We start from the raw sequence: 57,671 nt of genomic DNA, 5'->3' as shown, positions 1-57,671 counted from the left end.
AATCAATCTACTCTTCTTCTGTGGACCAGCAATTACACGATCAATAGCATCATCAAACTCTAACATGCTAATCTGATCCTTATCTCTTCTAGCAGCCAAGATTGCTGCTTCATTAGCCAAGTTCTCCATATCAGCCCCTGTAAATCCTGGAGTTCTTTTAGCTAATATATCTAACCTTACATCATCAGCTAATGGTTTATCCTTAACATGAATCTCTAAAACACCTTTACGTCCTTTAAAGTCCGGCTTATCAACTATTACTTGACGATCAAACCGTCCTGGTCTTAATAAAGCAGGATCTAAAACATCCGGTCTATTAGTAGCAGCCATCAAAATAATACCTTCATTAGGCTCAAAACCATCCATTTCAACTAATAGCTGATTTAAAGTCTGTTCTCTTTCATCATGACCCCCACCAACTCCGGCTCCTCGTTGTCTACCTACCGCATCTAATTCATCAATAAAGATAATACATGGTGAATTCTCTTTTCCTTGTTCAAATAAGTCTCTAACTCGTGAAGCTCCAACTCCAACAAACATTTCTACAAAGTCTGAACCACTTATAATAAAGAATGGAACCCCCGCTTCACCAGCTACTGCTCTTGCCATCAATGTTTTACCAGTTCCTGGTGGTCCAACTAATAATACTCCTTTTGGTATTTCAGCACCTAATTTGTTAAACTTATCTGGTGACTTTAAAAACTCTACAACCTCTACTAACTCTTCTTTAACCTCTTCATAATTAGCTACATCATCAAATGTAACTTGTTTCTTTTCGTCATCGTGACGACGAGCTTTATTCTTACCAAAAGACATTACTTTGTTGCCGCCACCCTGCATCCTCTGCATAATAAAGAACCAAAAACCAAAGATTAGGATAGTTGGTAATAGATAACCTAAGATACTAGCCCACCAAGGCGGCTCAGGCTCTGGCTTAGTCTCAATAGCAACTTCGTTATCTTGTAAGATTTGTTCAACCTTTTCGATAGTTCCTGGAATATTTATTTCAAACTGATTTCCTTCTGGGGTCTTACCTTTAACTATCTCCTCCCCAACAATTGTTACCTTATCTATCTTGCCTTTCTTGACTGAAGTTATAAACTGACTATAACTAAAGTCTTGTTTAACTGGGGCAGGACTTATGAAATACTGTGCTATCAAAAATGCTATAGCAATTATTATCAAATAAAAGCCAATATTCTTCGAAAATCGATTCAACAAATAATCCTCCCTTCTATAATATATAGCTTACCACAATTAATTATTATACTATAAAAAATAGAAATTAGCAAGAAATTAACTAGAAATTATCACTTATCTTTCACCAAATATTTACTCATAAACTTCTGGCTTTAGAACAAAAATATAGGGAACATTACGATACTTTTCATTATAATCTAAACCATACCCAACTACAAACTTATCTGGAATCTCAAAACCATTATAATCCATGTCTACTTCTTTTTCTGTTCTACGGTCTGGTTTATCTAATAGTGTACAAATCTTAATACTTGCTGGATCTCTTGTTGCTAAAAAATCAACCACATGCTTTAAAGTTAAACCAGTATCTATTATATCTTCTACAATTAAGACATGTCTACCTTCAATATTTTCCTCTAGGTCCTTAATAATTCTTACAACTCCTGAGGATTTAGTTCCATCATAACTCGAAACATCCATAAAATCAAAAGTTACAGGTAAATCTACATGTCGAGCAAGGTCAGACATAAACATTATGCCACCTCTTAAAATCCCTACCATTACAATATCATCATCAACCTCATAATCTGCTGTAATTTCTGCTCCTAACTCTACAATTCGTTCCTCTATTTCTTCCGCTGTAATTAAGACTTCTTCAATTTGATCTTCTAATTCAGTTAGCACAATTACTTCCTCCTTTTTTAGATTCTATTAACTTGTACAGTTAATATTTCTTTTGTTTTATCTGTTATTCTAAATCTATTATCAACTCTTAAATCATCTATAGCAAATATTTCATCATCTAAAGTTGTAAAAATTGGCATCCTATCTCTTAACTCTACTGGAATTTTTTCATCGATCATAAAATCCTTTATCTTCTTGCTTCCTTGCATACCTAATGGCCGAAATCGGTCCCCATCTTTACGATTCCTTATTTTGATTCGATTACCGATTCTATCTTTATTTATATATAATTTATCTTCTTCTCTTATAACTTGCCTCCAATTTGGACCTGCTATTATAATTTTTAATATAACTTCAATTCCTAAATCTTTTATTTGATACTTTCCTGGAATGGAATATATCTGTGAAATTGACTTAGTTCTTGGTTGAGTTTCTTGCCAGAAAAAGATTAACTTTTCATAACCTCTTTTAACACGCAATCCTTGTGGAAGTTGAATTATACTACCTGTCTCCCCAACATTAATTAACTCCTCAATCTGCTGGATGTGATGGAAGTAGTAATCTTTTTTAGTTCCACAAAAAGAACTGATTGCTTTCCTAAACACCCTCCTTTGAATAGCTAAATCTAAATCCCTTAACGACTCTAAATATAAGGATAACTTATTCTGAGATTCATTAGCTAAAATTCGTTTATACTCCTTCACTACATAACTTTCCAAAAAATCATTCTCAACTCTTATAATTTCAGCCATTCTATTTAAATTCTCTTTAACCCCTTCATTAAACTCATCTTCTAGATAGGGTAACAACTCTAACCTAATCTTATTTCTTAAATAGACTGGCTTAAAATTAGAACTATCTAAACGAGGTTGTAAATTATACTCTTCACAATAATTATCAATATCTTTACGCCAAACTTCCAATAATGGTCTAATAAACCTATCATCTCTAATTGGGTTAATCCCACTTAAACCTTCTAAACCTGCTCCGCGTAAAAAATTAATCATCACTGTTTCTGCTTGGTCATCAGCATGTTGGCCAAGAGCTATCTTATCTGCCCCTATATCATTAGCTAACTCAACACAAAGTTGATAACGAATTTCCCGTGCTGCTGCTTGCTTAGAGAGATTATTTTCCTTTATATAAGTAGGTACATCATATTCACGAATGTTTACTGGAATTTCTAAACGTTCAGCAAATAGCTTAACATACTCAGCATCAGCTTTAGATTCTTCACCTCTAAACATATGATCTAAGTGAAATACATACAAAGATAGATCATAATCCTGTTGTAAACGATGCAAAATATGTAATAAAGCTAAAGAGTCTGGTCCTCCTGAAACACTAACTAAAACCTTATCTCCTTTAGTTAACAGTTTATGATTATCAATTGTTTTCCTAACATTCTCTAATAGACACATTATATCGCCTCTAGTTAACAGTAATATATAATTTAGGATTATCATCTCTTTCTTAAAATATACTATAATAAGCTTGGTTCAAAATAATTCTTTCGACAAAACTTTTTTGATTCCTTCTTCAATTAGTTATTTATTTTATCTAACTTCGGTAACTATTCAACTTTGTTACTACTACTGTCATATCATCACTAATCTCTTGTTTAGCCTCAATAGCTTGCTCTAAAATATAGTCTGCTAATGATTGAGGGTCATTTATTAAATTATTTCTTAATAAACGCATCATCCACTCTTCTTGTTTTATTTCATCTTCCTGAGAATCTAAAATACCGTCGGTTACCATAATAATCATATCTCCTGGTGAAATCTGCATCTGTTGTGTCAATTCTATATCTATATTATCCATAATTCCTATTGGAAGAGAAGTGCTTTTAACTAAATCGATTTTACGACTATCACGCTTAATAAAAGTAGGCGCTGAACCAACCTTGATAAATTCAGTCTGCCCAGTATAACAATTAATAGCACTGATATCGACAGTAGCAAATACTTCTTCCGCAGAACGAAGTAAGAGTGCAGAGTTAACCGTCTTAATAGCTAATTTCTTATCAAAACCAGCTGTAATTAACTTTTCTAGTAAATCAACCGTCGTTTGACTCTCTAAAGCTGCTCTTTCTCCTCTACCCATGCCATCACTTAGGATAGAAATAGTCTCTTCGTCATCTGCATCTATAACTTTATAATTATCTCCTGATATCTCTTTTTGACCAGGGCTAACTTGTGCAACACCTGTTTCGACTCGGTATGTAGTAGTTGGTGTGATTTCTAAAGAACAATACTGCTTACCTAAATGTCCCCCACACTTATTCCAAGAAACCTGAAACTTTTGATCTAAAGCTTGATTCAGGATAGGGATAATCTCCTGCTTGCATTCTTGGTTGCCGGCACAAGACTCTTTGGTCAAAGAAATCCTCATTTCGTTTTCAATATTATGTGTAGAAACTTTTTTAGTGAATATTCCATACAATTCTAATTCACTTTGAATTACTTTTTCTAAATTATTATCAAATCTAATATCAACTGCTAAATCGGAGGCTGCTGCTTCAAGGAGTTGGGAAACCCCTAACAACTGATTACCTATTACCTCCTTGCTATCTTTTAACTTCTTCTGCCAGAAGTTATTAGTCTCATACTTCTCTAAAAGCCTATTTGCTGTCTCACTAAATTCTACTGACATCCTACATTCGCCGTGCATGACTTGACTTAATACTTTAGAACTAATTCCACCCTGATTTTCGGCCACCGATAAGACTTCAACAGAACGTTGATAAGTTTTAAAGAACTCTTGTTCCCAACAAAGACTATAATATTCACATTCTACACAAACTTGATTAGTAATTATACTCAATAGTTCTTCCACATTGTCACTTTGGTTAGGATTAGCCCTTGAAACTTGTTGGAAAGTATTAGCTAATTCTATAAAAACATCAGAAATTTCATTAACTCGATTTACAATCTTATTCTGCATCTCTTCTTGTTGTGATTCCATCGAATAAGCTTTTGACCCAGGGATCCATCTTCCTAAAGACTCAATTATCTTATCAGGAAGCAAAACTAGAATTCCACCTGCTAATAATGCTTCTCCTATCACTGCATTAATACTATTTAGTTCTATTAAAAATATAGTGTAAAGTAGTATTGTTAATGAAAAACCTATAATTACCCCTAACTTACCTTCTCTTTTAAAATTACCACTAATTAAACCAGCTAATGCATAAAGACCTGTGACTTCAATCACATATAAGTTAGAAATGCTATAGAATAACCCGATTACAACTCCTACTACCGTTGCTACAGTTCCTCCACCATTGATAGCTACCAGCATAATCATTAAATCGCTAAATACCCGCGAAAGATTGACTACTCCTATATTTACATTAGGAAAGCCAATACTCAAACTTGCTAATGTAATTAATAGTGCTAAGATATTAATCTCTTCTAACTCTTCTCTCTTTTCAGCCCCAAGTAACGGTGATAAACCTTCAAGTAAAACCAAGGTTAAAACTCCTACCAATACTACTCCTAATAAGAGAGTTAGATTATAATACAAATGTTTGCTTGCTAAAAATATATTAATGACTTCAATAACTAAAAGCACACCAGCATTTAACATTGCAAAATGTATCTTAGAAACTCTCTGTTTCCCATATAAGAAAACCAGCGAAGCTAAACTAAATAATATTCCTGCTAACAAATATTTAGCAAATAGCCAACTCCAGCCCAAAGCCGTATAATAACCAATATAGATACTAATAATAAAGAATACTACTCTACTTATCCCTTCGCTTTTATAAAGTTTCTGGTAAACACTCACTCCTAAAAAAGCTAATCCAAAAGGTAATAGATTTGCTGATAAAGAGGCTCGTCCAATTACTACCCCTAAGCATACATACACAAGGTGTAATAAATCAAATTCTAGAACTATCTCCTTAACTAATTGACTTATCACCTCTAATTTAGTTTTATCATTCTCCTTTAATCTTTTATAAATAGGAAGATCAGTCTCAACTAACATTATATTAATACCTCCTCTGAAATTTAACCTTTTATGGCTGTAAAGTATATTATACATCTTTTCCCAGAGAAGATTTGTCGTTTTATCTAGATGGTCGTACAATTTTTTCTTATATATTATGACAAAAAAAATAACACTCCTATTATTCAGAGTGTTCTTGTAAAAATATGTATTAATTTTTAATATAAAAATGGTGGCGGCGCAGGGATTTGAACCCCGGACTCTACGGGTATGAACCGTATGCTCTAGCCAGCTGAGCTACACCGCCAAAATGGTGCCGGGGGTGGGACTCGAACCCACACGGGCACTAAAGGCCCATCGGATTTTAAGTCCGATGCGTCTGCCAATTCCGCCACCCCGGCAATTTAATTTTTAGACCTTTTTTTGCGACGACAGCAATAATTATAGTATATATTACACCTATGGTCAATAACCATCACAGACTATTAGCAATGATTACACAATTATATTCCTTTATTACTCTCTTTTACTTTAGTTTTCTTCTTTTTGCTATAATCATAAATAATCCCTTCTAAAATGTCAGATTCACTAACTATAATCTTCTTTTTCCTCATTCTCTTCATTATCTCTAGTAAAATTTGAATTCCTGCTACAATAATATCTGCTCTTTTAGGCTGTAATCCGATTACTGCTTTTCTTTCTGTAATAGACTTTGTATTTAATTTTAAAAGAATTTCTTTAATTGTCGAAATATCCAAAGCATAACCATGGACTTTTTTAGGGTCATATGAAGATAAACTCTGATCAATTGCCGCTAGAGTCGTTATTGTTCCTCCAACTCCTAATAAACATTCTAAATTATCATCTATTTTTTTAATAACCGGAGTTATGAGCGATGAAATCATCTCACTTCTCTGTTCTATATCCGAACTTTTTTCTGTCATTCGCACTGCACCTACATCAATACTAAATCTTTCTTTTATCTTATCCTTAACCCCAAGAATAAATTCTGTACTCCCACCACCAATATCTAAGACTAAATTAGAATCTAATAATTGATCTGATAATCCCTTAACTACCCCTAAATAAGAAAGTTCTGCTTCTTCTTCTCCACTAATAACTTCTACATTTAATCCCGTTCTTTCATTAACCTTATCGATAAATAGTTGTCGATTAACAGCATCTCTAACTGCACTAGTGGCCACTACTCTAAATTTATTAACCTGATAATCATCTAATAATCTTCTATACTCAGATAAGGCCTTAATAGTCCTTTCTATTGCTTCTGGTTGCAAACACTGTGATGAATCAACACCTTTTCCTAAACGGGTGGTTCTTAACTCGGTAGCTAAAGGTTGCATCTCACCTCTTAATAGAAGTTCCCCGATTAAAAGCCGGGTTGAATTTGTTCCTATATCAATAGCTGCTAATCTTTCCATCTTTTTCACTCCTTACAATCAGCATTACATTCTTCTTCACAAGAATTAGAGAATCCTTCCTTCAATAATTCTTCTACTCTTTTTCCAACAGGATTCTTTTTATTTAATAAATAATCTGCATATTGAGTATGTAAACATTTAACCCCTTCCAAATTCATAATACCACCTACTCCTGACTCCGAAACGACCTTCCAACGACCAGGATAATTCTCTTTTAAGTTCTTTAAATCCTCAGAAGATAATAGCTCAACTCTATTTTGAGCATAATCATCATAAGATAATAATAATCTTTCCCTCTCAACAGGATCATTAATTATCTCATTTTGAATCTCTTTAACTAATCCTTCCGACTCTAATTCCGAAATCCTAGTTATTAACTCTGGACAACTCAACCAATAAGTCGTAGGAAAGATACCTAACTCATCCTCTTTATTAAAGACTGGATAAGTAATTAGTATCTGGGGGTAACCATGCTCACATCTCTTCCCCACTCCAACTAGATTTCTTGGCTCTCTACCTAACTGCTTCTTTATTACTTCTAAATCTTCCTCTGTATATTCCTGCTCCATTAAATTTCACCTCTCAACCTCATTTGTTTTTTACCTCTAAATCTAATTAAACACCCTCTTAGAGGGTGTTTAATAGTCAAATTCATAATTTATTTAATACATTACATAGTTAGAAACTATAACTCATATATTTAATAACGTGACGAACCACCACGTTTAGATTCAATGCTTTTCTTTAAATCTTGTTGTCTTTCATCACTCTCTTTAATAAACTGTTTCATTTGCTCTTCAAAAGGTACCTTAGGAGTCTTTTTATCTTCATCATCTAACTGCTTAATAGATAAGCCAATTTTACCATCATTATCTATAGAAATAACCTTCACCTTGATTTCTTCTTTCATACTTAAATAGTCATTTACATTCTTAACATAAGTATCAGCTATTTCTGAAATGTGAACTAACCCAGTTTCACCTCCAGATAGCTCTACAAAAGCTCCGAAATTTGTTATCCCAGTTACTACTCCTTCTACGACACTCCCGACCTCAATTGACATACTTTAAAAATTCCTCCTCTTAAAATTTTCTTAGCGCAAAAATATTTACACTAACTATCAATATTATACCTCATATTCTACTTAGTGTCAAGTGAACCACCTCCGAGACAAGCAACGGAGGCTTTAAAAGAAGTGTGGTATTTAAGTTTCCACCTAATACTAGGCAACCCTTATTCTTTTTGGGGTATCCACTACCCCATTATCCCTAATCTGCTTTAGCATTTTGGGAATACATTTATCTTTTAAGTATTTTCTCATTATATTTAATGAGCCATTTACATCAGCATTGATTAGTTTATTACCTGTTTTGAATAGACCTCTTGCGATTCGTCTAGATTTATCATAGTTAGCTTTATTTAGTTTTTCTAGGTCTACGGAACTACAACCTGATGTATAGCTTTCATTAATTAAGATTACTTTAATACCTTCTAATTCAGCTTTGTACTCAATTAACTCTACTAATCTTTGTATTGGTATTTGAACAAAAGATTTAAGGCTATTATCTTGCTTAATATTCTTCAAATCTCCAATGATGATAGTAGATACTTTATTTTCAATTGCTAATTCAATTATCTTTCTACTGGCTTTATGCAAATAGTCTTTAACATAGTTTCTTCTTTTTAATCTAAGGTTTCTAATTTGTTGAGTATCCTTAAATTTGTCACTACCTACTTGTTTCATTCTGATATTTTGAAATTTAGCGATTTCTTTATTAAAATAAGAATTCTTAGATTTAATAGTCTTACCATTAATTATATAGCTTTCAGAATTATCTTTAAATGTTAAAGTCGCTAAATTATCCAAACCTAAGTCTATTGACATTATGTTAGGATTAGTATTCTCCTCAACTTCTTCAACTTTATAGATAATCAGTAAATACCATTCTTTAGAAAGTTTATCTTGCTTAATCCTTACCTGCTGAATAGCATCTAAATCCACAATGCTTTGAACTGCTAACGGCAACTCAAATTTAAGACTTTTTACATTGTACTCAGATTTTATCGCTTTAGACAAGGACAATAGCAAATGATTATCTCTAACTCTAGTTGCTAAGTTAGTAAAGATTATCTCATTAGGATTTTTGTCCATATTCTTAAACTTAGGTGGTCTAGGTTGACCTTTATACTTGTTAGAATTTTTATTATAGTCTTTGATACTAGCAAAGTAACTTTTCCAATCTTGAGCTAACTGCTTTAATGCTTGTTGTCTATTATGACTATGAAGGAAGTCATTATGCCAATTACTCTTAAACTGTTTTTCTAATCTAGTATAGACAGGTTTTACATCTTCATTATTCCTAACTTCATAATTGACAATATTATAGAGTTTAGTGGTATGCCAACTGATTTCTTTAATTATTTTTAATTGCTTATTAGTAAACTTAGGTTTAAATTTAAATGCTAACCTCATATTTCCACCTTCTTTACATTGTTATCTATGTCAATATTATAACATAACATTGACACATTGCCAACTATGTGGTATAGTTATTTTGGAGGTGTTTTAAATGGCTAGAAAAAATATTAATACTACATTAGATGAAGATTTATACAAAAAGATTAAAATATTAGCTATTGAATTAAACAAAAATGCTAATGACTTGCTAGAGGAAGGTATGGAATATATCCTTGACAAATACAAAGACAACCAAGCATAGTAAATACAATTATGGATATGAACTCATTGAACAAGAAATAATGCCAGACCACGTACATTTATTTATCTCTGCTCCAGTAGATATAATTAGAAAACTAAAGAGTATATCTGCTAATTACATCTTTAAAACTTTTCCTAACTTAAAGAAAGCTAAATTTTGGGGAAAAGACTCATTCATCCCCTAAGACAAGCAAAGGGGTTTTCTGAGCCTTTCCTATAAAGTACAATCAAAAATTCATTGTCAAGGCTATCCGCTTTCTATCTGCATCTATATCTAAAATCTTTACTTGGACTATATCCCCTACTCTTACTACCTCTAATGGATCTTCAACATATTCTGAACTCAATTCAGAAATATGTACTAACCCATCATCTTTAATTCCAATATCTACAAAAGCACCAAAATCTACAACATTACGAACTGTTCCTTTTAAAATCATATCTACTTTTAAATCTTCTAAACTAGTTACTTCTTGTTTGAAAACAGGTTTTGGCAAATCTTCTCTTGGGTCCCTACCTGGTCTTACTAGTGCTTTTTTAATATCTTGTAGTGTAGGTAACCCTACCTCCAATTCATCAGCCACAGATTCTAAATCGAGACCATTTAACGCTTCTTTTAATTCAGCCTTCTGTTCATCAAAATCTAATTCTTGCAAATCAAAGCCAACTTTAGATAACAAATTTTCAGCTACTTGATAAGATTCCGGATGAATTGGAGTTGCCGCTAATTTATCATCTTCATTATAAATTCTTAGGAATCCAGCTGCCTGAGTAAAGGTCTTAGGTCCTACACCGTAAACATCTTTTAAGTCTTTCCTCTTAACAAATTTACCATTTTCTTCACGACGCTTAACTATCTTTTCAGCTACACTTGTATTAATTCCTGCTACATATTTTAATAATGAAGATGACGCTGTATTTAAGTTAACTCCAACATAATTTACTACTGATTCCACTACTACCTCTAACGCTTCTTCTAAATTCCCTTGATTAAGATCATGTTGATACATTCCAACTCCAATATGCTTAGGGTCTATCTTTACCAACTCTGCTAGCGGATCTTGTAATCTTCTAGCAATAGAAATAGCTCCTCTTAAAGAAACATCTAATTCCGGGAACTCTTTTTGCGCTACTTTAGAAGCTGAATATACAGATGCTCCTGCTTCACTAACTATTATGTAATGCAACTTCCCATCTACCTCATTAATAATGTCAGCTACAAAAGCCTCTGTCTCTCTACAGGCGGTTCCATTGCCAATAGTGATTACCTCTATTTGATATTTATCTACTAATTCTTTAATTATCTTCTTTGACTTATCTATTTCTTTCTGTGGTGGATGAGGATAGATAGTAGCAGTAGTTAATAAGTTTCCTATTTCATCAATAGCCGCTACTTTAGCTCCGGTCCTAAAACCAGGATCTATAGCTAAAACTCTTTTATTACGAACTGGTGGTTGTAGTAAAAGGTTTCTTAAATTATCTGCAAATAGATCAATTGCATGCTCCTCAGCTTCCTCAGTTAATTTATTCCTAACTTCCCTTTCAATAGCTGGAGCAACTAATCTCTGATAACCATCTTCAATAGCCTCTTCAATCTGTGCTAAAAATATAGTCTCAGAGTTTTCAATAACTATCTTCTTAATTTTAAAGAGAATTCTTTCCTCAGGAGCAGTCACCTTCACCCTTAACGCTTCTTCCTCTTCTCCTCGATTGATAGCTAAAGTCCTGTGAGGAGGAACATTCTTTATCTTTTCACTATATTCATGATAATCTAGATAATTATTCTCCTCGTCTTCAATTACTTTCGCAGTTAGATTTCCTTTAGAGAAAGTTAATTTACGGGCCAGCTTTCTTACCTCTGGTTGGTCCGCTACATACTCAGCAATTATATCTCGAACTCCTTGTAGTACATCATCAACTTCGACTAACTCATTATCCTCATCTAAGTATTCAGCAGCAATGTCATTTATAGAACCGCTTTTTTCCTTTTGTTCTAAGAATAGCTCAGCTAAAGGCTCTAATCCTTTCTCCTTAGCTTTAGTAGCTCTAGTCTGCCGTTTCTGCTTATAAGGGCGGTAGAGGTCTTCAACTGTTTGCAATTGGGTAGCTTGTCTAATTTTTTGCTCTAATTCTGGAGTTAATTTATCTTGCTTCTCTATTAATTCAATAACTTTATCTTTTCTTTCATTTAGATTACGTAAATACTCTAACTTCTCATTTAAATCTCTAAGTTGAGTTTCATCTAGCCCTCCTGTTACTTCTTTTCTGTATCTTGCTATAAATGGAATAGTATTTCCATCATCTAATAATTCTACTGTGTTCTTCACTTGCTTTTTGGCTAAATCTAATTCATTAGCTAATTGTTGATTAATCTCTTCTTGCATATACTTTACCCCTTCCACTATTTAACCTCTTCATCTTCTTCATCAACTACTATATATAAAGTCTCACCAGGTTTAACTAAACCTAAATCTTTTCTAGCAATCTCTCTAATAAATTCTTTAGAATTTACTTTTTTAAGTTTATTATTTAATACATCAACTTCTCTTTCCAAAGCATTAGCCTGTAACTGCAAATTATTTAGTTCTTTCTTCATCTTCTCAACTTTAGTGTTTGCTTGAAAAAAACTATAAGCAACCCCAGCTAATATTAGGACGACAACTAATAATAATTTTTTGGAAGCAGCAAGTTGCAAAAATGAACTATTATTTTTAATTTCATTATTCTTCTTCCTATTCATAGTATCCTCCTAAGTTTATGTAAAGTTTAACCAAGCTGTTAAAAAGTGTTATCTATTATTATAGTTTTCTAGATATAATTATGATTTCCTTCTTAAGTAACTTGCAAAATATATTTCTTTATTATTAGGGCTATGTTTTAAGTTCAGTTATCTTTTCTTTAAAAGCAACTAAACCTCTTTTAATGAAGTTGTATAACTTCTGAATCAATTTTAAAATTTGCTTAATAAAAATAATTATTTTTTCTAAAATTAATCTAAAATATCTAATTACAAATTTACTAAATAATCGATTATATAATAAGATTCCTACCGCTAAACCAATAAAGATATAGAATCTAACATCACCTACATTACCTTTCAACAAGACAACAAAAGTCATAGTCCCTGCTAATATACAGAAACTAAAATCAATTATCTTTGTAATTAAGTCACCTAAAAGTCCAAAACTTCTAATCACACGATAAATATCAAAGATGAAAGCTAAAAAATTGCCTAATAAAATCATATATGCAAATGTTCTTATCTGTACTTCTAATGAAATCATCAACCTTCACCCCAATTGTAATTGAAATCTAAGGCCCTTACATGGTCAATTAATTATGCGCGAAAGCTAACTTTTAAACTGGTATTGGTCATAAATAAAAAAGGCCACCCAATGTGGCTAAGATAAATAACTATTCACTTTATTTAAATAAATTATTAAGAAAACTTCCACCTTTAGCATTCTCTGAGTAGTCCAAGTTCATAATATGACCATTTATTACTAACTCTCCATCATCTAAATTTAATTGTTTGATATTAAAACCTTCTCCAGTAATAAACAGAGGTCCTAATTCTGTTTCTAAATTAACCTCTTCTTCACTATAATTGAGAACTTCTGTCACTCCAGTTATCTCTATTAACTCACGATTTATAAGTTTAATCTGATGTTTGCTCATAGATATCCCCCTTTCACTCTTTAATCTATATTTATGTTAATTGGGGAATATCTATGACTCATGAATACTATTCTTTGTCAAACCAGCCATCATGCTTCTCCCTAATCTTTATTTCATCCCAACCACTCCAGTTATTAGACCACCAGCCAACTGTTGCATGATCAAATTCATTAGCCATCTCCATATCAAAATCACCTTGTGTATACCACCAGTAATTCATGTCTGAAACCTCTGAGTTATATTCATCACTTGTGAATCTGTCAAATTCACTTCTTTTACGATCCATAGCTATATTACCTCCTTCATTTACTAGTACTTTTATTATTATCTCTTTTTAATAATTTTAATCAGTATATTTTTAGTAATATTGACTAGAAATCATCGCCCATTAAAAAAAGGCAGTTGAGATAATCTCAACTGCCTCTTAGACCGTTCACTATTTATCTTTGTTTGATTTGATAGCTATATTCAAACAGTAACCTAAACCTCCATATAATACTATACACCCGAAGATTAACATCGCAATTGCTGAACCAGGCATTATCTCTCCTCCTTTCATCAACTATAACTCTGGTCAAATTCATTTAAACTTGCAAATTCTCTTCTTCTGCTCCTTCTTGTCCTTTTAATCGAGCAAATACAGCAAAACCTAATACTACAGCACCAATAGCAACAGCCCAACCAATATTTAAAGCCCATTGAGGATAACCTCCATATGCTTTGCTAAATTCTTGAATCACACTGTTGACTAATGACCAAGTTAAGATAAGAGGAGTTACATACTTAATCATAATATCCCACCAAGTTCCAATCTTAATTTCAGATAATGGATTTATATATTCACGTAAGTTTTTAGGTCCATAAATCCAACCGATTACAATACATTCAAATAGTCCAACTACTGCTAGACCAAAACCATTAACAAAGTGATCTACTATATCTAACCAGTATAATCCACCCTTAGTAGCAAATAATAGACCAGCAACTAATCCACTTAAGCAAACTAACTGAATAACCTTCTTCTTCTTACCAGGTCACTTATCATCAAAACCAGCTATTACTGATTCGGTAATAGAGAAGGCTGAATCTATACCTAACGTTAATAATATTAAAAAGAAGACAAGAGCAAAGATTGTCTGAGCTACCGGTCCACCAGGTAGAAGACTGATCGCTTCTGGATAAGTTACAAAAGCTAGTCCTACGCCAGCATCAACTACTTCTGCCACTGCTACTCCTTTAGCCTGAGCCATATATCCTAAAGTACCAAAGATACCAAACCCAGCTAAGAAACTGATTCCACAATTAGCAAAGGTAGTAATTAAAGCGTTATTTGTAATATCACTATCTTCCGGTAGGTAACTTGCATAAGCAATCATAATACCAAAACCTAAACTCAAACTGAAGAAGACCTGACCATAAGCCGCCAACCAAACCTGCGGATCAGTTAAGACTGAAAAATCCGGCTGCAAATAATAAGTCAACCCTTCGATAGCTCCTGGTAAAGTAACTGCTCTTACTGCTAATACTACTAATAAGATAACCGGCAATGGCACAGTAAGCATTACTACTTTTCCTACACCAGTAACTCCATTTCTTAGAATAAAATAAATAAGAGCCCAAGTAACCACTGTTCCGATTAATACCGGTGTGCTGAAGCCACCTAATTCTGCCGGACCTGAAGATAAATGTAGTACTTCTTTATAAAAATAGTCAGCTACCCCTGACTTCCAAGCTACACTAAATGAACCAGCTAAATATTTCCAAATCCAAGCCATAATCGCACCGTAATACGACATAATAACAAAACTAATCAGTACAGCCCACCAACCAAGACCTTCCCATGTCTCTTTAATCTTTTTAAATGCTCCTGGTGCTCCTTGCTGTGTCTTATGTCCTAGTCCATACTCCAAAATGATTAATGGAATCCCCGCTGTAAATAACGCTACAAAATAAGGGATTAAGAAAGCTCCACCTCCATTAGCATAAGCTGTATAAGGAAAACGCCAAGCATTCCCTAAACCAGCTGCTGAACCAATTGCTGCCAAAACAAAGGCTGCTCGATTTCCCCATTGATCTCTTTTTGCTGCCATACTTACTACTCACTCCTCGTATTTATTATTTTTATACAATTATTTCTTCTCTTCTTGCTAATCTCTTCTAAATTATATCTACTTAATCCTCTCTTCTAAATACTAATATTATCCCATCAATTTCAACTCACTTTAGCTTCTCGCCTACTCTCCCTCCTTCCATATATATCATTTTCATCATATAAATTGTATTTCTGCTTAACTGAATCAACTTCGTCACTCATTTGATTATTTCTTTAACTTTATATAAATTCCTTCTTTCTAATTAAAATATTTTTATTTTAATTAGAATATTCCTGCCAACAAAAAAAGAAGTGGGTTTATTCCCACTTCTTAGCAATATTAACATCTTTATAATAATGATCAATAATTTCTTCGGGACTCTTTCCTTCCTTGGCCATAGCAAATGCTCCCCATTGACTCATTCCTACCCCATGTCCATAACCGCTTCCTTTAAAAGTCACTTCATTACCAGCAACTTCAATAGACTTTATCAGCGTCGACTTTAACTTATCTGGACCGATTGAAGTTCGAAAACTAGCTGCTTTCATCTTCTTTGTTCTACCATCATACTTGATTGCTAAATCTATAGCCCGTCCTGTCTTATCTTTATTTAGAATCTCTATATCTTCAATAGCTTTCACACTCTTAACTCCTGCCTGCTTTAGTACCTCTATTATTTTATCCTTACCAAATGAAACAGACCATGACCTTATATCCTCCGGTGCTTCTTGATCTGGAGATTTAACACTAACTATATATGGTGGTTCAGGTTTACTATAGGCTAACCCTACCTTAGCACTAGTTGTTTCTCCTCCCGCACTAGAGTGGAACCAACCATTAATATAGTCACCTTCATAAATAATAACTTCACCTCTTGTCTTCTGGACAGCTTTCTTAATCTTATCATCAATATTCTGTGGACGATATGCTTGTGCCTCTTTATGACTACCGCTAATTACATTTGTTCCTTTATCTTCAAGTCTCTTCATCGCAAAAGTTCGAGCTATAATTGCCTGTGCTCCATAGGCATCTAAAGGCCAATCTTTCTTCATTTCTCCAGCCACAACACCCATAATATACTCTTCCATCTTCATAGTCTTCGTCTGTCCCTCTGTAGTCTTGACTTTAAGCGTAGGTTCTTCTATCTGCTTAACATTCTCATCAGTAATACCTTTTACTTTCGGCTTTCCTTGTTGTTGATTCTGTGCACAACCACTAAATAATGCTAACGTCATAATTAATAGAATACCAATCATGAACTTGAATTTGATTCTTTTCAAATTTAATCCCCCTCATTACTTTTAGTCTTATTCTGTCTGTAAATGAAGGGGATTATTCATCTCATTATTTAAAAAAGCCTAATAGAAACTCTTTAATCATTCTAATTAATCTAGTCAATAAACTTGCTTTCTTTACACTTTTACTAGCAACTAAGTTTACTGTACCTACCTTTCTATCTTGCTGAGTTAATACTAACTTACCTACAGTTTCTCCTTGCTTAATTGGTGCTTCTACTTCTTTATTCAATTTAACATCTCGCTCAATTTCACCATCTCCAGTTTTGACAACTGCTTGTAAGTCTTTTGCTGTTTCTACGGCTACCTTCAATTTTTCACCATTCTTTACCTTAACTTCCCCTATATTCTCTCCCTTACTTACCACTTTTGTTAAATCAAATCTACTAAATCCATAACTCAATAATTTAGCTGATTCTTCAACTCGACTTTTTTTACTATCCGTCTGCATTACTACTGAGATTAATCTCATACCATCTCTTTTAGCTGTAGCCGTCAAACAATAACCAGCCTCATCTGTCCACCCGGTCTTAAGGCCATCAGCACCTGGATAATATTCAATTAAACCATTAGTATTATAAAGAGTAAATTCCCCATCTCTAATTGTATCTATCCAAGTACTAGTCCAATCTAAAACTTTTGGATGCTTAGTAACTAATCCTCTAGCCATTACAGCCAAATCATACGCACTACTATAATGTTCTCCATCGTCAGTAGGCAAGCCAGTACTATTTACAAAATTAGTATGCTTTAAGTCTAATTCTTTAACCTTTTGATTCATCATCGCTACAAAACTACCTTCTGTTCCGCCAATATATTCCCCAATCGCTACACAAGCATCATTCGCCGAAGCAATAGCTATCGCTTCTAATAATGTCCTTACTTTCATCTTCTCTTTCGGAGCCAAGTAAATTTGGGAACCACCCATTGAAGATGCAAATTCACTAGTAATAACTGTATCATCTAGAGTGAACTGTCCTGAATCTATAGCTTCCATTGCTAATAATAGCGTCATAATCTTAGTCATACTAGCCGGTGGAAGTTCTTTATCTTTATTTTTAGCAAATAAGACTTGTCCTGTTTCTGCTTCCATTAAGATTGCTGACTTAGCTTCAACATCAAAGCCAACTGCAAATGCTGGTAAGGTCATCATCAAGAGACTACTAACTATTAAAATACAAGTTATCAATTTCTTGTTGAACATTTTCATTCTAATCTTCCTCCTTGATTTAATTACTCCTCTTTCTTCGCTTCTCGCCATAGCTCTTCTAATTCTTCTAAGGACTTATCCTTGAATTTTGCTTCTTCTTTTTTTAATGCTGATTCTATATACGAAAATCTTCTTTTAAACTTATTTGTAGCATCTTTTAAGACTAATTCTAAGTGGAAATCTAAAAATCTACCTACATTTACGATAGCAAATAGTAGATCACCTAATTCATCTCTAATCTTATCTTTATCTTCACTTTTTAATGCCGCTTTGAACTCTATTAGCTCTTCTTCAAGTTTATTTAGAGTCCCTTTAATACTAGGCCAATCAAACCCAACTTCTGCCGCCTTCTTTTGTATCTTCTGGGCTTCCATTAGGGCTGGTAATCCTTCTGTAACTGCTAAAATTGTTTCTGTATCATCTGTAGTATCGTTCTTTTCAACTGCTTTGATATCCTCCCACCTATCTAAAACAGCATCTGCTGTTTTTAACTTTTCGGTTCCAAAGACATGAGGATGACGTCTTATCATCTTATCACTGATACTATAAATAACATCCTCAATATCAAACTCATCATTCTCCTTAGCTATTTGAGCATGAAAAACAACCTGTAATAAGAGGTCACCTATCTCCTCACATAAACCTAAAATATCTTCATTCTCTATCCTCTCTAAGACTTCATAGGTCTCTTCAATTAAATAAGGTCGTAAAGTATTATGATCCTGTTTCAAATCCCACGGGCAACCATCATCTGCTCTTAGCTTTTCCATAATCTTTACTAATGTATTAAATTCTTCCATTTGATTTAAATTGCCTTCAACTTTCCCTTTTAGAGGTGGAATGTAAACAGAGGTTAAATGGTCTATCCACTTAACTCTATCTAATTCATATAAAGGAACTTCTACTCTTTTCTCTAACTCAGATATTCCCGCTGCCTTAATAATAACGACTGAATGATCTTCCGGATAAACCTCAAGTAAAGTCAATTTTACATTAGATGCGACTAACTGATTATAAAATTGAGTCAACATTAAATGTTGATTAGTTGATAAATCTCCTTTTGTAAAGCTTAAACTATCTAGCACCTGTAAACCCTCTATTGGATCTATATTCAAAGAAGTAAAGATCACATCTAAAAAACTTTCCCCGGAAATAATCCCTATCTTTCCTGGATCTACTTCTGCTAATAATTTTCGAACTGATTCTTCCGCTACTAAAGGGTTGCCAGGTACTGCATAACCAACATCCAAGCCTTCTTTTAATTGAGTTATTAATACTTCTTTAATCTTCTCATATACATCATTGAAGTTCTCTTCGTCATTATAAATAGAATCGAAGGTTTTAAATTCAATATCTCTTGTTGATAATTGTTCAACAATCGGATGCTCTCTAGTTCTTAAAAAAAGCTTGTCTACTCTCTGTAATGCTTCATAGGCACCCAAAGTTAGGTGATCTATCTTACCTGGTCCTAAACCGATTACTTTTAAGTTACCTAACTCTTTATCTAACATTCTATCCCCTCACTAATCCAATTCTTAATAAGATCACAGCTAATTTATCTCCAACTTTAGGAATCAACCTAATATCACGTTCTTTTACTGCACCACTGATCATAAGTACCAGACCATAAATTAAAGCTCCAGCAAAGACTGCTGTTAAAGTAGCAACAGTATTATGATTTGCTAAACTGATAGTCTTATTATAAATTGGTATAATTGCTAAACTCATTATTACTACAGATAATATCGGTTTCAGTAACATATCCTGATAATTATAATTATAACCTATTAAGCGCCCTATAGCCAACAAATTTAGAACTGCAGCTAAACAGAAACCGGAAGCTGTCGCAAAAGCTGCTCCGCGAATACCTATGCCTGGAATTGATGTTAGTTGGTAATTCAAAGCCGCATTCAATGCTGCTCCTAAGAATAAGTTCCTAGCTGGAATCGCCGTCTTACCAATCCCTTGTAAGATGCTAGAGGAAGTCTGCTGTAAACAGATGAAGATGACTCCCCAAGATACATAGCGGAGAGGAATTCCTGCTTCTGGAACATCGAATAACATATCAGTAATAGGCGTTGCTAATATTAATAGCCCGACAGCCGCTGGCAAACAGATAAAAATAGTTATTCGTAAAGCCGATTGTGTTCGAGCTTTAATCAATCTGTCTTTTCCCAAAGCAAAAGCTTCAGAAATAGCTGGCACTAAACTAGCTGCTAAAGAAACCGTTAATACTGTAGGGAAATTAACCAATACCATTGCCATTCCAGCAAAATCTCCATATAAGCCGGTTGCTTCATTAATAGAAAAACCTGCTACCTGTAATCGCCAAGGGATTAAAGTAGCATCTACAAACTGCATTAATGGTAGCACTAACGCACCTAGGGTCACCGGAAAAGCTAGAGATGCTAACCGACTAATTATTTTACTAATCGACAATTTATCCCCTGGTCCACTTAAAGCGAACTCATCAATTTCATTTTTATGTTTATAGTAAATATAAAGCAAGACTGTTAAACCAGCAATCGCTCCGGTAACAGCACCAAACGCAGCACCTGCTGAAGCAAATTTAATTCCTTTAGATAGTAAGAGATAAGCCAGTAATAACATAGTAGTCATTCTGACTAATTGTTCTACTATCTGTGAGATAGCCGTTGGATTCATTGTCTGTAATCCCTGGAAAAAACCACGATATGAAGCCATAATCGAAACAAAAAAGATAGCCGGAGCAATAGCTAAAACCGAATAGAATGCTCTCGGGTCTCTTAATATATTCTGAGCAATAGGCTTAGCGGTAACTATTAAGCCAAAGGAAAATATTAAGCCTAATATAAAACTAATGCTTAAAGCAACTCTGAAGATTCTATAAGCACTCTTTTGGTTGTCTTCTGCTACTTTCTCTGCTACTAACTTTGAAATTGCTACTGGAATACCTGATCTAGAAATAACTAAAATTGTTGTATAGATGGGATAAGCCATTTGATAGAGTCCAATACCTTGTTTACCTATTAAACGGGTCAATAGAACTCTATAAAATAGACCCATGAATTTACTAATAAATGCTGCTAAGGTTAGGACTAAAGCCCCTTGCAAAAAACCTTGTTTATTATTCTTAACCATCTACTGACTCCCTTTCTCTTCTTTTAACTTTAGAGCCCATCTTATCATTTTCTAATTCAATATAATCTACTTCAATCCCTTTTATTTTTTATTAACTCATAAAAAAAAGTGAGCCAGAAGATGACTCACCCTTAAAACTACTCTATTCTTCCATCTGTTTGGCTAAAAATCCAGCAGCAGTGTTGGCTAATTTAGTTTCTAAATCACCCATTGTTGCATTAGGGTCTTGCGAACTTAAAACGACCACACCTAACGGATCACCCTGTGAAGAAACAATAGGCGCTAATACCTGTGAACTAAACTTACAGTCTTCATCATCGCCTTTACACCCTTCGCAAAAGGCATGCTCTCCTGGCTCTTCCATTACTATAGTCTCTCTTTCTTCTAAAGCTTTTTCTGCTGCCTGACTAATTGGTTTATCTAAAAACTTCTTTTCAGGTGCTCCTGAAACTGCAACTACTACATCTCTATCCAAAACACAGGCTATATAGCCAGTAACCTCATGTAATGAATCAACATACTCCTGTGCAAATTCACCTAACTGTCCAATTGGAGAATACTTCTTTAAAATTACTTCACCATCTCGATCAACAAATATCTCTAACGGTTCACCTTCACGAATACGCATCGTTCTCCGGATTTCTTTCGGAATTACAACCCGACCTAAATCATCTATTCTTCTTACTATTCCTGTAGCCTTCATAATCTTTCTGGCTAAACAATTCTATAATATGGATAGAATTGCAACCAGATTTCACCTCCTTAATTTATAATTATTGAGAGACCCTTCCATTCATAGTATATAGCTAATCTTATATTTTTATTCTCAAACTCTAATAAATAGTACTAATTCATAATTTATACATCAAATTGACTCCTCTATATGGAAGGGAAGGCATTTATATTCTATCCTTTTCAACTATTTACTATTCTGAGTATTATTTAAAAAGTTCAAGATATCAATTAGAGTATCCAAATTCTTTGTTTCATCCTTAACCACTTTTAATTTTAAAATCGGTTCTTTTGTAGCCCTAAAACGAATTTGGCCTTCATACTTTCTACTCAATTCAATAACCTGTTCTCCCAATAAATAATCGGCGCTATTAAACTTAACTACTATTGCTTCTCCTTCAGACTTGATACTTCCTACATCTAAATCTAAAGCTAACACTTTTATTTTTCCAATTTTAATCAAATTTAATACTGGTTGAGGGATAGCACCGAACCTATCCACCAATTCATCTTTAATATCGGCTACATCTTCTAGTTCCATAATACCCGAAATCTTTTTATAAATTTCTATTTTTTGTTTGGAATCTGGAATATAATCCTCAGCAATATAGGCATCAATATCTAAATCAATATTAACCTCTACACTTTCTTCTTCAGATTTCCCTTTTAACTGCTTGATCGCCTGTTCTAATAATTTACAATAGAGCGAAAATCCAATAGCTTCAATATGACCATGTTGGTCGGGACCTAAAATATTACCAGCACCTCTAATCTCTAAGTCGCGCATAGCTATTTTAAAACCAGAACCTAAATTGGTAAACTCTTTAATAGCCTGCAGTCTCTTTTCCGCAACCTCTGATAATATCTGGTCACTCTTATAAAGCAAATAAGCATAAGCAACACGATTAGTCCTCCCTACTCGACCACGAAGTTGATAAAGCTGTGACAGCCCCATCTTATCAGCATTATTAATAATTATTGTATTTACATTAGAAATATCTAAGCCAGTTTCAATAATTGTAGTACAGACTAATAAGTCATACTCTCCTTCTAAAAAAGCAAGCATAATCTTTTCTAGTTGGCTTTCACTCATTTGACCATGTGCTACTGCTAACTTTACTTCGGGTACTAACTTTTTGATGCGAGAAGCTACTTTATCAATATCTGCCACCCGATTATGAACAAAATAGACCTGTCCACCTCTATTTAACTCTCTTTGAATCGATTCTCTAACTAAGTTAGGACTATATCCCCTGACGTAAGTTCTAATCGGATACCTATTTTCTGGAGGAGTTTCAATTAAACTCATATCTCTCACTCCTACCAAGGACATATGTAATGTCCTTGGTATCGGTGTAGCAGTTAAGGTTAAGACATCAACACTTCTTTTAATATCTTTTAACTTCTCTTTATGCTTAACCCCAAAACGTTGTTCTTCATCAACGATTAGTAATCCTAAGTCTTTAAATTCAATATCCGAAGATAAGATGCGATGAGTTCCAATTATAACGTCTACTAAACCTCTTTTTAAGTTTTTAACAACTTCTTTTTGTTATTTTGGTGTCCTAAATCTACTTAACATATCAACATTAACAGGATAATCTTCAAATCTTTCTACAAATGTATTAAGATGCTGCTGAGCCAGAATAGTTGTTGGTACTAACATGGCCACTTGTTTGCCGTCCATAACTGCCTTAAAAGCAGCTCTAATAGCCACTTCTGTCTTACCATAACCAACATCGCCACAAAGCAAACGGTCCATAGGCTGAGGTGATTCCATATCCTCTTTAACCTCTTGGATAGCTTTCAATTGGTCAGCTGTTTCCTCATATGGAAAGTCCGCTTCAAACTCTTTTTGCCATACCGTATCTTCAGAAAAAGCATATCCGTTAGCCACTTCTCGCTCAGCATAAAGTTCTAATAGACCTTCAGCCATCTCTTGAACCGATTCTTGAACCCGTTTCTTAACCCTTGACCAGTCATTACTTCCTAAACTGTATAGTTTAGGTTTTTCTCCTTTCGTTCCCACATACTTTTGAATTAGATCAACTTGCTCAGTTGGAACATATAATTTATCTTCATCAGCATAATTAATTAATAGATAATCTTGACTATGTCCTTGGACTTCCAAAGTCTTTACCCCTAGATATTTACCAATCCCATGATTTTCATGTACAACATAATCATTCACATTCAACTCTTCAAATGAAGAAATCTTAACTCCCTGATCATAAGCCTTAACCTTTCTTTTTCGTTTCCTCTTAGTCTGTTTAAAGATATTATTCTCAGCAAAAAGGATGAACTTTATTGCCGGTAAAATTATTCCTTCTTGTAAAGTGTCTGTTGTTACCACTATATTCCCCGGTTTAATTTGGTCTGAAACTTTAGTTACATAGAAAGCAGGTAACCCTTCCTCTTTTAAGGCATCAACTAATCTTTTACATTTACTCTTAGTAGATAGAGTTATGAGAACCTTAAATCTATCATCCTTCAATTCTTTTACTCTATCAATAAACTGACTAACCTGCCCATGAAATACCTGAGGCTTTTCTATATTAAGCTCTAATTCTTTATCTACCTTTAAACCTTTAATCTTAGACGCTGTACTCAAATATAGTTTAGAATAATTATAAATATCAGATAATAATTCTTCGAAAGGCACAAAGTTTTCTTCATAGTTCTTTAAAATACTTCCTTGTTTTAATAAAGATAACTTCAATTCGTTAAGGTCATCAATTATATTAAAAGCTTTAGCTCTAATTCGATTAGGAGCATCAAAGATTAAATCTCCTTCTTGAAAATAATCAATTAAAGTAGACATCTCTCTATAAATAGAAGGCAGATACTGTTCAATCCCAGGAAAAATAATCCCTTCTCTTAATTTCTCAATATCTCCTTCTATTCTTTTTTCTAACTCAGATGCTTCATTCTCATTTTCCTTTCCTAAAATTTCTTCTTTAGTTGCAGTTAATAGTTCTCTTATACTCTTAATTCCCTCATCTAAAGTCATGGAACTCAGTAGTATCTCTGTCGCTGGTGGTAAACTCACATTACTTAAGTCTTTAATAGAACGTTGAGTAGCTAAATCAAACTCACGAATTGATTCAATCTCATCACCGAAGAGTTCAATCCTTACTGGATTATCTTTCGTCAGAGGATAGATATCAATAATTCCACCTCTGATACTGAAATCACCTTTGTTCTCTACCATATCGACTCGCTCATAACCTTGTTCTATTAACTGTTTGCCAAATTCTTTTAAATCTATATTATCATCTATGTTAATCTCAAAATGGTAATCAAAGAATATTTCCTTTGGAGTTAACCCTTGAAGCAAAGCTTGAATAGGAACAATAACTATTAGGTCACTCATAGTTTTTAAATTTTCTAACACTGTTAATCTTTGAATCTTAACTGAAATATCAGTCTCTATTCTTTCATGAGGTAAGATATCTAATTGTGGAAATAGAAATATTTCATCCTCGGGTAATAGTCTTAATAACTCTTCATAAAGGTCATTAGCCCGTTGCCAATTATAGGTAATTAATAATTTCTTTCCTTTCAGTTCCTCATATAAGTTTGCCATAACAAAGGCCCTATGTGAAGCTGATAAGTTAATTGACAACTGAGTATTCAAATTTTTACTGAAATTTTGCTTTATATCCTTAATCCTTTTGGATTCTTTTAAAACTCCAACCACACCATTATTCATTTTATCTTGACTCCTTTTAATAAATCAATTATACACCAAAAAGGACCTTAGTCCTCTACCAAGGTCCTTAAAATTCCCTCTCAAAAATCTAATGTAATAAATTATCACCAACCAAAGAGGTTAGGTCATCTTCGATTTCACATTCATCACAAATAATCCCTATCTCTATTCTATTTTCCGTTCTTTTTATTATATCCTCTTTCTCATCTGAAGTCAAGATAGACAGCCCCAACTTTTCCTCATCTATTTTTTCTACTTCTAATTCATCCACTAATCTATTACATTGGTTGCAATAATAGATTAATTCCATTATTAATTCCTCCCTATCCTGGTTAGAATCATATAATTCCACAAAGTATGAAAGACTGTAGCAACTAAGACACCGATTAGAATCCCATTAGTCTGAAGATAAACTGACCAAGTTAGATAGCCAAAGATTGCATGGTCTAAGATGCTTGACAGACCAGCAAATAAGCCATGATCTTCCGCAGAATAGATATCATAAATAGCTTCAATGATTCCAAAGAATAAATGAACTAAGAAGAGATTTGCTCGTAAAAAATAAGCTGAAAAGCTTTTAAGAGTCTCCTCTATAAACGGAACTAAATAGATAATTACTTCATTTCCAGTTTCCTCTACTAAATATCTATTAAGCACCATCGCACTTAAAGCAGCAATTAATCCCGCTAAAATAATATTCATACTCCCACTCCAGCCTTAACTAATATCTATTGATAATACCTCAATTATAAGTATTAGCTATTAGCCAAAGAAATATGTAACGATTTTAATTAAGGTTCTTCCATAATTAATGCTAACGCCAAAAATTCCGCGATAACTTACATCAATTAATTATGTGCGAATTTAATTATAAAATTTACTTAATTATATTCATTCATAGCAGTCTCCAAATCTTCTTCTAATGCTACTTCGACTGCTTTGGCTGCTGTTAGTATTATCTGCTGAACTTGTTTTCGATTATCTTTATCAAATTTACCTAAAACATAGTCACTAACCGTCATATATTCTGGTGGCCTTCCAATACCAATTTTGATACGAGCAATCTGCTTGCTACTTAAATGATTGATGATGGATCTCATTCCATTATGTCCACCATGTCCACCACCATTTTTAATTCGTAACCTTCCTACTTCTAAATCTAAATCATCATAAATAATGATTATGTCTACTGGTTCAATATCATACCACCTAGCTAATTTCCCAACTGCTTCTCCACTATTATTCATATAAGTCTGCGGCTTAACTAAGATTACTTTTTCACCTTGATATCGAAAACTACCGGTTAATGCCTCTTTCTCTTTCTTATTAACTTTTACATGATGTCTTTTAGCTAATTCATCTATTACTCTAAAACCAACATTATGTCTTGTCTTAGTATATTTAAAGCCTGGATTACCTAAGCCAATAATTAATTTCAAAACCAATCTCCTCCTTTTAAAATTAAGAAAAGACGTAATCAAATTAATGATTACGCCTCCGTTAATAAATCTATAAATTTCTTTATTCTTCTTCCTCTTCGATTTCCTCTTCTTCGTCTGGCTCTTCACCGATAACTTCTGGTTCTTCAATCTCTTCTTCTTCGACTTCATCTGGTTCAACTTCAAGTTCTGTAGGAACAACCACTGTTACTACTACTTCGTCACCAGAAGTTACAATCTCTACATCTTCTTCAGTTTCTAATTCTGCAACATGTAAAGATTCACCTACTTCAAGTTCACTAATATCAACTTTAACGTCTTCTGGAATATTAGTTGGTAAACATTCAACTTCAATCTCTCTAAGTGCTTGCTGTACTACTCCACCTTCACGCTGTCCAGCAGCAACTCCTTCTAAAGTAACAGGTACTTCAATAGAGATCGCTTCATCAAGAGCAATCTGATGGAAGTCTACATGTAATAGCTGTCCAGTAATAGCATCCTTTTGAACCTCTTTAACCATTACTGTTTTGACTTCATCATCTACATCTAAGTCAATTATTGCGTTACCATTTATTACTTCCTTTAAATCTCCAGAATCTAATTTTAGATTAACTACTTCTTCTTTACGACCATATACAACACCAGGAACTAACCCTGCATCTCTTAATCTGCGAGCTACCCCTGATCCAGTTTCAGTTCTCACCTCTGCACCAAGCTCTAAACGTTCCATTACATACCCTCTCCTTTACTAAATTCTTCTCATAATCAATATTTTAACACTTTTTTAATTAAAAATCAAAATCTTAGTCGAATAAAACACTAACTGACAGATCTTTAAAGATTCTATCTAATGCTTCTCCTAATAGCGGTGCAATTGATAAAATCTTAACCTTGTCCAACTGTTTTTCATCAGACAACGCAATAGTGTTAGTTACTACCACCTCTTTTAGCGTTGAGTTTTCTAATCTTTCAATTGCAGGTCCAGAAAAGACTGGGTGAGTACAGCAGGCATAGACTTCTTCAGCACCTTTTTCTTGCAGTACTCTCCCTGCTTCTGTGATTGTTCCAGCAGTATCGATCATATCATCTAATAGAATTACATTCTTGCCTTTTACATTCCCAATAATATTCATAACCTCTGAAACATTAGGCTTTGGTCTTCTCTTATCAATAATTGCAATTGAAGTATTAAGTCTTTCCGCAAAATCCCGAGCTCTCTTTACCGCTCCTACATCTGGAGCAACAACAATAGTATCTTCAAGATCTTTATTTAAGAAGTACTCTGCTAAAATGGGTGCCCCTAATAGATGATCCACAGGAATATCAAAGAATCCTTGAATCTGTGCTGCATGAAGATCAAGACAGACCAATCTATCAGCTCCAGCGGAAGCTAATAAGTTTGAAATTAGCTTAGCAGAAATCGGATCTCTCGGCTTTGCTTTTCTATCTTGACGAGCATACCCAAAGTAAGGTACTACAGCCGTTATACTTCTAGCCGACGCCCTCTTTAAAGCATCCACCATAATTAATAGTTCCATAATATTCTCATTAACTGGTGCACTAGTCGGCTGAACAACAAATACGTCTGAACCACGAATACTTTCTTCAATACTTACGCCTATCTCCCCATCACTAAACCTTGAAACCTTAGAATGGACTAATGATGTCCCTAAATAATCACAAATTTCTTCGGCCAATTCAGGATTAGAATTTCCTGTAAATACCTTTAGCCTTTCTTTATTCATTCCCATTTAAGTTGGCCCCTCCTGTCTGGTTTTCCTCTAAATTATAGTTATAATAAATAATGACTAAAAGATTTAATACTACTTATATTTAATCATCTTTTTTGTTTGCTTTAGCCGGCACTCCCAATACTAATTCCTCATCATCTACATCCTTAGTTACAACTGAACCAGCACCTGTAATCGAATCTTGCCCAATCTTAATTGGAGCTACTAATGTTGAGTCACTTCCTATGAATGCACCATCTTGAATCTTAGTTTGGTGTTTTTCTTTCCCATCATAGTTTGCAGTAATAGTTCCAGCACCTATATTAACCTGTTCTCCAATGACAGCATCACCAATATAACTCAAATGTGGAACTTTACTTTGGTTACCAATTTTAGCTTTCTTAATCTCTACAAAATCACCAACCTTAACTTCTTGACCTAATTCGGTTCCTGGTCTTAGGTAAGCAAAAGGCCCCACTTTCGTCTTATCGCCTACTTTAGCCTCTAAAATAACTGAATTCTGAACTTCAACCTGAGAGCCTATCTCGGAATCTACAATTCTACTCTGTGACCCAATAATCGACCGAACACCAATCTTAGTATCTCCTTCAATAATTGTAAAAGGGTAAATAACTGTGTCTTCACCAATCTCTACCCCTTCATCAATGTAAGTATTCTCAGGGTCCATAATAGTTACCCCTGATTCTAAATGATAATTTGAGATTCTTTTCCTTAAAATCTTCTCTGCTTTTGCTAAATGTACTCTAGTATTGACACCTAAAGTCTCTGCTTGGTCATCAGTGACTACTGCAGTAACCTGCTCACCTTGATTCTTAAGCACTTCAATTACATCAGTTAAATAATACTCTCCTTGCGCATTATCAGCATCAATTTCATCTAAAGCAGCAAATAGAAGCTGACTGTCAAAACAATAAGTTCCTGTATTTACCTCAGTAATCTGTTTTTCTTCTAAAGTAGCATCTTTATCTTCTACAATTTTAGCTACATTTCCTCTTTCCCCTCTAACAATTCTGCCATATCCAGCGGGGTCATTAACTTCAGTCGTCAAAATAGAAACAGCTGCTTCTGTATTCTGCTGTTTATCTACAAGTTCTTGTAAAGTATTAATGGTTAATAAAGGAGTATCCCCACATAACACTAAGACAGACCCTACAAACTCATTTAATAATTCTTCAGCCTGCATTACTGCATGACCGGTACCTAACTGTTGGTCTTGATAAGCAAAATTAACATTTAAGTCTTCCAACTTTTGCTCAACTAACTCACCTTTATATCCAATAACAGCTATATTCTTTAATGGTTCTAAAACGCTAGCAGCTGAGATAATATGCTCTACCATCGATTTCCCACAAACTTCATGTAATACTTTGGGCAGCTCAGACTTCATCCGTGTCCCTTTACCAGCGGCTAAAATAATAGTGGCCAGTCTACTCATTCTCCTCAAGCCCCCTCTAAAATTAATCAAATAAGATAGAGTCAAAATCTACCTCTTCCCAATTACTCTCTTTTAATATTCTATCTATCTTCACTTCTGGATCAACAAACGGAATCTCTCCCGTTATTAAGTATTCTCTAATATAAATAGGATATAATGCATCCTTCAATCCATACTTAATAAATAATTTTAAATCTTGATAAGCAGCAAATAACCCAATACTAGAACCTCTAAATATCTCTTTAACTATCTTATCTAAACTGGCTCCTCCAATAATATTTGCTACATTACTCTTACGAACCATAAATAAAGTATCATCATAATTATGTAATTCGGGAATCTCTCTACCATAAGCTTCTTCTAAAGTTGTAATATCACAATTAAAATTATGACCTACTAATATATCCGGTTCAAACTCATCAATTATTTCTCTTAATAAATCTATTCCATCTTCTATTGATACAGAATCAGCTAGACTCTGATTAGTAAAGATAATACCAGTCTCTAGCCACTCATTATAACCTTTAATAGCATATTGGATTGAATCTAGATCACCCCATAAATATTCAGTATCTATACACATAATCTTCTTTGCTTTAGGACACTTACTCAATCTAGCTGAATGCTGAGGAGTAGTTAGTTCATTATAAGTCTTATCTAACCTTTCTAACTGGAGCATAGTCTTAGATTCTAAATCTTTAATCCCGATTATCTCTCCAATTCTTCTTAATGAAGCCGCTTTAAATTGAGCTTCAGAAGGAAAAGACTTTAACATCTTTCTCAGCCTCTTGCCTCGCCCTAAAATAACAGCTAGCTTATGCTTATAAAGGTCATCCTGGTTTAAGTAACCCATCTATTAGCACCTTCCTGGTTGCCTCTAGTTATCAGAAGCAAATTAAAGCCAAATCTTCTTCTTACAATCTATATTATAATATATTATATCCATAATTAAAACAAAAAATGGAGCAATTGCTCCATTTTTTAGTCTAAATGGTCAGAATGATATAAATATGCTCACTCTAATGATATAACAATTGCTAATAACAGAAAACATTATAACAAGGAAATAATTCTATGTCAAGCTTATTGTATGTAATTTAAGGAAAAAGTATTAGACAGGACACAAAACTTTTCCCGGCAAATTATTATTCTGCTGATAATCTTTGATAACAAATTGACCATTAACTAATAAGTGTTTTATTCCTTGAGCATACTGATGTGGATTGCTGTAAGTAGAACGGTCCTTGATTTGATTTAATTCAAAAACAACTAAATCAGCTATTAAGTTAGGGGCTATCTTTCCTCTATCACTTAAACCTAACTTTTGTGCTGGCATAGAAGTCATTTTTTTGATTGCTGCTTCTAGAGTAAGCAATTCCTTATCAACCACAAATTCTTTGATAACTTTCGGAAATGTTCCATAAGCACGAGGATGTGGTTTCCCTTTATCCAAGATCCCATCTTTAACCCGAGTTAAAGCATCAGAACCGATCATACTAAAATTAGAAGTTATTACTTCTTCTAAGTCTGCCTCTAACATTGAAAATTTAACCATGCTTACTGACAATTCTTCGGCAATTAATAGATTAATAGCTATATCCTCTGGAGGGCTGCTTTCTTCCTCTGCTATTTGCTGTATACTTTTACCTATTAATTGTTGATTATCAGATTGGCTTACTTCAGCTATTAATATCTTATCCCATGACTCCTTCTCTCTTCTCTCTCTTTGCCAGTATTTTCTGATTTTAATTATAGTTTCTTCTTCCTGCAGCATTTTTAGTACTTTTCGACGTCCACCTTTGTTTACTTCAGGTGGCAGAAGAGCTGCTAAACCAGTAGATGTAGCTAAATAAGGATAAACATCACAGTTAATATTTAACCCCTTTTGATTAGCATTAGCTATTAATTCTAATGTTCTCTTTACTTTCCCCCAATTCTTCCTGCCGGTAGTTTTGTGATGTGAGATCTGAACAACTACTTCTGCTTGCTTACCAATCTCAATTGTTTCTTCAACAGCTGTGATTAATTTATCACCTTCATTACGAATATGACTAGCATAGATTCCGTTATATTCAGCTACTACTTTAGATAATTTAATTAATTCATCAGTCTTTGCATAAGAAGATGGAGGATATATTAAACCTGTAGATAATCCCCAAGCCCCTCCTTCCATGGCTTGCGCCAATAACTTCTGCATCTTCTTTAATTCCGTATTAGTAGGTTCACCTGTCTTATCACCCATAACTGATTTGCGTAAGAGCCCATGACCTACTAAAGAAGCTATATTTAGAGCACACCCTTTTCTATTTATTTCTTTAAAATAACCAGTAAAGTCATTCCAATTTAGATTCAATTTATATTCCTGTAAGTTACGGATAACTGAGCCTTTCGATTCTTCAGTTACAGGAGCAGCTGATGAACCACAATTACCAACAACTTCAGTAGTTACCCCTTGGTACACCTTGCCACTAGCTAAAGGATTGGCTAGCAACGAAAAGTCAGAATGGGAATGGATATCTATAAAACCTGGTGCTACAACAAATCCATTAATATCATACTCCTCTACTGCTGCATCTTTACTCAAGTTTCCTATAGTAACAATAATCCCATCCTTAATTCCGATATCAGCAGCAAATTTATCCTGACCACTACCATCTACTACTAAACCACCTTTTAATTTTAAGTCTAATTTCATCTAAGACTCCTTTCTAAAGTAGTTGTCCATAAAAAAAGACTTCTTATCAATTGATAAGAAGTCTTTACTAATCATTTATCTTTTGGTTCTAAGTCTTCACTTAATAGCTTTACTAAACTAGCGCGATTAGAGACTGGATATAAAGAAGTTAACTTCTCTTTACTTACTCTAATTTCATTTAAAGATTCATCATCTATCTTCTCTTCTTCTTTATTTTTTTCTTCTTTAACTGTTCCTAACTGTTCCTGAATACCAGCAATATTCAAACCATTATCCAGCAACTTTTTAATCTTATTTAACTTTTCTATATCATTCTGTGAATAGATCCTTTGATTCCCTTTAGTTCTAGCTGGTTTAATTAACTCCGAATCTTCATAGTAACGAATCTGTCTTCTAGTCAACCCAGTCATTTCCTTGACTACTCCAATTGAATATACTGGAGTATTAGGATCTATTTCTGCCATCTACTTTCAACTCCTTCAGTTTCTAGGATACACTCGCTTCTAACGATATACTCCCCATAGTACATACATATTAACAAAAAGTAGTCATCATGTCAATTGCTTAATAATAATTTTCGCACACTTTAAATCTATTTGCATATTATATTACTGTTAAATCAAGTTAAAGTTATAAGGGGGAAATAATTATGAAAGAAGGTCAAGTTATTAACCTATTTCCTGGTGGCAATACTGCTCAAGGCTTCTATTCTTTTTATGAATATTTACCATATAATGTTGATCGAATCTTCATTATTAAAGGAGGTCCTGGTACTGGTAAATCTACTTTTATGAAAAAGATCGGTGAAACTATGATAGAGAAAGGCTTCAATATCGAATATCACTGGTGTTCATCTGATAATAACTCATTAGACGGTCTAGTTATTAAAGAACTTAAAGTAGCATTCTTAGATGGTACTGCACCTCATATGGTAGACCCTGAATATCCAGGTGCAGTTGATGAAATCATCAATTTAGGCCGATATTGGGACCGTGAGCTTTTAAAGGAGTATACAAAAGAGATTAAAGATTTAAACGACCAAATATGGGGTCTATTTCAAAGAGCCTATGACTACTTAGCAACGGCTAAGTTAGTTCACGATGAATGGGAGGATTACTACATAAAAGCTATGGACTTTCAAAAAGCTAATCAAAAGACAACCGAAGTAATTGATAAACTCTTTAATACCCAACCTATCAGTGAAGAGGCTGGCCAAACTCGCCGTCTATTTGCTAGTGCCTTAACTCCACAGGGTCCTGTAGATTATCTTAGTAGTATTACCTCTAATATAAGGAATCGCTATATTATTAAAGGTAGACCGGGTACTGGCAAGGCAACCTTAACCCAAAAGGTAGCTGAAGCTGCTTTAGAGAGAGGGTATGATGTACAGTTCTTTCACTGTTCTTTTGACCCAGAAAGTGTAGATACAATCATAATTCCTAAACTTGATGTCGCTTTAATTGATGGCACCGCTCCTCATCAGATAGAACCAACTAGAGAAGGTGACCAAGTCATTAATATGCTAGACTGCGTTGACCAAGAAAAGGTTGACCAATTTAATGATGAAATTTTAAATGCTAAAGAGAGATATAATAAATTAATTTCTAAAGCAATCACTAAAATTGCTAATGCTAAAAGCCTACATGATGATTTAGAAGAATATTACATAGAAGCTATGGACTTTGAAGCTATTGATGAACGACGTAAATCTATAGTTGCTGAAATCTTATAATTCCTTCATAGTCTTAAAGATTAATACGTCCCTGGAGTTCTAAGGGCGTATTAATCTTTCACACCCAAGAACTTGGTTTAACTATAACTTCCTCTTTCACTTCATCTACTTTTTCTAAAGTTATTAAAGAGGTATAATCGGAAACTAACTTCTCTGATGGTTCAGCAGTTTCCATTAATACGCCAATATCTAAGACTTCAGCTTGAAACTCTTGCATTAAATCCAACATGCCTTTAGCTGTCCCTCCAGCTTTCATGAAATCATCAATAATAACTACTTTAGAATTAATCGGTAAAGCTCTACGAGATAAAGACATAGTCTCTATCTTTTTAGATGACCCAGTAACATAATTGATACTTACTACTGAACCTTCTGTTACCCGAGTATCCTTTCGTACACTAACTACCGGTAGATTCATAGCCCTCGCAGTAGCTAATGCTATAGGAATCCCTTTAGTCTCTATAGTAATTATGTAATCCACTTCTAAATCTGCAAATTTCGTAGCAAAGATTTTACCTACTTCCATAATTAATTCCGGGGAAAAGATAAGGTCTGTCATGTATAGAAATCCACCCGGCAGAATTCGTTTGGCATCAGATAACTCTTCACATAAAAGATTGACTGTCTCTTTAATATCTTGGCTCGCTTTATTGGGAATGAACCTAACACCACCGGCAGCACCTGATAATGTCTCAATCTTACCCATCTCTTCTGCTGCTAATACCCTCTTAATAATAGCTAAATCTTCACTTACAGTTGATTTAGCAACTGAAAACTTCTCTGTAAAGTGGCTTAAAGAGAATAGCCTATATGGTTTATCGATTAAAATTTTAGTAATTGCTACAATTCTTTCGCTTCTCCGCATCTTCATCGTTATTTCTGGCACTCCTTCCGAACAATAACTATTCAGTTTATCGTTTTGTTCATGTTTCTTTAAGTATTAGGTAAAGTCCTGCATAGATTTTGAATTATCTCTAAATCCTCTTGCTTGTCAACATCAAAACCTAATTCTGGATAATCAGTAATGACCGCTTTACAACGGTCATTAATTAAGTTAGAAACTCTTTTCTCTAATTCCACTAATGATAATCTGCCGCACAGAAGCTTAATTACAAACTTAAAACCTAATACTCTACTCATCTTTAAAGGATGCTTACGATTAGCCATTATGCGTTCCATTAAATCTGCTGATTTATTGATTATTTCTGACCTTATCAACCCTAAGTTTCCACCAGTATACGTTCCTTCTTTTAGTTTTACATAAGTCCTTGCTGAGTGCGGATAAGCGGCTAAATTTTTTTCTTTACGAATGATTGGATAATAGACACCAAACCTTCCTTTAAACTTCTCACAGTCATTAATAAAAGCATTAATGGCATTAGCAGTAATTAATGGAATATCTGAGCTAATCACTAATGTATATTGACTCTCCTCAAATTTTCTCTTAATCATATCTAAACCTAATTCTATATTATCAACTATACTCTCTTTACTCCCCACTACTAGGTCTGCTCCATTTGCCAATAACATTTTTTCTTCCTCTTTAGGCCCAACCACTACTACTTTATTAATTCCTTTAGCAGCAAGCAATGCTTGTAAGATATAGGCGATCATCGGTCTTTTTATCACTTGAATTAATGCCTCATAATTTACGGTCAAATCATCGGTTATTAAGTCTTTGTTCTTCCCTCCTGCTAAAACGACAGCATTATACTTCATCTCTACATTCTCCTTTTTATTTGATGATTATGCCGTGAGGAGTAGTTTTAGTCGTTCTTATAATAAATTCTTCTGGCAATCGCTTTTTCAGTCTAATTTTTATCCGCCTAGCTGTATCAAAATCATCAGTAAAACCTAACATAGTAGGGCCACTACCCGACATAAGAACCTTCTTTGCTCCTGCATTTTCCAATAGTTCCTGTAACTCTTTTAGTTCTCGATAACGTTCCATAGTCACTTGAGCTAACAAATTGCTAGTGGCTAAAATAATCTCTAAATCATCACCCTCTTTAAGCACAGTTAACATCCTATCTAAATTAGGATGCTGACTTATCTTATCGAGCTCTAAGCTTTGATATATTTCAGCAGTAGAAACAGGAAATGGTGGTTTTACTAATACTAAATTCAGTTCTGGATTAACTTCTAATGGTTCTAAATCAGTACCTGTTCCGGTTGCTAAGACTGTTCCTCCCACTATGCAAAAGGGCACATCTGCTCCTAACTTTGCACCTAGACTAATTAATTGGTCGTTTGTTAATTCTAATTTCCATAATCGATTAATTGCTACCAAAGTAGCCGCAGCATTAGTGCTCCCTCCTGCTAATCCAGCTGCCACCGGAATATTCTTACTTATCCCAACCTTTATCCCACCTGTAAGTCCGTATTCGTCAAATAGAAGCTTAGCTGCTTTATAGACTAAGTTTTTAGGACCTGTTGGTACTTGAGGATTATCTACCTCTATTTCAATCCCTTTATCTATCTTAGTAAATGATAATTCATCGGCTAAATCTATACTCTGCATAATCATCTCAACTTCGTGATAACCATCTGCACGCTTACCTATTACATCTAAAATTAGATTAATCTTTGCCTGAGCAGTTAACTTTAGAGTTGTATTCAATTACTTATCCTCCCTAGATTCGAAATTTTATTAATTAATCAATGATATGATTAGAACACAAAAAGGTCATATTGAGCAAATCATACATTTTTCGGTCAACATCTTGGTGAGTAGGAGCCGAAAATATGGCCGAACCACAGGACGTGGTGAGCTAATCTCAGGACAGGACGTCCTATAGATTAGGAAGCCTTATTTTTGGCGGATACGAACCTTAGATGTTTCGAAAAATGTATTTTGCCGCGAAAGGTGACCTTTTTGTGGTTATACCATAATATACTTCCTCTAAATTAACAATTTCTCCTGCTTTAAGCTAACTACTCTTCGTTAATTTCAGTTATTCAACAAGTACAACTTCGTTTAATTCTTCTTTAGGCTTTAGTTCATCCTTTATTAAATTTAGTATCTTTTCTGGATTCTTCTCATAGAATATTACCAGTATATCTCCTGGTTCTGTTACTTTTAATGCTTCCTTTACTGCTTCTAACTCCGATAAGACAAATTTAAATTCTTTTTTATAACTAAACCTCTTTATTCCCGTAGCTAGTAACTGGGCTGCTTCTCCTTCTTTTCTTCCTCGCAAATCCTCATCTTCTTTAATAAATATCTTCTCAATCTCTTTTCCAGCTAAGTGTCCTAGTTTTATAATAGATTCATCTTTTCTATCTCCTGGAACACCGATTACACCGACTATTCCTTTGGTTTTTAACTCTTTTGCTACTTCCAAAGTTGCTTCGTAACCAGCCAAGTTATGTCCATAATCTAATATAACCTTTCTCCCTGCTATTTCTATAAGGTTCAGTCGTCCTAAATTCTGCTTATAATCTTTACCAAAATCTTTTAAAGTCTTTCTAATAGCTTCCGTTTCAACTCCAAAGTCAAAAGAGATAGCTGCTGCTAATAATATATTTTCAATCATATGCTTAGCTATTCCCTTATACGTTGCTGGAATCTTATTTACATCAATCAATTCTAATTCTTCTTGCTGATGATTAATCATTACCTTATCCTCTTTAATATAAACTGCAGTTCCACCTTGGGCCATATGCTTCCTGACAATGAAATTATTATTCTGTTGTGAGACATAAATAATATTCTGCGCATTACTCTTATTAGCCAATTTAACTACTTCTTTATCATCTGCATTCAAAATAGCACTGCCTTCATCATTAATTCTTTCAATCACTAAAGATTTGATGTCAGCTAAATCTTCTAAACTTTCTATCCCATCCTGACCTAAATGGTCAGGAGAAATATTAGTTATTACTCCAATATCACTCTCATCATATCCTAAGCCATCCCTTAAAATTCCGCCTCTAGCTGTTTCTAAAACAGCTACTTCTACATTAGGATCTCTTAATACAGTCTGAGCACTTAGTGGTCCCGTGGTATCTCCTGATAAGACACATTGCTGATTAATATAAATACCATCAGTAGTCGTCATTCCCACTTGATAGCCTTTTTGCTGCAAAATTAGGCTAACTAGCCTAGTTACTGTTGTCTTTCCATTAGTTCCTGTAATCGAAATAATAGGAATCCGGCTTGGTTCTGTTGATGGAAATAACATCTCAACAATAGCTCCAGCAACATCTCGTTTTTTACCAACAGTAGGATAATGGTGCATCCTAATCCCTGGCGCTGCATTGACTTCAATAATAGCACCTTGATTATCTGAAACTGGTTTACTAATATCTGAGGTAACTAAATCTACCCCTGCAATATCTAAACCGACTACTTCAGCTGCTCGAAGTGCTAATTCTTTATTAAGAGGATGGATATCATCTGTCTTATCAATAGCTGTACCACCTGTACTGAGGTTGCCTGTCTCACGTAAAAAGACCTGCTCTCCCTCCTTAGGAATTGAATCTAAATGATAATTTTGATGAGCTAAAAGGCGAAGGACTGTTTGGTCTACCTTTATCTTAGTTAGAGGTAAACTATGTCCCTCTCCTCGCAGTGGATCATTATTAACCTCTTTAATTAAATTCAAAATATCTGTCTTACCATCACCGATAATATGAGCTGGAATTCTTTGTGCTACTGCCACAGCTTGTCCATTAACTACTAATATTCGATAATCATTACCAGGAATCATCTCTTCTACTATTACTTCTGCACTATACTTTTGAGCTAATTTAAAACCCTCCTCTACCTCATTGGAAGTAATAAGATTAAGACTAATACCTTGACCCTGATTAGAATTATATGGTTTTGTCACCACCTTACCTTGAAACCTTTCAGCTACTTCTATAGCCTCTTGTTTAGTAGTAACTATCTCTCCATTAGCTACTGGAAGTCCCATTTCATACAATAAATTTTTAGCTAGCCATTTGTCACAGGCTGTATCAACTCCTATACAAGAAGTCTGCTGGCTAATAGTGGCCTGGATTTTCTTTTGATACTTACCATAACCTAATTGAATTAAGCTATTGCGTTCACCCAATCTAATTGTTGGTATATTTCTTTTATGAGCTGCTTCAACTATTGCCTTAGTACTAGGACCTAATGCAGAACCTCTGTCTTCTTCCTTTAATCTTCCCATAATCTCTTTCATATTCACCACCTGACCATTAATGATAGATAAGACTAATCTATAAGCCTCTTTTCCTGCTAAAATTGCCGGGGTTTCTCTTTCATACTCGTACACTATATTATAAATACCTGGTTCTTCAGTTCTCCGAGTACAACCATAGTTGACTTTATGTCCTAAGAGATTTAATAATTCAATTGCAGTATGCTCTATTATGTGACCAAAATAGGTACCTTCTTTAAGTCTAGTTATGAAGCCTCCTGGTCTACCTAAAGCACAATAATGCTCTCGTAAGGTCGGAATTAATTTGATTAATCTAGAATTAAAGCCTTCTATATCTTTACTTTCTTTAGCCTTAAATTCTTCTAAATCAATTTTCATTTTAATTACTGGTTGGTAGGTATAAATATTAGCACCTGGTAAAGTAGAAATTTCTAAAAGCTTCATTCCCATAACCACCTTCATCTCTTTGACTAAATCATTTTAAATACCATAATTTAATTATTTTTTCAGTCGACTTTAACTATTCTACCCATTGAATATAATTACTATACTTTGCTTAAAAATTATTGAATATCCTCAGGAATAATTACTTGCTTAGATTCTAGATCATATTGATAGCCAGCAGGAATTACATGTAACCGGATATCAGATACCCCTAACGGTTGATTAGAATGCAGTTCTGATACATTGGTATGTGATATCTCACTAGCATCTACAATAGTCACTGTTTGACTACCTAACACCTTAAATCTACCTGTGGATTCAACTAAAATTGCAGTATCTTCGTCAATGCCAACTCCTAATACATAAGGATTCTGCGCAATCGCTAATAATAATCTCCCAATTCTACCTCTTTGAGCAAAATGCTGATCTATAATTACTTCTTCTAATAATCCCATGCCTGGGGCCATCTTTAAAGTGCATTTTTTCGGCGTTTCTGTATTATCTCCCTGTACAATCATTGTGTCACTCATAGCCGCAGCACCAGCACTCGTACCAACAATTAAGCTTCCTTGTTGATAGATCTGGTGTAAAGCTCCTGCAACTTTTGAACCACCTAAAAGACTAGTAATACGCAATTGATCGCCACCAGTAAAGAAGACCCCTGCAGCATCTTGGACCTTTCTTTCTATCTTTTTATCATTAGCTTTCTTTCTTGATTCAATATTAATTACTTCTACCTTATCTAAGCCTAATTCAGTAAAGAGCCTTTTATATTCAGTGCCTACTTCTTTAGGCAAACGGGTAGCTGTGGTTAGAATGACTAAGCTTTTAGCTGTTTTTTCTAATAATTCAACCACCTTTTTTAAAATTTTACATTCCCCATCTTTATCTTCTGCTCCACCTATAATTAGTAATCTTCCTTGTACTTTTTCACCCATGCTATCCCTCCTAACTCTTAAATTATATTTTGAACAGAAGTTTAAAAATTATCAACAATTTTTATTTTTGTCCATATAATACTATAACTAAAGCTTTCCTTTAATCTTTACATAATTTTTGAAGGGTGGTGAATAATATTAATAACAAGATTTTGATTAATACTAAGCAGCATTACTTAGAACTTTATGAAGACGGAAAAGTAATTGGTCATTATCCAGTAGCTGTTGGCAAAAGCTCTACCCCTACTCCTACTGGTGATTTTGAAGTCTTACTTAAACGTATGAACCCTGGTGGAGGATTAGGTACAAGATGGATTCAATTCACTTGGAGAAAACACGGAATTCATGGTACTAATAAGCCTTGGTTAATTGGTCAAGCAGTTTCTCACGGCTGTGTTCGGATGCACAATAAAGATGTAGAAGCGGTTTATAAAAAAGTTAACGTTGGGACTCCAATTAAAATTATCAACAGTAATCAACAGCTTAATCCTAATAATGCACAGAATAATAATAACTCAGAACCTAACTCAAATGTTGACTCTAATTCTAAATATATTCTTTATACAGTGAAACATGGCGATTCATTATATAAAATCGCCAAAAACTATCATACTTCGGTTCAAAAATTAGTCGAATTAAATCAAATTTCAGACCCTGAACGAATTTATCCGGGACAAAAGCTAAAAATACCCAAATAAGAATGTTAAATTATTCACAGAAAGTTGTTAACAGATTTGTGGATTGTTCTGTGGATACTGTGGATAAGTTACTAAAACACTTCTTTTATAGGGATATTGATGTGGATAAGTTTTTGATAAATTAATGTGGATAACTTGTGGATAGTGTGGATAACTAGCAAGAAGGGAGCTTTTCTATGACAAAAAAAGATAGAATTGGAATTATTCAACTAGGTGGTAAAGGAGTTGTTGGGAATAACTTAATTGTCATTGAGTATAAAGAAGATATTCTAATTTTAGACGCAGGTGTGATGTTCCCTACTGATGAAATGCTAGGAATTGACCTAGTGATTCCTGATATGACCTATTTAAAAGAGAATAAAGAAAGAGTAAAAGCATTACTATTAAGCCATGGTCATGAAGACCATATCGGTGGCATACCTTATCTAATTTCAGATATAAACATACCTATTTATGGTACTCAACTAACAATTTCTTTTGTTAAAGATAGACTTAAAGATAGAAATTTGCTTAAGAATACTGAACTAAATATAATTAAGCCAAGAGATAAAGTTGAACTCGGTAGCTTTAAAGCACAATTTATCAATGTTAACCATAGTATTCCTGATGCTGTAGCAATCTCACTTGAAACCGATATCGGTAAGATCCTTTATACTGGTGACTTTAAGATTGACTTTACTCCAATTGATAATAAGCCCACTGATTTTTATAAATTGGCTGAAATAGGAGAAGAAGGTCTATTAGCCCTCCTATCAGATAGTACTAATGCCGAAAGAAATGGTTATACTGGTTCTGAAAGTACAATAGGCAAGACCTTAGAAGATAGATTTACGGAAGCAGAAGGTAGAGTAATTGTTGCTACCTTCTCTTCTCATATTCATCGCATCCAACAGGCCATTACAGCTGCTAAAATGACTAATAGAAAGATAGCCGTTACTGGTAGGAGTATGATTAATTCTGTACAGACTGCCCAAGAGTTGGGATATGTAGATTTAACTTCTGATATGTTAGTAGATATTAGAAGTATCAATAAGTTAGAACCGGAAGAATTGGTCATCTTGATGACCGGTAGTCAAGGAGAACCCATGGCAGCTTTAACTAGAGTTGCTAGAGGAGATCACCATCAAATTCAAGTTAATAATACTGATACTGTCTTTATATCTGCTACTCCTATTCCGGGGAACGAATTATCAGTTAGTAATACCATTAATCAACTCTTGGAAAAAGGAGTTCAAGTAATCTATGGTAATGAATTTGATGTTCATGTGTCTGGACACGCAGCTAAAGAAGAATTAAAATTAATGTTAGCTCTTACTAAGCCTAACTATTTTATTCCGGTTCATGGTGAATATAGACACTTATACCATCATGCTGAAGTAGCTAAAGAGATAGGAATATCTGAAGAGAACATCTTTATTACACCAAATGGTGTTAAACTTGAGATTAATTCTAATGAAGCTAAGATAACCGACAAGGTACCAGCAGGAAAGGTATTTGTAGATGGCTTAGGGGTTGGTGATATAGGTAATGTAGTCCTCAATGACCGTCAAGCTCTTGCTGATGATGGAATGATTATTATTATGATTACTATTGATGGCAAGACCGGCGAAGTAGTAGCCGGTCCTGACATCATTTCTAGGGGATTTATTCATATCCAGACTTCACAAGAACTAATAGCTAAAATTAAAAAGAGAGTTAAGAAAGCTTTAGAAAAGACTGAAGCAGCTAATGTTACTGAATGGTCTAAGCTAAAGTCTAAAATCAAATATGTTGTTAATGATTTTTTATACCACGAACTAAAAAGAAACCCCATGATTCTACCATTAATCATGGAGGTTTAATAATTAATCAGGAATTATTAACTCCTGGCCGACTTCTAGTTGGTCAGGATTAACAATATCATTAACTGCCACTAATTCAGCTATTGTTACTCCAAACCTTTGCGCAATTATAAAGAGAGTATCTCCTTGTTTAACTATATAAATTTCACCTTCATCTGGCGTTGGTCGGGGTGGCTCAAATTCTTCTCTATCCTCCCCTACGCCTATGACCACTGGAACTTCTACTATTGCTGTAACCAAGACTTCAATACTTAATAAGACTCTAATCCTAATTGTATCCCCATCTACTACTTCTCCTTCTGCACTTACAACTCTAACTTCTGGATAAGCTCTAACTCTAAATACGTCTCTAGGAATTGAAACAGAGATAAATTCATCAAAGAACAGTGTATCTCCAACAAAGAAGACCGGTTGATCAGGTTGATTAGCTACATATAATACATTAACATCTACCTCACCAGAAATAAATACTCCTCCGTCGTCTACATCAGCTTCTATCACTTGGTCAGCTACATCAGCTGTAACCCTAACTACTCTACTAGCACCCGGAGGTGGAACATCTATTGTATCTCGTAATAAGACTCGCGTCTGCTTTCTGGCTACAATTCTTTCAACTAAGACAGTCCTTCTTCTAGGGAATAGGTCACCATCTATATCTATTGGGAAATCTATTTGGTCTCTTGTTAAGACTGCTGTATTAATCTCTGTTTCATAATTAATCCGCAAAGTCCTAGGGTCTATTATTCTAAAATCTTGGTCTATAATCTCTAAATCAACGAAAGCCTGCATCCCACTTCTAGCGCCTTCAATTCTGATTCTCTCGGTAAATGGAGTAGTGATATTCAAGCTTCGCGTCCTACCATCTGGGGATTGATATAAAATCTGACTTCTAATCTCTGCTTGCACCTCTACTTGATTCCTACGAACATGAGTATTGATGATCCTAGTTGTACTTTGAATATTTAGTACTCGCTCAATTGGGGCTTGATTATTAGCTAACTCTACTACTCTTTCAACTTGCCTGGTCACTGTCTTTTCAGCAACTACTTGATCAAACTCAAATTCATCCCTAACTATCTGAGCTTGGTCATCAGTAATAAAGTTTATATTTTCTGCTTCAATAAAGTTTAACCTACCTACAATAACGACTGTTAATCTAAGATTATGTGGGTCTACAATTATAACTTCTGCCTCTTGAACAAAGAGAGCAGGATCTATCTCCACTGTTCTCCCTGGTACATTAACGTCAACTACAAAACTAAAGCTTATTCTCTTTTCAATCGTCTCTACTGCTGATGTATTATCTTCTGGAACATATAAGATTGTCGTTCGTAAAATCCCATTAATTCTAACTCCTCCATCTACGACTTCAGTCTCTATATTCTCTAATCTAACATTAGTCTCTAATACTCTAGCTACTCCTGGTCGATTCTGGGCTAAAACAATTCTTCTTTCGACCGTTTCTTCTATCTGCTCACGAAGGATTAAATTGGCGACAGTAATATTATCCATATTCTCCCTCCTTTTAGTTAACCTTAATATATTTTATGTAGAAACTAAGATAGTGTGAAAACTGGAGAAATAATTATGTGTAAATAGAATAAGACTGTAGGTCTCCCCACAGCCTTTAGGTTCAAGTTATCTAAATTTTTAGCCTTTTGCACCTATAATTCCTTTTGGAATACATAATTTCTGACCTACTTCAATTACGTCTGGATTCTCAATATCGTTCTGTTCTACAATAGCATCTACTGTTGTATTAAATCTTTGTGCAATCTTAAATAAGGTATCGCCTGGCTGTACTACATAGACCACAAATGATGGGCGATCTGGACAGTCTTTATCTACAACTGGTGAAACAACAACTATGTCAGTAACAATATCTGTCTGCACAAACTGAACTACTTTTACAAACTTAGTGATAGTAACTATTAATTCAATAGCGCGAGAATCTAATAAATTATATCTCACTCTTTTCACTGTTACATTAGTAAAGGCTCCCATATCTGGCTCTGCCCCTGTAATTTGAACGAAATTTTCGAAATCAAAAACATCCGATACAAAGAAGACCGGTTGTTGAAAACCAGGATCATCTACATCTCCTACATAAAGAGCATTTCCTTCAATCTGACCTTCGACAAGCACTCCACCTTCTTCTACATTAGCCGTCGGATCTAATATGTTGGCATTCACTTCAATTACTTGCTCAATATCTGGATCCCCTGGTAATAGCTCTAACTCATTAGTAATTGTTTCGGAGATAGTATCCTCACCAATTACTTCTTCTACTCTTAATAGTTCTTGTTCAACCTTCACCTTGTCACTCTGAATATCAGTAACAACTGTAACCTGGATTGGTTCAGTAACCTTAACAAAGATCTCAATGACTACCTCTACTTTAACAGTGTCTTCATCTACTCTAGTAGCCGTCACTCTCTTAACAGTAACATCAACAAAGTCTGACATATCATCGTCTATAGCCCCTGGTATATCTATTACTTGTGAGAAATCAATAGCACCTTCTACAAAGTGAACCGGTTGATCACCTGCATCTGTCTCTGCAACATATACTACTCCAACATCAAGCTCTCCATCCACTATAACTGCATCATCTGTAATCTCACTCTCAACACTGTCATCAACTAAATCAGCTTGAGCTCTAAGAATTCTTTCGATTGGTGGCTTTACTTCGGGTACGTCTATTGTTCCTGCTACAATCGTTTGGATTGTATTCTCTCCTACCACATCTTCTAATCTTAGTAATTCTTCTTCTATAATAGCATCATCTAAGCCAGTAACTTCTGTTATTACCGTAACCTGTCTAAACTCTACTACTTTAACAAACTTTCGAATAGTGACTGTTACTCGCACCGTTCTTTCATCAATCATTTCACCGTTTACTCTAACAACTTGCACATCTGTTATTACATGCATTCCTGGCTCAGCATCAGGAATATCAACAAAGTTATCAAAGTTTATTATTCCTTCAAAGAAATGCACAGGCTGTGCAGGCTCAATATAAGGATCAGCTATATCAGCTACATAGAGTATACCTATGTCTATCTCCCCACTTACATCTACACCACCTTCTTCTATCGTTGCATCGGTTGCATTAACTTCAGCTGTAACTTCTAGTACCCTTTCGATATCTGGCTTCTGTTCAGGTACTGTTAAATCATCGGTGATCGACTCTCTAATTATATCTTCGCCAATTACGTACTCCACTCTAACCGTTTCTTCTTTAAAATTAATTGCTCTATTTTCATCCATAACTTTACTCCTCCTTTCTAAAATAAATACTTAAACCTCTCAATTATACTATATGCACCAGAAATCCAAATGTGTACAAATTTTATTATGAAATTATTTCCATAAGATAAATTTCTATCACATTTCTTTTATTAAAGCATAAAATAGAATAGTAAAAGCTATATTTAAAAAATTTGGAGGTGGCTTATATGCCTTTTGGATATTCTGATAAGATATTTCCTTATCCTGCCGTACAGTATATACCTATTAATCTATATGAAGAAAGAATAATTGATGATTGGAGTTATCCCTTTAATGAAGAAGTCAAATTATATATATCCTCTAATCCAGCAGTGATTGCTAAGTTATTAGATAAATATCATTTCCATTCACAAGAAATTAATAATTTAGCCTCAAATGAACTATTAATTATTCTGCTTAATGGTAGTATAAACGAAATTAAATACCGTGGTCATAAAGTAACCATGGTTGGCACTTATAATAAAAATTTATCCCATATCTTTAAGATAAAGAAAGATTATTTCTATAAACAGAAACTTAATTTTGTTATCTACAATGCAGAAGGTGAAGAATTGGCTTCTAAGCGTTTTAATCTGCCACAGAAACCTTTTTAGTTAAGATAGGCAATCGAACTCTTTCTAAGATTTTATACGGACACTTCAATACAACTTTTAATAATAACTTCTCACCTGCATTACTTAACTCATAATCAATATATTTTATTTGGGGGCTTATATCTAAATTAGCCTCCTTAATATTTATTTCAGTAGGAAGTAATTCATTGATATTTTCTATTTTAGTAATTTCTTGTTCAATATCATTATAATCAATAAAATTAATAATAGATTTTAATTGACAACTATACAATAAACTCCCCGTTAACAACTTCCCTTCAGGATTAATAATTTTAATATCAATATCCTGTACCTGTTTAGCATATCTCCCTAAATAAAGCTCATAAGGAAGCAACAGTTCTAATTTATCTACTTTTAATACTCTTTCTACTAAGAAACTATCTAGAACACTTTGGGATATAATTCCATTCTGCTCAGTAACAACTTTAGTTAATACTTCCTCTCTTAAGTTACCTACTAATTTAAGAAAAGTTTTTAATATTAATCTTCCCTGTTTTAATTCTGGTTGGAGCTCTTTTACTTTTAATTGATACTTAAATTCTAAACCTTCCCTCGTTCCCTGACACTTTAGTAGTTTATTGAAATTAAGATTAAAGTTTTTATTCTTCTCTTGACCATGTAAATCTATATAGTATAATTCATAACTTAATTCTCCACTAACAATAATCTTATTGGAGATTAATTCAACCTCAACATTCACCACTTGTCCTTTCATTTCAATTAATTCTTTATAAGAGATGTCCAAGATTAATTCGTCAGTCAGCATCCACTCTTCATGTAAATTATTAATCTCTTGTTTAACCTTAATTTGTTCGCCTCGCTGCCCTGTAGAATTAGTATAAATACTCATCTCTACTTCTTGGTAAGCCGTAAGTACAGCATTAACTACTAACATTACTTCTAAAGTATCCTCTAACTTAACAAATTCTAAATCGCTAATTTGATTCTGGGCTAATAATTGGGCACCAGGATTAGTCTTTTTAAAGTATGTAGTTTCTCTAAATGGCTCTATAATCTCATAATGCTTTACTTGACCTTGATTATTTAAAGCTAATACCTGATAAATAATTTGTCCAGTAATCATAACTTCTTCTTCAATTTTTTCAACCTTGACCTTTTTTAAGTTAGCCTTACATTCGAATATTCTTTCAATATTAGCAGCCAATTTTAATTTCTGTTTAATTAAAAGGTTAGTCTCTTTTTCAGCTAAAAATTTATTCAAAATTAATTTTTTAGTCTCTAAGTTCTTATAGATATTAGAAGCAAGAGAATCTAAGCTGTTTAAAGGAGGAAAGACCGTTATAATTAATTTTAACTTTATATTACTTACTAAAGTTTGTTTCTGATAAGCAGTAGATTTAAATTTATATTGAATCTGCTCTATATCTAAATTTAATTTATATTCAAGTTGGGAACTCTGTTCAGAAAGTGGTAAAAAGTATTTAAAATTTGGTTTCTCCACTTTTGCTTCTTTAGTTCCACCCTCTAATTGATAAATGACAGACTCTATTAATTGACCATGAATAATTAATTCTTCATTATGATAAACAGAGTCAAATTCTTTCAGTTTAACAACATAATCTTCTACATTAAGAGTTTTAGCTGGTAAACTGATCTCTTCTTTAATTTCAAATGTATATTCTTTTTTATTGTGGGTAACTCTAGACTTCCCCCCTCCTTGCTTCATAACTGTTACCTCCAACCTTATTAAAATTTATGCTGTAATAAGAATAAAAATAACCAATAAATAAGAAAACCCTCTAAAATTTCAGAGGGTTTTCTTATAATTCAAGCGAAGAAAAGTTATAAGGCGGCCAAGGACCAGAATAGTAAAAATAAAATCCAAATTCAGAATACTTATCTTCAAATTCTTTTAACTTTAATAGAAAATTAGCTACATATTGCTTATTAATAAGATAAACTGAATTAAGAACCATTGGTTTAGAAATCCCCGTAATTTCTATATCTAATAATTCATTTAAATGTGACTTAGTTGCTATAGATGATAGCTTTTCATATACTTCATCAGCTACACTAAATGCCTTATTTTTTACTTCTTTATCTAATTCCATTTCTAACCTTCGTTCTAAAAACTGCTCCATTCCTTCTTCGCTATTTTCTAAGCATCGTTTTAATTCTTTAATACCATCATGTAAGCCAGATATAGTCCTTCGTAATTGAGAAAAATCACAATATAATTTTAAGCCCCATTCTTCATGTCCCTTTACTATTGCAAATAATTCTTTAATCTTAGGTATTGATTCTTTAAGCAACTCTTTTAATTCAATTTTGCTCTCGAAAACAGTTCCAAAAGTAATTGGAATTACCGTTGTTAACTCCATTGCCTGTTCAATAAGTATTTCATGACGATTAGCCTTATCATGTAACCAATCTAAATCTCTTACTTTCCTTTCTAACTCCTTCTGGCCAAAGTCAATTAATGAAACCTCACTAACTAAAACTCCCACTCCTTGATAACTCATAACATATGGCTTATGTATATTGTCTATTCCTAATAGATCAATTTTGACTTTCTCTGGGGAGTCTAAAATACAATAGAGATATAAACCTTTATTCATATTGATTTTCCTCCCCAGTTTTTTGAATATTAGTTACAGTAGTAATACTAAGCAACAAATAACCACCCCCTACTTGCTGCTAAATTTAAATATTTATCAATGTTTATGGAGGTTAGAAAGATAATCTATTAATTATAATGTTAGATATTCTCAATTTTATGTTTACTTGTAATATTATTATATTAATTTAAATCCTATTTAGAACAATAATTAAAGTGTAAAAATAAAAAGCAGGCATCTGATTAAGACACCTGCTCATTATTCTTTATACTCCATAAGGTGGTACAGAAACTACAGCTATCTGTCGATGGGCTGGTGGTTCACGGAATGCTTTCACAAATAATTCCATGACCACTTTCTGAGTTAGTTCCTCTCCAGTTGGATTTAAAATTGGTTTAACAAATTCTATTTTTGGTTTTACTGTAACTCCAGTCATATTAGGTGCAGCTCCCGGTAAATCAATAAATGTACTAAACGACACATCTTCTGCCTGATGATACTCTACATTATCCTCACCAATGAAATAGATTTGTTTATGAATAATACCTTGAATAATTATCTTATTCGTAATTACTTGTGTTTCGATATCAACTACACTAACATCTATATCTTTAACCTTAATTGCTGGTACATCTAAAGCAAGCGTGCTCTCATTTAATATCTGTTTTGTATTCTCTCCAAGTACTTCTCTTAATCTTACTAATTTATTACCAGAAGCAACATTTAATTGAACCTCTTCTGTTACTTTCACAAAGAAGCTAGCTACTACTTCCTGCGATAAAGTTGTTCCCTCATTTATTAATTCCCGTTTAATATGTTCAATATTAGGATGAACTTGAACATCCATTCCTGGCTCTGCACCAGGTAAATCTACAAAATGACTAAAAGGCACATCCTCTGCCTGGTGATATTCTACATTATCTTCTCCAATGAAGAAGATCTGCTTGTGAAGTATTCCTTGAATAATAACTTTGTTTTTAATAACTTCAGTCTCTAAATCTTGTAATTTAGCTACAATATCAGTAATTTTAATGGCTGGTATATCTAACTCTATAGCACTTTCAATCATAGTCTGGTTCTCATTTTCACCAATGACTCTGTCTACAACTGATAGTGCACCTTCACCAGTCTCTACAAATAATTGTTGAACCTCTTCTACCAAGACATTTACTTTTAAAATAACCTTTTGATGTAGCACTGCCCCACCTTCTAATAACTTAACTTTAATATCTTCAATAATTGGGTCAATATCTACATCCATGCCTGGCTGGACTCCAGGAATATCAACAAAGAGACTAAAAGGCACATCCTCAGCTTGATGCTGAACTATATTATCTTCTGTAACATAGAAGACCTGTTTATGAACTACTCCCTGCACTATTACCTTATCAGCAATAACTTCATAAGTAAGATCACGAATCGATGCATCTATGTTTCTAACTTTTTGAGCTGTAAAATCTAATTCAAGGTCACTAACCAACATCCTTTGAACATCATTCTCGCCAATTAAGACTGGTAATTTAAGTAATTCAATATTAGTCTGAAATAAATCAGTCATATTATCCCCCCTTTTTTTTTCTGGTCTTTCTAAACTTTGCTCCTCTTTGAGTAATCCCCCCCTTGTCGAAGTTTCATCTATACCTTTTTCCATCAAATCTGTCTTATTTTCTTTTACTGGTTCTCCATTTGAAAAGAGATCTAGGTAATCTTCCTCCCAACTTTCAACCTCCTTCTCATCTATATCACCCTTTGAAAGATGATTCGTTTCAAATTCAAAATTTCGATTTCCAGTTAGAAGAGTATATAAACTTTCTATTGAAAGCTCTCCATAGTTCATTAAAAGATAGTAGGTACTCATCATAAAGCCTAAAACCATTCCAGTCAGCAGGAACATTCCAAACATTAAAAAGCCTCCCTTCTGAGAACAACTTCTTTCTATATATCATATGGTGGTAAATTGAAAATGTGAATAAAAATTAACCGAGATAAGTAATATATAACTTATCCCGGTCATATAGATTAATAAAACTAAGTGCCTATAACATCAACAACAACTTCTACAGGTACAGGCTCAGGAATACCATCTCCAACTACATCTAAGAAAACAATCTCTGTAATAAGCTCTTCAATTAAATCTGAAGTCGCATCAGTAACTACTTCTATAATCTCCATCTCAGTTACTTTTACAAATATCTCTAAATCGATCATTTGTAATAATTCTGTACCATCTTCACTTAATTCGAAAGCAATATCTAAAATTTCAGGATGAACCTGAACATTCATTCCTGGCGCTGCCCCTTCAATATCTATTGTAAATTCAAATGGTATCTCTTCAAATGTATTTTGAATTGTATCATCAACATCTAAATATTCTACTTCTTTAAAGACAGTACCATTAACTACAACTTGATCCTCCATTACTTCTGTAGTGATATCTTGTAATTCACCTGTCATATCGATTATTTCATCGGCTGCTGGATCTAATTCAACCGTATTCTCTAAAGTCGGAGTAATTGTATCTTCACCAACTACTACTTGAGCTCTAACTTCTACAGTCTCGACTTCAACTGTACCTCCACCTGTAGCACTGATATTAGTCACTACTTGTACTTGACGGCTTTCTCCAGCTGTTACAGTTATTTGTAATACAACTATCTGTCTTATTGCGGTGCAATTATTAATTAAATTAAAGTTAATATCTTCAATTACTATATCGGCGTTAAGTTCGGCACCTTCTGGTACATCTGGAAATTCTATTAAAGCTTCAAAAGGTACAACTTCTGTCATCTGTCGTACTACATTATCAGAGTCCACAAACTCTATTTCTTTTACTATTTCTCCTTCTACTAAGACTTCACCATCTACAATTTCTACAGTTACATTTCTAATCGTCCCAGTAATTGATCTTACCTTTTGAGCTTGATCTTCTAAGTCAATGACATTATCTACTAAAATTTGTTCTGAAACCTCTTCTGCTACTTCTTCCTTAATCAAGGCTCTATCAATTACAAGCCCTGCTACAGGCGGTGGTACTGGTGGAAAGACAGCAACTTGCTCTACTATTATCTGTCTAACTCCTTCATTTACTACTTGTCGGGCCTTGATTAGGGGGCCATTACCAATTACTATATTGACCTGTTCTTCCTCAGTAACTTTAACAGCTAACTCAGCGACTACCTTCTGATGAAGAGTAGTCTGATCAGTTAAAGTTCCTCTAGCAAGTTCTACCACTCCTTTAATAGTAACATCCATACCTGGGGCTGCTCCTGGTAAATCTACAAAAGTACTAAAGTTCACATCTTCTGCCTGATGATATTCTACATCATCAGTTCCTACATAAAAGATCTGCTTATGAATAGTACCTTGTACGATGACCTTGTCAGTAATTACTACGGCCTGTATATCCCTTAATGTGGCTTCTATATCCCTAATTTTCATTGCTGGTCTTTCTAAAGTAATATCATTAACCTTCATCACTTGAACTATATCTTCACCTATAACACGGTCTAACTTCATTAATGGACCTTCACCTATAGTTAAATTAAGTTGTTGCGTCTCTGTAACCTTAACAAAGAAATCTATAATCACTTCCTGTAAAAGAGTTGTTGAATCGATCAATTCACGTTTAATAAGTTCAATGTCTGGATGAACTTGCACATTCATTCCTGGTTCTGCTCCTGGAATATCTACAAAGAGGCTAAATGGTACGTTTTCTGCTTGATGATACTCTACATTATCTTCTCCAATAAAGAATATTTGCTTATGGAGAACCCCTTGAATAATCACCTTATCTTGAATTACATCAGTCTCTAAGTCTCTAATCTCAGCAGTAATATCTACAATTTTAATTGCTGGAATATCTAGTTCAACCTCATTTTCAACTATCTCCTGTTTATTATTTTCACCTATCACTGTTTCTAATTTATATAATGAACCCTCTGTTGTTTCTTCAATATTTACCTGAACAGTCTCTGTAATCTTGACAAAGATTTCCACAACTACTTTTTGATTTAATTCTGTGCCATCAGGTGAGAGCTCAAAAGCAACATGTTCAATTTCAGGATGAATCTGAGCATCCATTCCTGGTTCTGCGCCTGGTACATCTATAAATGTACTAAATGGCATCTCCTCTGTTTGATGATGAACTACATTATCAGTACCTACAAAAAAGATCTGCTTATGAATTATACCTTGAATAATAATCTTATCATTAATAATCTCAAAAGTAATATCTCTAATTTCAGCATCTATATCCTTGATCTTTTGTGCAGGTATTTCTAACTCTATCTGTTGGACAGTAACTCCCTGTGTCTGGAAGTCTTGACCCTCTATTCTTGACATATTAAATTCCTCCTTTCTTGATAACTTAGTACTTTATTATATGCAAATTATAAAAGGTTGTGTCTAATTTTTAATCTTTAAAATAAAAGCAGGCACTATAAAATAGTACCTGCTTAAGATCTAATTTATTTAACTAATTTTCGCAAATCATGTGGTTAACAGTTGCCATCAAGAGTTGTTCCTGAAAATCTAAAAACACCATCACGACCATTAACAAAAACATTCATCTGCTCAACTCTTGAAACTTTAACTAAAATTCTTGCTAATGCTTTTACTGTTACAGTAGGAGTTATTGCATTGCCATTATTAAGAATAAAGTCAGAATCTAATTCTAAAATAAAGTTTTCTACATCTAAAGTAGTCTCCTCAGCATTTTGAACAGGTACTCTTACTTGACCATTAAACTTAATACCAGGAACTAAACCACCAATCTCTACTTCCTCTTCAAATGGAACATTGGTAGATTCGTGATAAACTATACCATCAGCACCCTTATAAATTACATTAACATGAATAAACCCTTGCTTAACTACCTTATCTCTAAATATGTGGTCAGTTACATCAAATAGGCTTAATTGAACATCTACAATTGAAACAGGGGTGTGGGTTAATGTAAGAGTAGTACCTTCTGTAATCTGCATTATTTCTTCTCCTATAACACGTAATGTTTTTATATTATTAGTAGGCATAAATTTATTCCTCCTTCTCTCTTATAGTTTTGATATATTATATGAAATTGAGTCTAAAGTGTGCATTAACATCATTAATTTGATTTTTTAAATTTAATAATTCTCTTTATTTCTTTAGGACCTAATCTATTCTTATTATCCTTCTTCCTTTTCCCTTTTTCTTTTTTTACCATAATTCCCCCTCCTTGTCTTCCTTGTTCTAATCACTCTTCTTACTTTATAATATCCGAATTAAGTATTTTTGTGATTATAAACTACCTAAGACCAGTTACAACCTCTATAGGCACTAATTTAGAACTTTTATCATCAACTAAATCTAATAATACCGTCTTCTTGATAACTTCATTAATCTCTTCACCTTCTATATCAGTAAGTACTGTCATTTTTAATTTCTCGGTTATAACAACTACAACTTCCATCTCAACTATTTGAACTATTTCGTCTCCTTTATCATTTAATTCAAAATTAGTGTCTATATTCTGAGCATGAATTTGAATATTCATTTCTAAGTCTAATTCTTCAACATTTAAAATGAATTCAAAAGAAATTTCCTTTGCTAGATTATAGTGATTATTATCTAAATCTAAATAATCAACTCTTGTAATTAGCATTCCTGAAATTAGTAATTGATTTAAATTTGCTTCACTATAAAGTTTTATATTTTTAAGATTAGAAGTAACATTAACTATCCTTTGGGCCTTAGGAACTAACCGAATCTTTATTTCTAAGTTCCTATTAACTAGAGTTTCATCAACTACCTCCCAGGCAAATACATCTAAACTCTTAGTCTCAACTTCTTGCCACTCTAAATCAGTAATTACTATTATTTGTTGAAGGTCTTTATCTTCTACTACAAAAGCTTTAATCAACACTCTTTCTATAGTAATAGGTGGCATAAGACCAATTTCAGTCTGTTCTATTATAATTTGTTCATTATTTTCACTAATTACCTCTGCCACCTTAACTAATTTGTTTGTAGAACTACTATCCTTTCTTTCTTTTTCTATACTTCTTATATTTAAATAATTCTCTTTAATAATTTTAATTATAAACTGTAAAACTATTTTTTGGTTTAATTCTAATCCATTGGATGAAAGCTTAAATTTTACCTGTTCAACATGTGGGTAAATTCGAGCTTTCATACCTGGTTCTGCTCTTGGCACATCTATGTAAGTCTTAAAAGGAATACTATCCTCTTGATAGTAAAGTATATTGTCAGTACCTATATAGGAAAGCTCTCTATTAAGCTTTCCTATAATAACTATCTGCCCAACACTAATATCATAATTAATCTCTTCAATTGTTGGATCTATATTTTTTACTTCTCGCATTGGAGCTTTTAAGTTTAAATGCTGAACATCTTTTTGAATATAACCCTCTTTACTCATTAATGCCTCCTTTCTAAATCAGACTATTCTAATAAAAAATTATATTAATATTAAGTATTTGTTCTATAATATCCAAAAATTAGTTAATATGTGATTATCATATCCTAATTATTTAAAATATAGATGTATAATAAAACAGAGGCAGCTAAGCAAGCCACCTCTGTTTCTTAAGTCTTAATTGAAATTTAATTTAAAATTCATCCATAAATAGTTGCGTAAACATCTTACCATAAGGTCCACCGTCAATAATTCCAATTCCTATCTTCGTATAATCTGATTTTAAAATATTACGACGATGTCCCGTACTATTCATTAATGCTGTATGAGCTCTTGTAACTGTTGAGTTGCCAGCAAGGTTCTCACCAGCGGTTCTATATCTAATCCCTGCATTTCTTAACATATCAAACGGAAGTCCATAAGTTGGAGACCTATGACTGAAATAATTGTTCTGAATCATATCTCTACTTTTCTTACGAGCCAGTCTAACTAATCTCATATCTACTTCTAATGGTTCTAAGCCTCTTTGAGTCCGTTCTTTATTTACTAAACTCAACATTTTTCTTTCTTCAGCAGTCATCTGACCTGTCTGTGGATTAGTTGGCTGTGAACCAGAATTTCTATCTGGTTGCTGACCTTGGTTAGAACCACTATTAGGGTCTTGTGAATTATCATTATTATCATTGTTATTATTATCATCATTGTTATTGTTACCACTATCATCGTTAGTATTATCATCTTGCGGAATATCTATTTGTCCTGTCTTTGATTTAAGCAAGTTCCAAGTAACTTCATCTACTGTTCCAGTTATAT

At 33.7% G+C, this 57,671-nt stretch carries 49 protein-coding genes, 2 tRNA genes and 2 pseudogenes (1 of these 53 running past the window's edge); 6 read left to right on the top strand and 47 right to left on the bottom strand.

Annotation, left to right across the window (positions count from 1 at the left end; translation table 11 throughout):
- The 10 genes from ftsH to BM077_RS10220 form a co-directional block, all read right to left on the bottom strand.
- On the bottom strand, positions 1-1,218 hold the 5' portion of the coding sequence (ftsH, locus tag BM077_RS10265; protein WP_089750018.1) for an ATP-dependent zinc metalloprotease FtsH. It extends 729 nt beyond the left edge of the window; the window shows 1,218 of its 1,947 coding nt (coding positions 1-1,218); the start codon lies at positions 1,216-1,218; its stop codon lies beyond the left edge, outside the window.
- Between the two features lie 114 nt (positions 1,219-1,332).
- Complete coding sequence (hpt, locus tag BM077_RS10260) at positions 1,333-1,884, bottom strand: hypoxanthine phosphoribosyltransferase (RefSeq protein WP_089750016.1); 552 nt, start codon at positions 1,882-1,884, stop codon at positions 1,333-1,335.
- Between the two features lie 17 nt (positions 1,885-1,901).
- Positions 1,902-3,305, bottom strand: coding sequence for a tRNA lysidine(34) synthetase TilS (tilS, locus tag BM077_RS10255; RefSeq protein ID WP_176941698.1), 1,404 nt, complete (start codon positions 3,303-3,305; stop codon positions 1,902-1,904).
- 139 nt (positions 3,306-3,444) lie between these two features.
- Positions 3,445-5,877, bottom strand: coding sequence for a stage II sporulation protein E (gene spoIIE / locus BM077_RS10250; RefSeq protein ID WP_176941697.1), 2,433 nt, complete (start codon positions 5,875-5,877; stop codon positions 3,445-3,447).
- A 191-nt stretch (positions 5,878-6,068) separates the two neighbouring features.
- Positions 6,069-6,145: transfer RNA gene (locus tag BM077_RS10245), tRNA-Met, on the bottom strand.
- Between the two features lie 4 nt (positions 6,146-6,149).
- Positions 6,150-6,239, bottom strand: a tRNA-Leu gene (locus BM077_RS10240).
- 102 nt (positions 6,240-6,341) lie between these two features.
- Positions 6,342-7,277, bottom strand: a complete 936-nt coding sequence (locus BM077_RS10235; RefSeq protein ID WP_089750010.1) for a Ppx/GppA phosphatase family protein — start codon at positions 7,275-7,277, stop codon at positions 6,342-6,344.
- Between the two features lie 5 nt (positions 7,278-7,282).
- A complete protein-coding gene (locus BM077_RS10230) occupies positions 7,283-7,846 on the bottom strand; it encodes a DUF501 domain-containing protein (RefSeq protein WP_089750008.1) in 564 nt (187 codons plus the stop codon).
- Positions 7,847-7,977: 131 nt separating this feature from the next.
- Positions 7,978-8,340, bottom strand: coding sequence for a S1 RNA-binding domain-containing protein (locus BM077_RS10225; protein WP_089750006.1), 363 nt, complete (start codon positions 8,338-8,340; stop codon positions 7,978-7,980).
- A gap of 159 nt (positions 8,341-8,499) precedes the next feature.
- Positions 8,500-9,750, bottom strand: a complete 1,251-nt coding sequence (locus BM077_RS10220) for an RNA-guided endonuclease InsQ/TnpB family protein (protein ID WP_089750005.1) — start codon at positions 9,748-9,750, stop codon at positions 8,500-8,502.
- Between the two features lie 97 nt (positions 9,751-9,847).
- Here BM077_RS10220 and BM077_RS13760 point away from each other — a divergent pair, with 97 nt between their 5' ends.
- The gene (locus BM077_RS13760) at positions 9,848-9,997 is read left to right on the top strand and encodes a hypothetical protein (RefSeq protein ID WP_176941696.1); all 150 of its coding nucleotides are present in this window, start codon (positions 9,848-9,850) and stop codon (positions 9,995-9,997) included.
- A gap of 40 nt (positions 9,998-10,037) precedes the next feature.
- Positions 10,038-10,181, top strand: a complete 144-nt coding sequence (locus tag BM077_RS10215; protein ID WP_143018624.1) for a transposase — start codon at positions 10,038-10,040, stop codon at positions 10,179-10,181.
- A 42-nt stretch (positions 10,182-10,223) separates the two neighbouring features.
- Here the strand turns inward: BM077_RS10215 and BM077_RS10210 are convergent, their stop codons facing one another.
- The 23 genes and pseudogenes from BM077_RS10210 to BM077_RS10110 all read right to left on the bottom strand — a co-directional run bounded on the left by BM077_RS10210 (position 10,224) and on the right by BM077_RS10110 (position 33,620).
- On the bottom strand, positions 10,224-12,380 hold the full coding sequence (locus tag BM077_RS10210; RefSeq protein ID WP_089750024.1) for a Tex family protein: 2,157 nt from the start codon (positions 12,378-12,380) through the stop codon (positions 10,224-10,226).
- 17 nt (positions 12,381-12,397) lie between these two features.
- Positions 12,398-12,736 (bottom strand): FtsB family cell division protein, encoded by a 339-nt coding sequence (locus tag BM077_RS10205; protein WP_089750000.1) that lies wholly within the window; start codon positions 12,734-12,736, stop codon positions 12,398-12,400.
- A gap of 130 nt (positions 12,737-12,866) precedes the next feature.
- Positions 12,867-13,280, bottom strand: a complete 414-nt coding sequence (gene yabQ / locus BM077_RS10200) for a spore cortex biosynthesis protein YabQ (protein ID WP_089749998.1) — start codon at positions 13,278-13,280, stop codon at positions 12,867-12,869.
- Positions 13,281-13,419: 139 nt separating this feature from the next.
- Positions 13,420-13,674 (bottom strand): sporulation protein YabP, encoded by a 255-nt coding sequence (gene yabP / locus BM077_RS10195; RefSeq protein ID WP_089749997.1) that lies wholly within the window; start codon positions 13,672-13,674, stop codon positions 13,420-13,422.
- A gap of 67 nt (positions 13,675-13,741) precedes the next feature.
- Positions 13,742-13,960, bottom strand: a complete 219-nt coding sequence (locus tag BM077_RS10190) for a hypothetical protein (protein ID WP_089749995.1) — start codon at positions 13,958-13,960, stop codon at positions 13,742-13,744.
- A gap of 150 nt (positions 13,961-14,110) precedes the next feature.
- Complete coding sequence (locus tag BM077_RS13610; protein ID WP_143018623.1) at positions 14,111-14,215, bottom strand: MetS family NSS transporter small subunit; 105 nt, start codon at positions 14,213-14,215, stop codon at positions 14,111-14,113.
- 43 nt (positions 14,216-14,258) lie between these two features.
- Positions 14,259-15,764, bottom strand: a pseudogene (locus BM077_RS10185) (sodium-dependent transporter).
- Between the two features lie 320 nt (positions 15,765-16,084).
- Positions 16,085-17,047: a SpoIID/LytB domain-containing protein gene (locus BM077_RS10180; protein WP_255361618.1), complete on the bottom strand. Its 963-nt coding sequence runs from the start codon at positions 17,045-17,047 to the stop codon at positions 16,085-16,087.
- 64 nt (positions 17,048-17,111) lie between these two features.
- A complete protein-coding gene (locus BM077_RS10175) occupies positions 17,112-18,272 on the bottom strand; it encodes a D-alanyl-D-alanine carboxypeptidase family protein (RefSeq protein WP_089749993.1) in 1,161 nt (386 codons plus the stop codon).
- A gap of 23 nt (positions 18,273-18,295) precedes the next feature.
- Positions 18,296-19,783, bottom strand: coding sequence for a bifunctional methyltransferase/pyrophosphohydrolase YabN (gene mazG / locus BM077_RS10170; protein WP_090003522.1), 1,488 nt, complete (start codon positions 19,781-19,783; stop codon positions 18,296-18,298).
- Between the two features lies 1 nt (position 19,784).
- A complete protein-coding gene (locus tag BM077_RS10165) occupies positions 19,785-21,392 on the bottom strand; it encodes a putative polysaccharide biosynthesis protein (RefSeq protein ID WP_089749988.1) in 1,608 nt (535 codons plus the stop codon).
- A 142-nt stretch (positions 21,393-21,534) separates the two neighbouring features.
- Positions 21,535-22,095: a stage V sporulation protein T gene (spoVT, locus tag BM077_RS10160; protein ID WP_089749985.1), complete on the bottom strand. Its 561-nt coding sequence runs from the start codon at positions 22,093-22,095 to the stop codon at positions 21,535-21,537.
- Positions 22,096-22,311: 216 nt separating this feature from the next.
- On the bottom strand, positions 22,312-23,433 hold the full coding sequence (locus BM077_RS14040) for a TRCF domain-containing protein (RefSeq protein ID WP_255364348.1): 1,122 nt from the start codon (positions 23,431-23,433) through the stop codon (positions 22,312-22,314).
- A 39-nt stretch (positions 23,434-23,472) separates the two neighbouring features.
- A pseudogene (locus tag BM077_RS14035) lies at positions 23,473-25,497 on the bottom strand (DEAD/DEAH box helicase); the annotation flags it as partial.
- 427 nt (positions 25,498-25,924) lie between these two features.
- Positions 25,925-26,146 carry an anti-sigma-F factor Fin gene (locus BM077_RS10150; protein ID WP_089749981.1) on the bottom strand — a complete coding sequence of 74 codons (222 nt, stop codon included), beginning with the start codon at positions 26,144-26,146 and terminating at the stop codon, positions 25,925-25,927.
- A 2-nt stretch (positions 26,147-26,148) separates the two neighbouring features.
- Positions 26,149-26,538 (bottom strand): hypothetical protein, encoded by a 390-nt coding sequence (locus tag BM077_RS10145; RefSeq protein WP_089749979.1) that lies wholly within the window; start codon positions 26,536-26,538, stop codon positions 26,149-26,151.
- Positions 26,539-26,717: 179 nt separating this feature from the next.
- Positions 26,718-27,275 (bottom strand): aminoacyl-tRNA hydrolase, encoded by a 558-nt coding sequence (gene pth / locus BM077_RS10140; protein WP_089749977.1) that lies wholly within the window; start codon positions 27,273-27,275, stop codon positions 26,718-26,720.
- 82 nt (positions 27,276-27,357) lie between these two features.
- Positions 27,358-28,005 (bottom strand): 50S ribosomal protein L25, encoded by a 648-nt coding sequence (locus BM077_RS10135; protein ID WP_089749975.1) that lies wholly within the window; start codon positions 28,003-28,005, stop codon positions 27,358-27,360.
- A 73-nt stretch (positions 28,006-28,078) separates the two neighbouring features.
- The gene (locus tag BM077_RS10130) at positions 28,079-29,026 is read right to left on the bottom strand and encodes a ribose-phosphate diphosphokinase (RefSeq protein WP_089749973.1); all 948 of its coding nucleotides are present in this window, start codon (positions 29,024-29,026) and stop codon (positions 28,079-28,081) included.
- 82 nt (positions 29,027-29,108) lie between these two features.
- A complete protein-coding gene (gene glmU / locus BM077_RS10125) occupies positions 29,109-30,461 on the bottom strand; it encodes a bifunctional UDP-N-acetylglucosamine diphosphorylase/glucosamine-1-phosphate N-acetyltransferase GlmU (RefSeq protein ID WP_089749972.1) in 1,353 nt (450 codons plus the stop codon).
- Between the two features lie 22 nt (positions 30,462-30,483).
- Positions 30,484-31,314, bottom strand: a complete 831-nt coding sequence (locus BM077_RS10120; RefSeq protein ID WP_089749970.1) for a hypothetical protein — start codon at positions 31,312-31,314, stop codon at positions 30,484-30,486.
- 258 nt (positions 31,315-31,572) lie between these two features.
- The gene (locus BM077_RS10115; protein WP_089749968.1) at positions 31,573-33,156 is read right to left on the bottom strand and encodes an N-acyl-D-amino-acid deacylase family protein; all 1,584 of its coding nucleotides are present in this window, start codon (positions 33,154-33,156) and stop codon (positions 31,573-31,575) included.
- Between the two features lie 71 nt (positions 33,157-33,227).
- Complete coding sequence (locus BM077_RS10110) at positions 33,228-33,620, bottom strand: MerR family transcriptional regulator (protein WP_089749966.1); 393 nt, start codon at positions 33,618-33,620, stop codon at positions 33,228-33,230.
- A 185-nt stretch (positions 33,621-33,805) separates the two neighbouring features.
- On the opposite strand from BM077_RS10110, the gene BM077_RS10105 reads away from it, so the two are divergent.
- Positions 33,806-34,888: a PRK06851 family protein gene (locus BM077_RS10105; RefSeq protein WP_089749963.1), complete on the top strand. Its 1,083-nt coding sequence runs from the start codon at positions 33,806-33,808 to the stop codon at positions 34,886-34,888.
- A gap of 58 nt (positions 34,889-34,946) precedes the next feature.
- Here BM077_RS10105 and purR read toward each other — a convergent pair whose 3' ends face one another.
- The 5 genes from purR to BM077_RS10080 all read right to left on the bottom strand — a co-directional run bounded on the left by purR (position 34,947) and on the right by BM077_RS10080 (position 41,420).
- Positions 34,947-35,759 carry a pur operon repressor gene (gene purR, locus BM077_RS10100; RefSeq protein ID WP_089749961.1) on the bottom strand — a complete coding sequence of 271 codons (813 nt, stop codon included), beginning with the start codon at positions 35,757-35,759 and terminating at the stop codon, positions 34,947-34,949.
- A gap of 62 nt (positions 35,760-35,821) precedes the next feature.
- Positions 35,822-36,607, bottom strand: a complete 786-nt coding sequence (locus BM077_RS10095) for an NTP transferase domain-containing protein (protein WP_089749958.1) — start codon at positions 36,605-36,607, stop codon at positions 35,822-35,824.
- Positions 36,608-36,623: 16 nt separating this feature from the next.
- Positions 36,624-37,508 (bottom strand): 4-(cytidine 5'-diphospho)-2-C-methyl-D-erythritol kinase, encoded by an 885-nt coding sequence (ispE, locus tag BM077_RS10090; protein WP_089749956.1) that lies wholly within the window; start codon positions 37,506-37,508, stop codon positions 36,624-36,626.
- 334 nt (positions 37,509-37,842) lie between these two features.
- Positions 37,843-40,482 carry a cyanophycin synthetase gene (gene cphA, locus BM077_RS10085; RefSeq protein ID WP_089749954.1) on the bottom strand — a complete coding sequence of 880 codons (2,640 nt, stop codon included), beginning with the start codon at positions 40,480-40,482 and terminating at the stop codon, positions 37,843-37,845.
- A 119-nt stretch (positions 40,483-40,601) separates the two neighbouring features.
- On the bottom strand, positions 40,602-41,420 hold the full coding sequence (locus BM077_RS10080) for a cyanophycinase (protein ID WP_089749952.1): 819 nt from the start codon (positions 41,418-41,420) through the stop codon (positions 40,602-40,604).
- 128 nt (positions 41,421-41,548) lie between these two features.
- Here BM077_RS10080 and BM077_RS10075 point away from each other — a divergent pair, with 128 nt between their 5' ends.
- Both BM077_RS10075 and BM077_RS10070 read left to right on the top strand, forming a co-directional pair.
- Positions 41,549-42,118, top strand: coding sequence for a L,D-transpeptidase family protein (locus BM077_RS10075; RefSeq protein ID WP_089749950.1), 570 nt, complete (start codon positions 41,549-41,551; stop codon positions 42,116-42,118).
- A gap of 176 nt (positions 42,119-42,294) precedes the next feature.
- Entirely contained in the window at positions 42,295-43,959 is a 1,665-nt protein-coding gene (locus tag BM077_RS10070; protein WP_089749948.1) for a ribonuclease J, read from the top strand.
- 3 nt (positions 43,960-43,962) lie between these two features.
- Here the strand turns inward: BM077_RS10070 and BM077_RS10065 are convergent, their stop codons facing one another.
- A complete protein-coding gene (locus BM077_RS10065; protein ID WP_089749946.1) occupies positions 43,963-45,471 on the bottom strand; it encodes an SPOCS domain-containing protein in 1,509 nt (502 codons plus the stop codon).
- Positions 45,472-45,609: 138 nt separating this feature from the next.
- A complete protein-coding gene (locus BM077_RS10060) occupies positions 45,610-47,229 on the bottom strand; it encodes a DUF3794 and LysM peptidoglycan-binding domain-containing protein (RefSeq protein ID WP_089749944.1) in 1,620 nt (539 codons plus the stop codon).
- A gap of 188 nt (positions 47,230-47,417) precedes the next feature.
- Between BM077_RS10060 and BM077_RS10055 the strand changes: the two genes are divergently transcribed.
- Positions 47,418-47,843, top strand: a complete 426-nt coding sequence (locus BM077_RS10055) for a hypothetical protein (RefSeq protein WP_089749941.1) — start codon at positions 47,418-47,420, stop codon at positions 47,841-47,843.
- Here BM077_RS10055 and BM077_RS10050 read toward each other — a convergent pair.
- The 7 genes from BM077_RS10050 to BM077_RS13895 form a co-directional block, all read right to left on the bottom strand.
- Positions 47,818-49,551, bottom strand: coding sequence for an SPOCS domain-containing protein (locus tag BM077_RS10050; RefSeq protein ID WP_089749940.1), 1,734 nt, complete (start codon positions 49,549-49,551; stop codon positions 47,818-47,820). The two genes, BM077_RS10055 and BM077_RS10050, sit on opposite strands and share 26 nt — an antisense overlap.
- Before the next feature lie 94 nt (positions 49,552-49,645).
- On the bottom strand, positions 49,646-50,443 hold the full coding sequence (locus tag BM077_RS10045) for a GvpL/GvpF family gas vesicle protein (RefSeq protein WP_089749937.1): 798 nt from the start codon (positions 50,441-50,443) through the stop codon (positions 49,646-49,648).
- A gap of 265 nt (positions 50,444-50,708) precedes the next feature.
- The gene (locus tag BM077_RS10040) at positions 50,709-52,346 is read right to left on the bottom strand and encodes a DUF3794 domain-containing protein (protein WP_089749935.1); all 1,638 of its coding nucleotides are present in this window, start codon (positions 52,344-52,346) and stop codon (positions 50,709-50,711) included.
- 125 nt (positions 52,347-52,471) lie between these two features.
- The gene (locus tag BM077_RS10035) at positions 52,472-54,784 is read right to left on the bottom strand and encodes a DUF3794 domain-containing protein (protein WP_090003521.1); all 2,313 of its coding nucleotides are present in this window, start codon (positions 54,782-54,784) and stop codon (positions 52,472-52,474) included.
- Between the two features lie 155 nt (positions 54,785-54,939).
- A complete protein-coding gene (locus BM077_RS10030; RefSeq protein WP_089749932.1) occupies positions 54,940-55,473 on the bottom strand; it encodes a DUF3794 domain-containing protein in 534 nt (177 codons plus the stop codon).
- 254 nt (positions 55,474-55,727) lie between these two features.
- Positions 55,728-56,861 (bottom strand): DUF3794 domain-containing protein, encoded by a 1,134-nt coding sequence (locus tag BM077_RS10025; RefSeq protein ID WP_089749930.1) that lies wholly within the window; start codon positions 56,859-56,861, stop codon positions 55,728-55,730.
- 190 nt (positions 56,862-57,051) lie between these two features.
- The coding region (locus BM077_RS13895) for a CAP domain-containing protein (protein WP_255361615.1) at positions 57,052-57,671 on the bottom strand (620 nt) is incomplete at its 5' end.

The organism is Candidatus Frackibacter sp. WG13, assembly GCF_900114655.1.
Taxonomy (GTDB): domain Bacteria; phylum Bacillota; class Halanaerobiia; order Halobacteroidales; family Acetohalobiaceae; genus Frackibacter.
This window is presented reverse-complemented; position numbering and strand designations above follow the sequence as displayed.

What these genes read in the sequence shown, in the direction of transcription:
- tilS (WP_176941698.1), bottom strand. Translation starts at nt 3,305, where the DNA reads ATGTGTCTATTAGAGAATGTTAGGAAAACAATTGATAATCATAAACTG.
- spoIIE (WP_176941697.1), bottom strand. Translation starts at nt 5,877, where the DNA reads ATGTTAGTTGAGACTGATCTTCCTATTTATAAAAGATTAAAGGAGAAT.
- BM077_RS10235 (WP_089750010.1), bottom strand. Translation starts at nt 7,277, where the DNA reads ATGGAAAGATTAGCAGCTATTGATATAGGAACAAATTCAACCCGGCTT.
- BM077_RS10230 (WP_089750008.1), bottom strand. Translation starts at nt 7,846, where the DNA reads ATGGAGCAGGAATATACAGAGGAAGATTTAGAAGTAATAAAGAAGCAG.
- BM077_RS10225 (WP_089750006.1), bottom strand. Translation starts at nt 8,340, where the DNA reads ATGTCAATTGAGGTCGGGAGTGTCGTAGAAGGAGTAGTAACTGGGATA.
- BM077_RS10220 (WP_089750005.1), bottom strand. Translation starts at nt 9,750, where the DNA reads ATGAGGTTAGCATTTAAATTTAAACCTAAGTTTACTAATAAGCAATTA.
- BM077_RS13760 (WP_176941696.1), top strand. Translation starts at nt 9,848, where the DNA reads ATGGCTAGAAAAAATATTAATACTACATTAGATGAAGATTTATACAAA.
- BM077_RS10215 (WP_143018624.1), top strand. Translation starts at nt 10,038, where the DNA reads ATGCCAGACCACGTACATTTATTTATCTCTGCTCCAGTAGATATAATT.
- BM077_RS10210 (WP_089750024.1), bottom strand. Translation starts at nt 12,380, where the DNA reads ATGCAAGAAGAGATTAATCAACAATTAGCTAATGAATTAGATTTAGCC.
- BM077_RS10205 (WP_089750000.1), bottom strand. Translation starts at nt 12,736, where the DNA reads ATGAATAGGAAGAAGAATAATGAAATTAAAAATAATAGTTCATTTTTG.
- yabQ (WP_089749998.1), bottom strand. Translation starts at nt 13,280, where the DNA reads ATGATTTCATTAGAAGTACAGATAAGAACATTTGCATATATGATTTTA.
- yabP (WP_089749997.1), bottom strand. Translation starts at nt 13,674, where the DNA reads ATGAGCAAACATCAGATTAAACTTATAAATCGTGAGTTAATAGAGATA.
- BM077_RS10190 (WP_089749995.1), bottom strand. Translation starts at nt 13,960, where the DNA reads ATGGATCGTAAAAGAAGTGAATTTGACAGATTCACAAGTGATGAATAT.
- BM077_RS13610 (WP_143018623.1), bottom strand. Translation starts at nt 14,215, where the DNA reads ATGCCTGGTTCAGCAATTGCGATGTTAATCTTCGGGTGTATAGTATTA.
- BM077_RS10175 (WP_089749993.1), bottom strand. Translation starts at nt 18,272, where the DNA reads ATGAAAATGTTCAACAAGAAATTGATAACTTGTATTTTAATAGTTAGT.
- mazG (WP_090003522.1), bottom strand. Translation starts at nt 19,783, where the DNA reads ATGTTAGATAAAGAGTTAGGTAACTTAAAAGTAATCGGTTTAGGACCA.
- BM077_RS10165 (WP_089749988.1), bottom strand. Translation starts at nt 21,392, where the DNA reads ATGGTTAAGAATAATAAACAAGGTTTTTTGCAAGGGGCTTTAGTCCTA.
- spoVT (WP_089749985.1), bottom strand. Translation starts at nt 22,095, where the DNA reads ATGAAGGCTACAGGAATAGTAAGAAGAATAGATGATTTAGGTCGGGTT.
- BM077_RS14040 (WP_255364348.1), bottom strand. Translation starts at nt 23,433, where the DNA reads ATGAGTTTAATTGAAACTCCTCCAGAAAATAGGTATCCGATTAGAACT.
- BM077_RS10150 (WP_089749981.1), bottom strand. Translation starts at nt 26,146, where the DNA reads ATGGAATTAATCTATTATTGCAACCAATGTAATAGATTAGTGGATGAA.
- BM077_RS10145 (WP_089749979.1), bottom strand. Translation starts at nt 26,538, where the DNA reads ATGAATATTATTTTAGCGGGATTAATTGCTGCTTTAAGTGCGATGGTG.
- BM077_RS10135 (WP_089749975.1), bottom strand. Translation starts at nt 28,005, where the DNA reads ATGGAACGTTTAGAGCTTGGTGCAGAGGTGAGAACTGAAACTGGATCA.
- BM077_RS10130 (WP_089749973.1), bottom strand. Translation starts at nt 29,026, where the DNA reads ATGGGAATGAATAAAGAAAGGCTAAAGGTATTTACAGGAAATTCTAAT.
- glmU (WP_089749972.1), bottom strand. Translation starts at nt 30,461, where the DNA reads ATGAGTAGACTGGCCACTATTATTTTAGCCGCTGGTAAAGGGACACGG.
- BM077_RS10120 (WP_089749970.1), bottom strand. Translation starts at nt 31,314, where the DNA reads ATGGGTTACTTAAACCAGGATGACCTTTATAAGCATAAGCTAGCTGTT.
- BM077_RS10115 (WP_089749968.1), bottom strand. Translation starts at nt 33,156, where the DNA reads ATGAAATTAGACTTAAAATTAAAAGGTGGTTTAGTAGTAGATGGTAGT.
- BM077_RS10110 (WP_089749966.1), bottom strand. Translation starts at nt 33,620, where the DNA reads ATGGCAGAAATAGATCCTAATACTCCAGTATATTCAATTGGAGTAGTC.
- BM077_RS10105 (WP_089749963.1), top strand. Translation starts at nt 33,806, where the DNA reads ATGAAAGAAGGTCAAGTTATTAACCTATTTCCTGGTGGCAATACTGCT.
- purR (WP_089749961.1), bottom strand. Translation starts at nt 35,759, where the DNA reads ATGAAGATGCGGAGAAGCGAAAGAATTGTAGCAATTACTAAAATTTTA.
- BM077_RS10095 (WP_089749958.1), bottom strand. Translation starts at nt 36,607, where the DNA reads ATGAAGTATAATGCTGTCGTTTTAGCAGGAGGGAAGAACAAAGACTTA.
- cphA (WP_089749954.1), bottom strand. Translation starts at nt 40,482, where the DNA reads ATGAAGCTTTTAGAAATTTCTACTTTACCAGGTGCTAATATTTATACC.
- BM077_RS10080 (WP_089749952.1), bottom strand. Translation starts at nt 41,420, where the DNA reads ATGGGTGAAAAAGTACAAGGAAGATTACTAATTATAGGTGGAGCAGAA.
- BM077_RS10070 (WP_089749948.1), top strand. Translation starts at nt 42,295, where the DNA reads ATGACAAAAAAAGATAGAATTGGAATTATTCAACTAGGTGGTAAAGGA.
- BM077_RS10065 (WP_089749946.1), bottom strand. Translation starts at nt 45,471, where the DNA reads ATGGATAATATTACTGTCGCCAATTTAATCCTTCGTGAGCAGATAGAA.
- BM077_RS10060 (WP_089749944.1), bottom strand. Translation starts at nt 47,229, where the DNA reads ATGGATGAAAATAGAGCAATTAATTTTAAAGAAGAAACGGTTAGAGTG.
- BM077_RS10055 (WP_089749941.1), top strand. Translation starts at nt 47,418, where the DNA reads ATGCCTTTTGGATATTCTGATAAGATATTTCCTTATCCTGCCGTACAG.
- BM077_RS10050 (WP_089749940.1), bottom strand. Translation starts at nt 49,551, where the DNA reads ATGAAGCAAGGAGGGGGGAAGTCTAGAGTTACCCACAATAAAAAAGAA.
- BM077_RS10045 (WP_089749937.1), bottom strand. Translation starts at nt 50,443, where the DNA reads ATGAATAAAGGTTTATATCTCTATTGTATTTTAGACTCCCCAGAGAAA.
- BM077_RS10040 (WP_089749935.1), bottom strand. Translation starts at nt 52,346, where the DNA reads ATGTTTGGAATGTTCCTGCTGACTGGAATGGTTTTAGGCTTTATGATG.
- BM077_RS10035 (WP_090003521.1), bottom strand. Translation starts at nt 54,784, where the DNA reads ATGTCAAGAATAGAGGGTCAAGACTTCCAGACACAGGGAGTTACTGTC.
- BM077_RS10030 (WP_089749932.1), bottom strand. Translation starts at nt 55,473, where the DNA reads ATGCCTACTAATAATATAAAAACATTACGTGTTATAGGAGAAGAAATA.
- BM077_RS10025 (WP_089749930.1), bottom strand. Translation starts at nt 56,861, where the DNA reads ATGAGTAAAGAGGGTTATATTCAAAAAGATGTTCAGCATTTAAACTTA.